The organism is Kitasatospora sp. NPDC127067 (assembly GCF_042724755.1).
Taxonomy (GTDB): Bacteria; Actinomycetota; Actinomycetes; order Streptomycetales; family Streptomycetaceae; genus Kitasatospora; species Kitasatospora lactacystinica.
Genome location: NZ_JBHXEM010000012.1, coordinates 57,672 through 112,836 on the forward strand (window position 1 = coordinate 57,672; position 55,165 = coordinate 112,836).

Sequence of the window (55,165 nt, forward strand, 5' to 3'; positions counted from 1 at the left end):
GCACCTGGTCCGCACCGAGCTGGGCGGCGAACCGCAGGACGCGCCCGCCGGGAGGCTCACCGCCGGGGTGGCGCCGCGGCGGTCCGACGAGGCCGAGATCTGGGCCGCGCTGGTCTCCGGCACCCGGGCGTACGTGACCAAGAACGGCTTCTCGTCCGTGCTGATCGGCCTCTCCGGCGGCATCGACTCGGCGCTGGTGGCCGCGATCGCGGTGGACGCGGTGGGCGCGCGGAACGTGCACGGCGTCTCGATGCCCAGCCGCTACTCCTCCCAGCACTCCCGGGACGACGCGGCCGAGCTGGCCCGCCGCACCGGACTGCCCCTGCGGACCGTCTCCATCGCCCCGATGTTCGACGCCTACCTGGCGGCGACCGAGCTGACCGGCCTCGCCGAGGAGAACCTCCAGTCCCGGCTGCGCGGCACCCTGCTGATGGCGATCTCCAACCAGGAGGGGCACATCGTGCTCGCGCCCGGCAACAAGAGCGAGCTGGCGGTCGGCTACTCGACGCTGTACGGCGACTCGGTGGGCGCCTACGGACCCATCAAGGACGTCTACAAGTCACTGGTGTTCCGGCTGGCCCGCTGGCGCAACGAGGAGGCCGTGCGGCGCGGCGAGGTGCCGCCGATCCCGGAGCACACCATCACCAAGCCGCCGTCCGCCGAGCTGCGGCCGGACCAGGTGGACACCGACTCGCTGCCCGACTACGACCTGCTGGACGGCGTGCTGGCCCGCTACATCGAGGGCGACGAGGGCCGGGACTCGATCGTGGCGGACGGCTTCGACCCGGCCGTGGTGGACCGGGTGGTCCGGCTGGTCGACAGTGCCGAGTACAAGCGGCGCCAGTACCCGCCGGGCCCGAAGGTCTCGGCCAAGAACTTCGGCCGGGACCGCCGCCTGCCGATCACCAACCGCTGGCGGCGCGGCTGACCGCTACGCCGAGTACCGGTAGGTGGCGGCCACCGCGAGGTGGTCGCTGCCGTCCCGGGACAGGGTGCGGGAGTCCACCGGCGTGAGCCCGCCCTTGCTCATGATCTGGTCGATCCGGGCCATCGGGAAGGCCGCCGGCCAGCTGAAGCCGAAGCCGTCGCCGGCGGCGCCCTGGGCCGAGCGCATCTGCGAGGTGACCGGCGCCAGGCTGCGGTCGTTCATGGTGCCGTTGAGGTCGCCGAGCAGCAGGACCTTCTTCAGCGGCTCGGCGTGGATCGCGTTGCCGAGCGCCTGCGCGCTGAGGTCCCGCTGGTTGACGGTGAAGCCGCCCTCGGCCTTCAGCCGCACCGAGGGCAGGTGCGCCACGTACACGGCGACCGGGCCCTGCGGGGTGGTGACCTCGGCCCGGAAGGCCCTGGTCCAGCCCATCTTCAGGTCCACCGGGGAGATGTCCCCGATCGGGTACTTCGACCAGAGCCCGACCGTGCCCTCCACGGTGTGGTACGGGTAGGCGCCGGCGAGCCCGGTCTCGTACGAGCGCAGCTGCCGGCCGGCCAGCTCCTGCAGGGCGACGATCTGGGCGCCGGAGTCCACCAGGGTGCGGACGGTGCCCGGCACGTCGGTGTTGGCGGCGGCGACGTTGTGGCTGACCACCGTCCAGTCGCCCTTGCCGCCGCTCTTGTCGGACAGCAGCCCGCCGAACAGGTTGACCCAGAGCACGACGGGCAGCAGCAGGGCCAGCAGCGCGGTGGCGGAGCGGCGCAGCAGCGCGGGTACCAGCAGCACCGGGACGGCCAGGCCCAGCCAGGGCAGGAAGGTCTCCAGCAGGCTGCCGAGGTTGCCGACGCTGTTGGGCACCTCGGCGTGGAAGGCGAGCAGCGCGGCGGTGAGCACGGCCAGCGCGGCGACCACCAGGCCGCGCCGCCAGGTGCCGCTGCCGCGGGCGTCCCGGCCCCAGTGGCGCAGGCCGAGGAAGCCGCCGCGACGCACCGCGGGGGCCGGGCCGTCGGCGTCGCCCCCGGGGGCCGCGATCCGCTCGGTCCTGTCCGCCTGCGCCATGAAGTGGCTCCCGTCGCTCGTGCCGTCGCCGCTCCGGTGTCTGGCCCGTCGTCGGGCGGGCACTCACCGGACCGGTGCCGGTTTGATCGATTGTCCGGCTCAGCCTATGCCGGGACAGACGTCGGTCCCGCTGAGCGGGTTCCGGCGTGGCCCGGTTTGGTGAGCGAGGCCACGTTCGGGCGGCGCGGGTCGGGCGGGGTCAGCGGGGTGCGAGGCCTTCGAGCACGGAGTCGACCAGCTTGCGGGCCAGGTCCGGGTCCTCCAGGTCGGAGTCGTCCCACAGGATGCTGCGGTAGAGGATCGGCCCCATCAGGAGGTCGTTGAGCAGCTCCAGGTCGAGGTCGTCGCGGATCACGCCCTCGGCGACGGCCTGGCGGATCAGGCGGAGCCCGACCTCCCGGCGCGGCTTGATCACCCGCTCCCGGTACGCGGAGTACAGCTCGGGCAGGGTCTGCATCTGGCCGAGGGCGGCCTTGAGCACCCAGCGGGTGCGCTTGGCCAGGCCGCGCCGGCGGATGTGGTCGACCAGGGCGATCAGGTCGGCCCGGGCGCCGGCGCCGGTGGGCGCCGGCAGCGGCTCCTCCAGCCGGCTGACCACGTCGACCAGCAGAGCCTCCTTGTTGGACCAGCGCCGGTAGATGGTGGCCTTGCCGACGCCGCCGGCGGCGGCGATGCCCTCGATGGTGAGCTCGGACAGCGCGGTACCGCCGGCCATCAGGTCCTCGACGGCCGTGAAGATGGCCTGCTCGGCTGCCTCGCTCCGGGGCCGGCCACGGCGTACCTCCGCGCAGTGCTGCCCGGTGTCGGCGGTCGGCGTGTCCGTCTTCATCCCCGCTGTCTCTCCCTCGCTCTCCCCGGCGGCGCTGGCGCCGTGGGGTGTCCCTCGGTGGGTCCGCGGCGGGGGCCCGCCCCGGACCGAGGCCCTGCCGCCCGGGGCGCACCCGGGCGGCAGGGCCATTGTCGCTCAGTCACGGTGGGCCCGGCCGCTGGTCAGGCCTCCGCGGCCGCGGCCTCGCGCTCCTGGCCGCGCTGTTCGGGGGCCGGGCCGGCCGGGCCGGCGGGGGCGGCCGAGCGGCGCGGCAGCAGGAACCAGGCGACGACGGCGCCGATCACCGAGACGCCCGCCGAGAGCGAGGCCACCACGTGCATGGCGTGGACGAAGGCGTCGTTCGCCGGGGCGATCAGCGCCTGGCCGCCGGGGATGCGGTCGGCGATGGCCAGGGTGGCCTCCAGCGACTCGCCGGCCTTGTCGCGCAGGCCCTCGGGCAGGTGGGTCAGGGTGTCGGCCATCCCGTCGCGGTAGACGGTGGAGAGCACCGCGCCGAGCACGGCGACCCCGAGCGAGCCGCCGACCTGGCGGAAGGTGTTGTTGACGGCCGAGCCGGCGCCGGCCTTCTCCCGGGGCAGCGAGGCCATGATCGCGACGGTGACCGGCGGCATGACGTGTGCCATGCCGGCGCCCATCACCAGGCCGAGCACGACCAGCACCCAGATCGGGGTGGTGGCGGTCAGCACGACGTAGCCGACGAAGCCGACCGCGACCAGCAGCATGCCGCAGGTCGCGGTGGCGGCGACGCCGAAGCGGTCGACCACCAGCCGGGCCCGCGGGGCGAACACCAGCTGGGCGGCGGCCAGCGGCAGCATCAGCACACCGGCCTGGAGCGCGCTGTAGCCGCGCACGCTCTGGATGTAGAAGACGCCGAAGAACGAGACGCCCATCAGCGCGAAGAAGATCACGCCGACGACCACCACGGACGCGCTGAACACCTTGTTGCGGAACCAGGTGACGTCCAGCGCGGGGAACGCGGTGCGGCGCTCGAACCAGACGAAGGCGACCAGCGCGACCACGCCGACCAGGGTCGGCGCCCAGGCCTCGACCGCGGTGAAGTCGGCCAGCTCGCCGCCCTTGATGATGCCGTAGATCAGCGCGACCAGGCCGACGATCGACAGCAGCACGCCGATCGGGTCCATCCGGCCCGGGCTGGGGTCCTTGGACTCGGGGACCAGGATCACCATCGCGATCACCGCGACGACCACGATCGGGACGTTGATCAGGAAGACCGAGCCCCACCAGAAGTGCTCGATCAGCAGGCCGCCGGTGATCGGGCCGATGGCGATGGCCAGGCCGACGGCGCCGGCCCAGATCCCGATCGCCTTGGGCTGCTCGGAGCGCTCGAAGACGTTCATGATGATCGCCAGCGTGGCGGGCATCGCGAGCGCGCCGCCGACGCCCATCAGGGCGCGGTAGCCGATGAGTTCACCGGGCGAGGCGGCAAGCGCGGACAGCAGCGAGGCGATGCCGAAGACCACCATGCCGGCCAGCAGCGCGCGCTTGCGGCCGAACCGGTCGCCGAGCAGGCCGGAGGTGAACAGCAGCCCGGCGAAGACCAGGGTGTAGGAGTTGATCGACCATTCCAGGTCGCTCTGGGTGGCCCCGAGACCGACCGGCGCGGGCGTCGCGATGGTCTTCATCGCGACGTTGAGGATCGAGTTGTCGAGCACGACGACGAGCAGGGCGAGCAGCAGGGTGCCGAGGATCGCCCAGCGCCGACGGTGGATGGCTTCCGGCACGCGGGGTGGCGCGGCTGCGGTGGTCATGGGTGTTTCCCGTCCGTGGTGGTGTGGCACTGGCGGGCATTCCGAGCCGCATACGTCTCGTAACCCCCCGCACCAGAGTAGCGGGCGATACGATACGAGACGAATCCGTTTCGTAAAGAGCAGGCAAATTCGGCGGCCGCCCGCGCACCCCGACGGGGGCGACCCGCGCGCCCGGTGTGTCCTGGATCGCACCGGGACGCCCGCACCCCTCTTTGCGCGGGCGCCGGGGCGTGCAAGCATGGAGGTGATCCGGGGACGCCGTACGGCGCCACGAGACGACAACCCTTCAGGAGTCCGTTCGATGAACGCTTCTACGCCTTCGCCTGCCCAGAACCAGGCGTCGACCGCCACCCTCTACGGCGGGGTCACCAACCGCCGTGTCACCGTCCGCGACCTCGCCGCCGCCAAGCAGCGCGGCGAGAAGTGGTCGATGCTCACCGCCTACGACGCCCTCACCGCGGGCGTGTTCGACGAGGCCGGCATCCCGGTGCTGCTGGTCGGCGACTCGGCGGGCAACTGCCACCTCGGCTACGAGACCACCGTCCCGGTGACCATGGATCAGATGGTGATGCTCTCCGCCGCCGTCGTCCGCGGCACCAAGCGGTCCATGATCGTCGCCGACCTGCCGTTCGGCTCGTACCAGGAGTCCCCCGCGCAGGCCATGCACAACGCGGCCCGGCTGATGAAGGAGGCCGGGGTCGGCGCGGTCAAGCTGGAGGGCGGGGAGCGCAGCGCCCGCTCGATCGAGCTGCTGGTCGAGGCCGGCGTCCCGGTGATGGCCCACATCGGCCTCACCCCGCAGTCCGTGCACGCCCTCGGCGGCTACCCCGTCCAGGGCCGCGGCGACGAGGCGGCGCACCAGCTGCTGCGCGACGCCAAGGCCGTCCAGCAGGCGGGCGCCTTCGCCGTGGTGCTGGAGGCCGTCCCGGCCGAGCTGGCCGCCCAGGCCACCGAGCAGCTGGCGATCCCGACCGTCGGCATCGGCGGCGGACCGGACACCGACGCCCAGGTGCTGGTCTGGACCGACATGGCCGGCATGACGGCCGGCCGGGTGCCCAAGTTCGTCAAGCAGTACGCCGACCTGCGGACCGTCCTCGGCGACGCCGCCCGGGCGTACGCCGAGGACGTGCGCTCCGGCGCCTTCCCGGCGGCGGAGCACAGCTTCCACTGACGCCCGCTCCTCGCGGCCCCGTTCCGGTTCGGAGCGGGGCCGCTGCCGTACCCGGGGGCCGATGTCGTAGCCCCGGCCGCTGCCGTACCCGGGGCGGCGTCCGGCGCCCGGGGAGCGCCTCCGGCGGCCGGTGACAGCGGCCTGACAGCACACGGCGCCGGCCGACAGGGAGCTGACAGCGCGGGCGGACACCCTGGGGGCATGACACGAATCGCGACAGCCCCGAACGACCGGGGAACCACCTCTCGGAACGCCGTGGAGGTGCACGGCATCGTCAAGCACTACGGCGAGACCAAGGCCCTCGACGGGGTCGACCTCACCGTCGAGGAAGGCACCGTCCTCGCCCTGCTCGGCCCCAACGGCGCGGGCAAGACCACCCTGGTGCGCGTCCTCTCCACCCTGATCAAGCCGGACGCCGGCACCGCGTTCGTCGGCGGCTACGACGTGCTGCGCCAGCCCAAGCAGCTGCGCCGCACGATCGGCCTCACCGGCCAGTACGCCTCCGTGGACGAGCTGCTCTCCGGGTACGAGAACCTCTACCTCATCGGCCGGCTGCTCGACCTCCCCCGCAAGGAGGCGAGGGCCCGGGCCGCCGAGCTGCTGGAGCGCTTCTCGCTCACCGAGGCCGCCAAGCGGACCGCCAAGACCTACTCCGGCGGCATGCGCCGCCGCCTCGACCTGGCCGCCAGCATGATGGGCCGCCCCCGGGTGCTCTACCTGGACGAGCCCACCACCGGCCTGGACCCGCGCACCCGCAACGAGGTCTGGGACGAGGTGCAGCGCATGGTCGCCGAGGGCAGCACCGTGCTGCTGACCACCCAGTACATGGAGGAGGCGGAGCAGCTCGCGAACGAGCTGACCGTCATCGACCGCGGCCGGGTGATCGCCAACGGCGCCGTCTCCGAGCTCAAGGCCAAGGTCGGCGGCCAGACCCTCCAGGTCCGCCCGACCGACCCGGCCGAGCTGCCGGAGATGACCCGCTGCCTGCACGAGAGCGGCATCCTCAACGCCACCTTCTCCGCCGACACCGGCCTGCTAGCGGTGCCGATCACCGGCGAGGAGCAGCTGACCGCGGTGATCGGGGTGCTCGGCACCCGCGGCTTCGCCGTCGCCGGCATCGACACCAAGGTGCCCAGCCTGGACGAGGTCTTCCTCGCCATCACCGGCAAGCCCGCCTCCGCCGCGGTGCCCGCCCCCAGCCTCGCCAAGGAGCCCGTCGCATGACCACCGCCACGCTCGCCCCCTCCCGGGCCCGGGACACCCGGCCGCCGGCGGAGGACTCCCGGATCGGCCTGTCCGGCACCCTGCGCCACGTCGGCGCGCTGACCCGGCGCAACCTGATGCGGATCAAGGCCGACCCGGAGTCGATGTTCGACGCCGTGCTGATGCCGATCATCTTCACCGTGCTGTTCGTCTACGTCTTCGGCGGCGCGATGGCCGGCAACCAGGACGACTACAAGCAGTACCTGATCCCCGGCCTGCTCGGACAGACCGGCCTCACCCTCGCGATGGCCGTCGGCACCGGCCTCAACAGCGACTTCCAGACCGGCGTGATGGACCGCTTCCGCACCCTGCCGATCGGCCGGGCCTCGGTCCTGCTGTCCAAGATCGTCGCCGAGACCCTGCGCGGACTGCTCTCCTTCGCGATCCTGATCGGCTTCGCGATGTGCATCGGCTTCGAGGTGCGGACCGGACCGCTGGAGGTGCTGGCCACCATCGGCCTGGCCCTGGTGTTCGGCATGTCGATCGTCTGGATCTCGATGCTGCTGGGCATGGCCCTGCGCAGCGCCCAGGCCGTCCAGGGCGTGGCCATGCTGGTCCTGATGCCGATGCAGTTCGGCAGCTCGATCTTCGCCAGGCCCGACACCATGCCGGGCTGGCTGAAGTCCTTCACCGAGGTCAACCCGCTGTCGGCGCTGGCCGACGCCTCCCGCTCCCTGCTCAACGGCGAGGGCCCGGTGGCCCACCCGGTGATGATCGTGCTGGTCTGGTCGGCCGCCGTCACCGCGATCTTCGCCCCGCTGGCGGTCGCCCGGTTCCGCAAGCGGACCTGACCCCACGACCGCCGTCGGCTCCCCCCTCGACTCCCATCGGGGACGGCCGGCGGACGAGAACGGCCGGCCGCCCGGGACAGGCGCCGGCCGCGGAACGGGCCCGTGCGGCCGGTGACCGGGGGACGGGCGCCGGCCGCACGGGTCCGCGGAGTCCGGGGAGTCCGGGGAGTCCGGGAAGTCCGGGAAGTCCGGGGCTAGCCGATCAGCCCCTCCAGCAGCTCGAAGGCCTGCTCCTGGGACGTCCCGACCCCGCCGTCCCGGGCCTCCTCGTACTCGGCGTCGCCCATCAGCTCCCGCAGGACGGCCTCCGTGCGCGCCCGCTCGGACCGGTCCAGGTAGCCACCCTTGGGGCCGTTCAGCCCGCCGTGCGCGCCGATCAGCACCGCCGCCACCCGGGCCCGCTCCAGGTCCCCGTCACGCCGGGCGAAGCTGCACAGCACCGCCGTCACCGCGGGCACCACCATGACCGTCATGTGCTCGGCGAAGCCGCTCGCCGCCGTCACCGCCCGCAGCTGCCGCCAGCCGTCGCGCAGCAGCTCGAACCCCGCCTCCGGATCGCCGGCCCGGGCCGTGATCCAGCCCCGGGCGCTCAGCAGCATCCCGGTCACCAGGCTCGGCGCGAAGCCGCCGACCCGGACCGTGTCCAGCTCGTCCAGCTCGGCCATCGCCAGCTCGAACTCGCCGCGCTGGGCGTGCAGGCCGCAGAGCGTCAGGTGGCCGAACATCAGGGCCCCGGTGGTGGACTGGTTGAGGCCCGGGGTCCCGATCGAGGCCAGCGCCTCCCGGACGACCCGCTCGCCGCGGTCCATGTCGTGCTCCAGCAGGGCGGTACCCAGGTTCACCCGCAGGATCGGCACCTCCAGCGGCGCCCCCAGCTCCTCGACCAGCCCGATCGCCCGCTCGTACGCCTCCGCGGCGGCCGCGGAATCGCCCCGGTTGGCCAGCGACTCGCCGTGCGCCGCCAGCGCCTGGGAGATCCCCCAGAGGTCGCCCGCCTGCTCGTACAGCTCCAGCGAGCGCTTGCCGTCCACGATGCTCTGCTCCGCGCCGCTCGGCCAGTCGTTCAGCATCCTGGCCCGCACCTGCAGGATGAACGCCAGGTCGCTCGGCCCGCCGTACCGCTCGCAGCCGAGCACGGCATCGTCCAGCAGGTCCTTCATCACCTCCAGGCGGCCGGCCAGGAACGCGCCGAACACCCGCATCAGCGCCGGGAAACGGTAGGACTGCGGCAGGTCCGGGGTGTAGGCGTCCATCAGCCGCTGGGCGACCTCGACCGCCTCCGGGTCGCCGAGGACGTCCAGGTTGCCCTCGAACAGCCCGATCAGCCGGAACATCGCGAGCAGCCGGCGGGCCTCCTCGACCACCGGCGCGGACAGCGGCAGCTCGTACGCGAACACGCTGTGCTCCAGCGGCACCGCCCGCGGGGCGTCCGGGCCGAACGGGTCCGGGCCGAGCGCGCCGACCGCGGTGTACCAGGTGCGCGCCTCCATGCTGTAGCCGCGCAGCGACCAGTACCAGCTCATGCCGAGGGCGAGCAGCAGCGCCTGGTCCTCGTCCCGCAGGTCGATCGCCCGGCGCAGCGCCGCGCGGATGTTGTCCTGCTCGCGCTCCAGCACCGCCAGCCAGTGCAGCTGCCGGGGGCCGTGGATCTGCGCTTCCGCGACCGCGATCATGGTGCGGAAGTGCGCCAGGTGACGGGCCTCGGTGGCGGCGCGCTCGGCGGCGGACGCGGCCAGGCGCTCGGTCGCGTACTCGTGGATGGTCTCCAGCATCCGGTAGCGCGGCAGGCTGGCCCCGTCCAGGTCGGCCACCAGCAGGGACTTGTCGACCAGCGACAGCAGCAGGTCGGCGACCTCGCCGGTGGCCACCTCGACGCCGTCGGCGCAGACCGCCTCGGCGTCCTCCAGCTGCCAGCCGCCCGCGAACACCGCGAGCCGGCGCAGCACCGCCCGCTCCCGCTTGCCCAGCAGGTCCCAGCTCCAGTCGACCACCGCGCGCAGCGTCTGCTGGCGCGGCAGCAGGGTGCGGCTGCCCGCGGTGAGCAGCGCGAACCGGCCGTCCAGCCGGTCGGCTATCTGGCGCGCCGTCATCACCCGCAGCCGGGCGGCGGCCAGTTCGATGGCCAGCGGCAGCCCGTCCAGCCGGCGGCAGATCTCGGCACAGGCCTCCGGGTCGCCCTGCGGGTCGAAACCGGGACGGGCCGCGGCCGCGCGCTCGACGAACAGCCGCAGCGCGACCGGGTCGGGCAGCGGCTCCACCGGCAGCACCGTCTCCCCCGGCACGCCCAGCGGCTCGCGGCTGGTGGCGAGCACCGTCAGCCCGGGGCACTCGGCGAGCAGGACGTCGGCGAGGTCGGCGGCCGCCTGGATCAGGTGCTCGCAGTTGTCCAGGACGAGCAGCATCCGGCGGTGGCCGCAGTGCTCGACCAGCCGGCGCACCGGGTCCTCGGCCCGCTTCTCGATCACCTCGGCGACCATGCTGGTGCTGTGCAGCACGATCTCGCGCAGGCCGAGCGCCGAGACCACGGCGGCGGGCACCGCGTCCGGGCTCTCCAGCGGGGCGAGTTCGGCCACCCACACGCCGTCCGGCCAGCCCCCGGCGGACTGCTCGGCACGGCCGGCCTCGGTCGAGAGGCTGGTCTTGCCGGAGCCGCCGGGGCCGGTCAGGGTCACCAGCCGACGGTCCGTCAGCATCGCGCGCAGCGCGGCGAGATCGTCCTCGCGGCCGACGAAGCTGGTCAGCCGGCCGCGCAGGTTGCCGCCGGGGCGCGGGAGTTGGGGCGCCGCGGGGGCGGGGGCGGGGGCGGGATCCGGGTTCCGCTCCCCCTGGGTCGCCGGGGCCTTCGGGTCCGCCGGGACCACCGGGCCCGTCGGAGCGAGCAACTCGGCGTACAGGGAACGGAGTCCGCGCCCCGGGTCGACGCCGAGCTCGTCGGCCAGGGCGCGCCTGGTCCGCTCGTAGTGGCGCAGCGCCTCGGCCGTCCGCCCGCTCTCGTGCAGCGCCCGGATCATCAGCAGCTGCAACGGCTCGTCCAGCGGCTCCCGTTCGCACAGCTCGGCCAGCTCGGCGATCAGCTCCGCGGCCCGGCCGAGGCCGAGGTCCGCGGTGATCCGGTGGCGCCGGGCCTCCTCGTGCTGGGCCTCCAGCCGGACGGCCGGGCCGGCGCGGTCCGGCAGGTCGGCGAGCGCGGGGCCGCGCCACAGGGCCAGGGCGGCGCGCAGCCGCTCGGCCGCGAGCGCGTGGTCCCCGGCGTCCAGGGCGCGGCGGCCCTCACCGGTCAGCCGCTGGAAGTCGGCGAGGTCGGTGGCCGGGCCGGTCAGCCAGTACCCGGCCGGGCCGGAGCCGACCTCGTCCCGGCCGATGGTGCGGCGCAGCCGGCCGACCAGGGTCTGGAGCGCGGCGGAGGAGTCCTGCGGCGGCTCGGCCTCCCACACCTCGTCCACCAGCAGGTCGGCCGGCACCGGCCGGCCCTGCCGCAGGGCCAGGGCGGTGAGCAGGGCCCGCAGCCGGGCGCCGCCGATCGCTACCGGCGTGCCGTCGTCGTGGTGGGCCGTCGTCGTCCCGAGGATGCCGTAGTGCACCGCACCATTCTGGTCGATGCCCGGGGGAAGGGCCGCACAATTGTGCTGGGCCCCTCCCGGCCCCGGCACGTAGGGTGGAACGCCACCGCGCGCCCGGACGTTCACCCGGGACGGCTTGTCCGGTCACCGGCCCGCCCGGCATGATCGACCCGCCCGCGCCCGCCCGCCTTCCCCTCCCCACGGAGCACCCAGACCATGACCTTCGCCGCCACGCCGCGCTCCCGCAGCGAGGACCGCCGGATCAGCCCGGTGTTCTGGGCGCTCCTCGCCGTCCTCGGCACCTCCGGCTGGGCGGTGTACCAGGGTTACGGCAACGCCTCGTTCGGGGTGTTCCTGTTCGTGGTCGCGGGCTGGATGGTCTCCCTCTGCCTGCACGAGTACGCCCACGCGCGCACCGCGCTGCACGGCGGCGACATCAGCGTCGGGGCCAAGGGCTACCTCACGCTCAACCCGCTGAAGTACGCCAACGTGCTGCTCAGCTTCGTGCTGCCGATCGTCTTCGTGATCCTCGGCGGCATCGGCCTTCCCGGCGGCTCGGTCTGGATCGAGCGGCACCGCGTCCAGGGCCGGCTCAAGCACAGCCTGATCTCGGCGGCCGGCCCGCTGGTCAACCTGCTCATCGCGGCGGCGCTGCTGATCCCGATCGGCGCGGGCTGGCTGGACGACCCGACCGTGCACGCGGTCTGGGAGGGCCACGAGCTGATCATCTCGCCGTTCTCCGGCGCGCTGGGCTTCCTCGGCTTCCTCCAACTGAGCGCGGCGGTGCTGAACCTGCTGCCGGTGCCCGGGCTGGACGGCTACGGGATCGTCGAGCCCTGGCTGTCGTACCAGACCCGGCGGGCCATCGAGCCGTTCGCGCCGTACGGGATGCTCGCGGTGTTCGCGCTGCTGTGGCAGCCCCAGGTGAACCAGTTCTTCTTCGGGATCGTCCACGGCCTGATGAACCTGTTCGGGGTGGACCAGGACTACGCCACGCTCGGCCGGTACCTGTTCAGCTTCTGGAAGAACTAGCTCCTCCGGCGGGCCGCGGGCAGGGCCTCAGCCCTGCTCGGCGGCCGCCGCGGCGATCCTGGCCCGGCGGCGGTCCATCCACAGCACGTTGCTGGCCACGCCGGCCAGCGGCAGCCAGATCAGGCCCAGCCAGAAGCCCTGGACCAGCGAGACCACCAGGGCCGCGAGCGCGAGGACGACGGCGGCCAGGGCGAAGAGGGACGTGCGAGGCATGGCGGGAGGCTCCTAGAACGGGTGCGGGCGGCCGGGTCACGGCCGCCACCCATTGTCGCCGACCTCACCTCCGGAGCCGGTCCAGGGGTGAGGTCGACACGGCCCGTGCCGGTCAGACGTCGGTGATCCGCAGGCCCGCGTGGGCCTTGTAGCGGCGGTTGACCGAGATCAGATTGGCGACCAGCGACTCCACCTGGTGGGCGTTGCGCAGCCGGCCCGCGTAGATGCCGCGCATCCCGGGGATGCGGCCGGCCAGGCCCCGCACGACGTCGGTGGCGTCCCGGTCGTCGCCGAGCACCATGACGTCGGTGTCGATGCTCTCCACCGACTCGTCCTGGAGCAGCACCGCCGAGAGGTGGTGGAACGCGGCGGTGACCCGGGAGTCCGGCAGCAGGGCGGCGGCCTGCTCGGCGGCGCTGCCCTCCTCCGGCTTCAGCGCGTACGCGCCCTGCTTGTCGAAGCCCAGCGGGTTGACGCAGTCGACGACGATCTTGCCCGTGAGCTCCTCGCGCAACGCGGTCAGGGTGGCGGCGTGGCCGTCCCACGGGACCGCGATGATCACCACGTCGCTCTCCCGGGCGACGGTGGCGTTGTCGGCGCCGCGCACGCCGAGGCCCAGCTCGGCCGCCGAGGCCTCGGCACGGGCGGCGTCACGGGAGCCGATGAGCACCTGCTGGCCGGCCTTGGCCAGCCGCAGGGCCAGTCCCCGCCCCTGGTCGCCGGTGCCGCCGAGGACACCGACCACCAGCTGCGAGACGTCCGGCACCTCGTGGGCCGGGTTTGTCGCTGAATCGAGGGAAGTCATGGGCCGATCCTGCCAAATCCCCGGCCCGGCGGGACATCCTGGCCCGCATGGACGCGGTGAGAGTTTCGGCACTCCGGGAACGGCTGACGGGAACGGGCTGGCTGGAGGCGGTCGGCGGCTTCGCCGGGGCGCTGCGCCGCTCGGTGGAACGGCGCGGGGCGAGCGGGCTGCTGCTGGTCGGCACCGAGGCGTACGAGCCCTGGCACCTGGCCGCCCACCTGGACGACGAGGCCGCGTGGTCGGACGTCCCCCGGCTGGCGCCCACCCTGCTGCGGCACAGCCCGCCGGCCGGCGCCCCCGCCCACCTGCTGCACGACCTGCGGCGGCTCACCGGGGCCGGGCGCGGCGACACCGTGCTGGTGGTGGTCCCGGAGACGGCCGGCGCCCCGCTGCTGGAGCGGGTGCAGGACGCCCGGCGGCGCGGCGCGACCGTGCTCGCGCTGGACGGCGGTGCCCCGGCCGGGCCCGGGGCGTCCGGCGGCCCCGGTGGCCTCGGCGAGCTCGCGCACGAGCGGCTGGCCGTCGGCACCGCCGCCGAGGGGCCCTTCGACCTCGCCCAGCACCTGGTCAGCGTCGCCGCCGGGCAGCGGACCCACCGCCGCTCCGTCCGGGACCGGCTCGCCCGACTCGCCGAACGGCTGACCTCGACGCCCGCGATCAGCCGCTGGTGAACCGGGCGCCCGAGCCACCGGTGCGCGCGTCCCGACCGCCGACGGGCCGAAAACCCTTTGCGGAAGCGGTGACCGCCGTCCGAGGATGACGGTTCGTGAACGTCGACGAACCCCCGCATCCCGCCGTGCCCGGGCGCGCCCGGAGACTGCTGCGATCGCTGACACCCGACCTGGCACCCTGGCGCGCCTCCCGCGACTTCCGCTACCTGTGGACCTCCGGCTGCGTCACCAGCTTCGGCGGCTTCCTGACCCTCGTCGCCGTACCGATGCAGATCAAGGAGCTCACCGGCTCCTCCTTCGCGGTCGGCCTGATCGGCGCCGTCGAACTCGTCCCGCTGATCGTCTTCGGTCTCTGGGGCGGCGCCCTCGCCGACGCCCTGGACCGCCGGAAGCTGGTGCTGCGGGCGGAGGTCGCGCTCGGCCTGCTGGCCGGGCTGCTGCTGGTCAACGCCCTGCTGCCGCACCCGCTGCTCTGGCCGATCTACCTGGTCGCCGCACTGGTCGCGGCCGCCGACGGCATCCAGCGCCCGGCGCTGGACTCGCTCCTGCCCCGGCTCGTCCCGCACCAGCACCTGACCGCCGCGTTCGCCCTCAGGTCGCTGTACCACAACGCCGCTTCGGTGGCCGGTCCGGCGCTGGCCGGCGTCGTGGTGGCCTTCGCCGGGGTGCAGACCGCGTACGCGCTGGACGTCCTCACCTTCGCGGTCTCGCTGCTGCTGCTCGTCCGGATCAAGGCGGTGCCGCCGCCCACCGGCGCCGAACGGCCGTCCGTCCGGGCGGTGCTGACCGGCGTCCGCTACGCCTGGAGCCGCAAGGACCTGCTCGGCACCTACGCGATCGACCTCTGCGCCATGCTGTTCGCCTACCCGGTGGCCGTCTTCCCGTTCCTGGCCTCCGAATTGGGGGCGGACTGGGCGCTCGGCCCGATGTACGCCGCCTCCGCCCTCGGCGCCCTGCTGGTCGGCGCCACCAGCGGCTGGACCTCCCGCGTCCACCGGCACGGGCGGCTGCTGGTGGCCGCCGCCGTCGGCTGGGGCGCGGCGATGGCGCTCGCCGGACTGACCGAACACATCGGGCTGGTGCTGCTCGGCCTGGCGCTGGCCGGCGGCGCCGACGAGATCAGCGGGCTCGCCCGCTCGACCATGTGGAACCAGTCCATCCCCGACGAGTTGCGCGGGCGGATGGCCGGCGTCGAACTGCTCAGCTACTCCGTCGGCCCGCAGCTCGGCCAGGTCCGGGCCGGCACCATGGCCGGGCTGGTCGGCGTGCGCGCCGCCGTCTGGGCCGGCGGCGTCGCCTGCGTGGTCGCCGTGCTCGCGGTCGCCGCCGCCCTCCCGAAGCTGCTCGGCTACGACGACCGCACCGACCCCCACGCCGCCGCCGTCCGCGCCGAGCACGAGCGCGCCGAACGGGAGGCCGCCCCGACGGCGTGACGAGCCGCCGGGCGGGCTACTCGGCGTCGTCCTTCGGCTTGTCGCTCCAGCGCGGGTCGTTCTGCCACTCGCGGTTGCGCTCGTCGGCGATGCGCAGTGCCTGGGCGGCCTCCTCGGGGGTGGCGTACGGGCCCAGGCGGTCCTTCGCCGGGCACTCCGGGCCCTCTTCGACCTTGTTGTGCTTGATGCAGTAGAACCACTCGCCGGGTTTGCCGGTCGGCTTGCGGTTGAATCCGAGGGGCATGGCGCTCTCCCGTTCAGAAGGCCAGAAGGATGGGTCGGTACCGATCATTCCCCGCCCCGGCCCGGGCCGCACACCCCCCGGGGGCCCCGGGGACCGGCGACTAGACTCGCGGCATGGCTCTCGTACCCGGCATCCAGTCCCCCACCCGCAAGGTCCCGGCGCACATCGCGCGCCCCGAGTACGTCGGCAAGTCCGCGCCGACGCCGTACACCGGGCCCGAGGTGCAGACCGCCGAGACGATCGAGAAGATGCGGATCGCGAGCGGGATCGCCGCCCGGGCGATGGAGGAGGCGGCCAAGCTGATCGCCCCCGGCGTCACCACCGACGCGCTGGACGCCGTCGCCCACGCCTACATGTGCGACCACGGCGCCTACCCGTCCGACCTCGGTTACCGGGGCTTCCCCAAGTCCGTCTGCACCTCGATCAACGAGGTGATCTGCCACGGCATCCCGGACTCGACGGTGCTCCAGGACGGCGACATCGTCAACATCGACGCCACCGCGTACATCCACGGGGTGCACGGCGACCTCAACGCCACCTACCTGGTCGGTGACGTGGACGAGGAGTCCCGGCTGCTGGTCGAGCGCACCCGGGAATCCCTCGCCCGGGCGATCAAGGCGGTCAAGCCGGGTCGTCAGATCAACGTCATCGGGCGGGTCATCGAGTCCTACGCCAAGCGCTTCGGGTACGGCGTGGTGCGGGACTTCACCGGACACGGCATCAACACGTCGTTCCACTCCGGCCTGATCATCCCGCACTACGACAGCGAGCGGGCCACCGAGGTGATCAAGCCGGGCATGACCTTCACCATCGAGCCGATGCTGACCCTGGGCACCTACGACTACGAGATCTGGGAGGACGGCTGGACGGTCGTCACCAAGGACCGCAAGCGAACCGCCCAGTTCGAGCACACCCTGGTGGTCACGGCGGACGGCGCGGAGATCCTCACCCTGCCGTGACCGGGGCACGGCCGGCGTGACCCGCGCCGCCCGGTGGGCGCCCTAGCCGATCAGCCACTGCTCCTCGGCGACGGCGCCCACCTCGGTGCAGGCGTCGGTGAGCACGTCCAGTACCCGCAGCGGGTCCGGCAGCGGCTGCTCGGGCCCGCGCAGCCACCTCACGTGGGAGCCGTCCGGCAGCGCGGCCGGCGGCAGCAGGGTGTACGAGCCGCGGCAGTGCCAGCGCAGGCCGGGGTGCTCGGACATGGTGTCCGGGGTGGAGTCGAGCGCACTCGGCCACCACTCGTCCTCGTCCTGGGGGGTGCCGCGGGTGGCGGTGAAGAACAGGTAGCGGTCCTCGCCGACGGCGGCGACCGGGCCCTCGACGCCCAGTGCGGTCAGCCGCTCCAGCGCCAGCCGTCCGGCCTCCGCCGGGACGTCCAGCACGTCGTGCACCCGGCCGGTGGCGGTGATGAAGTTGGCCTGCGGGTCGCGGGCGAGCCAGCGGGAGAGCTGCTCGGGGTCGGTGGTGGCCTGGGTCTGCCAGGCGAAGGAGACCGGGTGCTGGGCGGGGGCCGGGCAGGCCACCCGGTCGCAGGAGCACCGGTAGCCGGCCGGGTGGGCGGCGGGCGCGAGCGGGAATCCGGCGCGCGCGGCGCCGAGCAGCTGATCGAGTCCGGCGGCCGGGTCGTCGGCGCCCCCCGCCCGCTGGCGTTCACGCTTCTGCCACCAGGTCGTCCACCTGCTGCCGGCTTCCATCGGGCCCCTTCCGCGCAACTGCCGTGCCTGGTGCGACACAGCGTTCGACGTACCACTCGACGCAACGCACGGCGCCCCCGACTGCTTCCCGGGGTGCTCGGCCCTGACGTCCGCGCCCTGTCGGCCGTGGACCGGGGTCACCGGGCGGCCGACGCCCGGGTCACGGTACGCAGTCGCGGCAGCACGCTGTCCGCGCCAAATCGGCCGGAGGGCGCGCGGATTCGCGCCTCGCCCGGCCCGTACGGGCCCGCTGACCCGGGTGGACCCCGAGGGCGTAACAGGAAGGATAAGGGTGCGGAGGGCCTCCGGATGACCGGGGGCGGTGCCTCTCCGGTCACACTCGCGGTGACGCCCACGGGCGCACCCCGGGCACACTCCCGGCACGCCGCCCGCACGCGACGTCCCGCCCGCCCTCCCGTCCGGGAGCCCCCGGTCGTCCCGGCGCTCCCCCGCAGGCACCCCGTCCGGCGCCCCGGGCACGGCCCCGGCCCTGGTCCCGGTCCCGGTCCGGCGCGGAGGTGAGACCCTGGGGGGATGAAGAGCGCGGACACCGAATTCGTCGGCGGGCCCCTGGACGGGACGATCCTGCCCATCCCCCTGGGGCCGATGCTCGGCGTGCCCAAGAAGTACAAGGTTCCGGTCCCCGCGCACGGCGAGGCCGCCGCGCGCACACTGGTGTACGTCCGGAGCAAGCAGGTTCGGGGCCTGAGCTGGTTCTGGCGCTACGAGTACGACGAGGCGGCCACCGTCCGCGCCTCCGGCTGACGGGCCGCGCGCTTCGCCGTCGCCCTGCGTTGCTCCGTGTTGCCCTGCGTTGCCCTTCGTTCGCCTCCCGGGGAGGTCGGCATGGCGAGGACGGTACGGCACCCGAGGAGCCGCTCCCGGGCGGTGGAGCACCACAACCGGCAGGTCGCGGGCGTCACCGGGGTGCTGCTCCTGGTGGTGTGCCTCTACAGCGTGGCCATCGGGCCGAACGCCTGGCTCTGGTTCGGCTGGGCGGTGCTGCTGCTGGTGTCCGTGGCGCTGTTCACGGTCCGGCTGTGAAGGCCGTGAGCGCCCGAGGCCCATGAACCCCGCGAGGCCCGTACGGCCCTCCCCCGGACCGCCCGGGCAGCGGCACCGCCCGCCCCCTTCTCCCGCGGGTTCTTCCCCCGGCTTCTCCCCCCGGGCCGGTCAGTCGTCCTCGGCGAGGATGAGGTACAGCTTCTTGCGGGCCTCGGTCAGTACGGTCAGGCCCTTGGCGCGCTGCGCCTCGGTGCCGGTGGCCATGACCTGCCGGATCGCCTGGTCGACGGCGGCGAGTGCCTGGCCGACCTCCTGGACGGCCTCCCAGTCGACCTCCCGGCCGGCCTCCGCCCACGGTTCGGCCGGCCCGGCGTCGGCCTCGGCCCGGCCCGCGTCGGTGAGCGAGACCAGCCGCTTGCCGCCGACCTCCTGCGCGGTGATCAGGCCCTCCTCCTCCAGCAGCTGGAGGTTGGGGTAGATCGATCCCGGGCTGGGCCGCCAGGCCCCTCCGGTCCGCTCGGTGATCTCGGCGATCATCTCGTAGCCGTGCATCGGCCGCTCCTTGAGCAGCGCCAGCAGCGAGGCCCGGACGTCACCGCGCCGGGCCCGCCCGCCGCGCCGGCCGTGCGGACCTCCTCGCCGGCCGCCGTGGCCGCCGAAGCCGTGCCCGAACGGGCCGCCCATCGGCCGGCCGGGGCCGCCGCCGCCGAACGGCGGGCCGAACCCGCCGAACGCCTCCCGGCCCTCGACGCCCTCCCCGGGCATCCCCCGGAACTCGGGGCCCGGGCCGCGGCGCCGGCCGCCGCCCGGGCCGCCTCCGCGCGGGCCTTCCCAGCGGAATCGCATTCCTTGACCTTCCGAGCGCATCGCGCCCACCTCCGTCTCCACGGTTCGACGAGGCAGTCGAGTTACTGTCTCGATAGCTCGACGATATATCGGCGACTGTCGCTCGTCAACGGATTCCGACACGCCCACGGAGCACGACGCATCCCCCGTCCAGCCGCTACGGTGGCGGGCATGGCCGCAGAACGAGACCTCGCGACGCTGCTGCGCGCAATGAGCCCGCAGCTCAACCCGGGGCGGTACGTCTACTGCACGCTCCCCGCCCGGGTGCCCGCCGGCATGCGGCCGGTGGTGACCGTCGCCGAACCCGAGGGGGTGACGATGGTGGTCGCCCAGGAGGAGGCGGACGCGCTCGGGCTGCGCTACGAGTACGTGGCGGCCTGGATCACCCTGCGGATCCACTCGGCGCTGGAGGCCGTCGGGCTGACCGCCGCGGTGTCCGGCCGGCTCGCCGAGGAGGGCATCAGCTGCAACGTGGTGGCCGGTTTCCACCACGACCACCTGTTCGTCGCCGCCGACGACGCCGACCGCGCCGTCCGCGCCCTGGAGGATCTCTCCGCCCGCTCCGCCTGAGCCCCCGCCGCTCGCCCCGGGTGGCCGCCGCCGACCGGGCCTTCGACACTGGGAGACGAGCCGCCCCGCCGGGACGGCCCCACCGGAAGGAGACGGCCGCCATGGCCATCTGCGTCACCTGCGGCAACGACTACTGGCTGGCCTTCGAGATCAAGACGGTCACCGGCGACACCTACACCTTCGACAGCTTCGAGTGCGCCATGGAGAAGCTCGCCCCGCGCTGCGAACAGTGCGACGTGCGCATCGTCGGCCACGGCGTCGAAGTCGCCGGCATGTTCTTCTGCTGCGCCAACTGCGCCCGCGTCAACGGCGGCCTCGGCGACCAGATCCGCGACGCCGTCGGCGCCCGCCCCGCCTGACCCGGCGGGGCCCCGCCGGACGGCGGGGAGGGAAAGGGGCGGAAGAGTCGGCCTGTACGCCGGGTTCTGTCTCCCGGGTTGCTTGCGCGGCCCGGGGAGGCGGCCATCCATCTAGGGCTGCCGTTGCCGACAGCCTCGTGCGGTCCACCCGCGGACTCGGGCGAGCAGCCTTCAAACGTCCGCGCACGGTACCCGAGGGCACCGATCTTGACCTTGCTCCAGGTGGGGTTTACCTAGCCGGCCGAGTCACCCCGGTCGCTGGTGGTCTCTTACACCACCGTTTCACCCTTACCCACCACGAAAAGCGGTGGGCGGTCTGTTTTCTGTGGCACTGTCCCGCGGGTCACCCCGGGTGGGCGTTACCCACCACCCTGCTCTGTGGAGCCCGGACGTTCCTCGGCGGGTCTGGGACCCGTCGCGACCGCCCGGCCGGCTCTTCCGCCGTAGTGGTCATGGTAGCCGCTCGGGCGGCGCCTCCCGTACACCGGACCGGACGGCCGGCGGCTCGGCGCCGAGGCGGGCGGCCACCCGGGCGGCCGTCGCGCTCGCCCAGGCCGTGGTGGTGACCAGGCCCAGGACGAGGACGGCGCCGCCGAGGCCGACCAGGATCCACCAGCCGGCGTGGCTGGCCCGGGCGAAGCCGGTCGCGACCGGCCCGACCACGGCCGAGGCGACGACCGTGCCGATCACCGCCACGCCCAGCGACTGGCCGATCTGACGGCTGGTCGAGGCGACCGCGGCCGCCACGCCCGCCTGGGCGCGCGGCATGCCGGACACCGCGGCGTTGGTGATCGGCGCGTTGACCATGCCGAAGCCGAAGCCGAACAGCCCGTACGCGGCCAGCAGCAGGGCGGGCGGGGAGTCGGCGGCGAGCCGGGTCAGCAGCAGCCCGCTCGCGGCGAGGCCGAGCCCGGCCGCGACCAGCGGCAGGCGCGGGCCCCGGCTCGCGACGATCCGCCCGGACAGCGGCGCGCAGACCAGCATCATCCCGGCCATCGGCAGCGTCCACAGGCCGGCCTCGACCGGGCCGTAGTGGCGGACGTCCTGGAGGTAGAGGGTGTTGAGGAAGAGGAAGCCGCCGAGCGCGGCGAAGGCGCAGACCGCGGTGACGGTGGCGCCGGTGAACGGCGCGCTGGCGAAGAACCGCGGGTCCACCAGCGGCTCGGCCACCCGGCGCTCCCAGAGCGGGAAGGCGATCAGCGCGGCCCCGGCGGTGGAGGCCAGCGCGAGGATCAGCGGGGACGTCCAGCCGTTGGCCGGCCCCTCGATGATCGCGGCGGTGCCGCAGCCGAGCAGCACGATCATCAGCAGTTGCCCGACCGGGTCCAGCCGGCGCGGCCGGGGCGCCCGGGACTCGGGCACGAAGCGGGCGGTCAGCGCGATGGCGGCGAGCGCCACCGGAACGTTGATCAGGAAGATCGACGGCCAGCCCGCGCCGTCCACCAGGAAGCCGCCGAGCAGCGGGCCGAGCGCCATCGAGATGCCGACCACGCCGCCCCAGACACCGATCGCCCGGGCCCGCTCCTTCGGGTCGGTGAAGGTGTTGGTGATGATCGACATCGCCACCGGGTTGAGCATCGAGCCGCCCACCGCCTGGAGCGCCCGGAACGCCACCAGCCAGCCCAGGCTCGTCGCCTGGCTGCACAGCAGCGAGCCGAGCGCGAAGCAGACCAGCCCGGTCTGGAACACCCGGCGGCGACCGAAGCGGTCGGCCACCGAGCCGAACAGCATCAGCAGCGAGGCCAGCACCAGGGTGTAGGCGTCGATGATCCACTGCAGCCCGGACGCCGGGGCGCCCAGGTCCCGCTGGATCACCGGCAGGGCGATGTTCACCACGGTGTTGTCGAGGCCGACGATGAACAGGCTCAGGCAGCAGATCGCCAGGACGAGCAGACGGCGGCGGGGGCCGGGCGCGGGCCCGGGGGCAGGCACGGGCGCGGCGGCGGCGCGGGGCTGGGGGGCGGGCACGGACCGATCCTCCCACCGCGGGGCGGCCCGGGGCGGGTTGGCGGCGCGTCCGGGTGGCGCGTCCGGGTGGCGCCTCCCGGGCCGCGACGCCCCCGGCCGGAGGGGGTGGCGCGGCCCGGCGGCCCCGGCGGGGCTCAGCGCCCCAGCAGGGACTTCAGGTCCTTGGCGGCGAGCGCGACCGCGTCGTCGTAGCCCCCGGTGGCGAGCCGGAGCATGAAGGCCACGGCGTCGTCCGGGTGCGGGTCGGTGTACGGCTCGCCGTTGTAGTCCAGGAACAGCAGCATCGCCTCGAAGGCGGTGCGCTTGTTGCGGTCGATCAGGGGGTGGTTGCGGGCCAGGCTCTGGCCGAGGGCCGCCGCCTTGGACCAGAGGTCCGGGTAGGCGTCCTCGCCGAACAGGCTCGCCTGCGGGCGGGCGATCGCCGAGAGCAGGCCGCCGAGGTCGCGGACGGTCTCCGGACCGCCGGCGAGGTAGGTGACGTCGTCGAGGTCCAGGTACTCGGTCACAGGTCCTTGAGCCTCTCCAGCGTCTCCGCGTTGGCGGTGCGGATCCGGGCCACCATGGCCGCCCGGCGCTCGGCCCTGCTCTCCCGACCGGCCTCCGGAGCGGTCGGCCCGGTGAGCGCCCTGGGGACGTCGGACTGGCGGACCTCGAAGGCGAGTTCGGCGGTGTCCGCGCCGTCCGGCGCCCCGGTCACCCGTACCCGCCCGGCCATCACCGCCTGCGCGGCCGCCCGCAGCGCGAACTCCAGTGCCGTCCGGGTCTCGGCCGGCAGGCCGGCGGGCAGGCGCACGGACAGGGACTCCTCCACGGCGTCGTCGTCGCCGGGCACCAGGTCCAGGGGTCGCAGGGTCATCGCACTCACTCTCCTCGCCGCTCACCGTACTGGTGAACGCCCGGGTGCCCCACCGAATTGCCGGCCGCGCCCGCCCGCTGCGGGGCGGGGGCAGGAGCGGGAGCGGCGGGGTCCGTACGGCGGGCGCAGTAGGGTTGCGGGGTTCGTGTGCCACAGATCGTCGAGGAGTCCGCTGTGCTGGTGCTGTTGCCGCCCTCGGAGGGCAAGGCCGGATCCGGGGACGGCGGGCCGGTGGCGCTGGAGCGGCTGTCGCTGCCCGGGCTGACGGCGGCGCGCGGCGCGGTACTGGACGCGCTGGTGCGCCTGTGCCGGGGCGACGAGGACACCGCCGCCGAGGTGCTCGGTCTCTCCCCCGGCCTGCGCGGCGAGATCGCCAAGAACGCCGGACTGCCGACGGCCGGGGCCCGCCCGGCGGGCGAGGTGTACACCGGGGTGCTGTTCGACAACCTCGGCCTGGCCACCCTGGACGCCGCCGCGTACGACCGGGCCGAGCGCTCGCTGCTGGTCTTCTCCGGCCTCTGGGGCGCCGTGCGGATCTCCGACCGGATCCCGTCCTACCGCTGCTCGATGGGCGTGAAGCTCCCGGAGCTGGGGGCGCTCGGCGCGTACTGGCGGAGCGTGACGGCCCCCGTGCTCCCGGAGGTCGCGGACGGGCTGGTGCTGGACCTGCGCAGCTCCGCGTACGCGGCGGCGTGGAAGCCGGCCGGCGAGGTGGCCTCCCGGACCGCGACCGTCCGGGTGCTCCAGGAGCGCGACGGCAAGCGCACCGTGGTCAGCCACTTCAACAAGGCGACCAAGGGCCGGATCGTCCGGGACCTGCTGCTCGCCGGGGCCGAGCCGAAGACCCCCGGCGAGCTGATGGACGCGCTGCTGGAGCTGGGCCACCAGGTCGAGCTCGCGGCGGAGGGCACGGCGCGCAAGCCGTGGCAGCTGGACGTGGTGGTCACGGACGTGCACTGAGCACGTCCGTGACCGGCGGATCAGCGCAGGTGCGAGGTGTCGTTGAGCAGCCGCAGCGAGGCGTTGCCGTCCGCGTAGTACTGGACGGCGCAGATCGAGGCGGCGGACAGCTCCATCCGGTACATGGAGTCCGGCGGGGCGCCGAGCGCCAGCCGGACCAGGGTCTTGATCGGGCTGACGTGCGAGACCACCAGGACCGTCTTCCCCGCGTACCGGGCGAGGATCTTGTCCCGGGCGACGCCGGCCCGGTGGGTGAGCGTGGTGAAGCTCTCGCCGCTGCCGGTCGGCCTGGCCTTGGCGGAGCCGAGCCAGGCGGTCAGGTCGTCCGGGTACCGCTCCCGCACCTCGGCGAAGGTCAGGCCCTCCCAGTCGCCGAAGTCGACCTCGCGCAGCCCGTCCTCGTACCGGACCTCCAGGCCGAGCCGGGCGGCGACGGTCTCGGCGGTCTGCCGGGTGCGGCGCATCGGGGAGGCGACGACCGCCTGGACGCTGCCGCGCGCGGCCAGCGCCTCGGCGGCCCGCTCGGCCTGCCAGCGGCCCTTGTCGGAGAGCTCCGGGTCGCTGCCGCCGCTGCCGGAGAAGCGCTTCTCCGGGGTGAGCGGGGTCTCGCCGTGGCGCAGCAGGACGAAGGTGGTGGGGGTGCCGAGGTCGGCCGGGGCCGCCCAGCCGGCCTTGGGCGCGGCGGTCTCCAGCGGGGGTTCCTCGACGGCGGCCGCCGGCTTGCGGGGCTCCCACTGGCGCCCGGCCTTGCCAGCGTCCATCGCCTCGTTGGCCAGCCGGTCGGCGTCCTTGTTCCGCTCGCGCGGGATCCAGGTGTACGTGACCCGGGCGCGCGGGAAGACGGTGCGCGCCTCGGCGGCGAGCGGCTGCATGTCGGGGTGCTTGATCTTCCAGCGCCCGGACATCTGCTCGACGACCAGCTTGGAGTCCATCCGGACGTCCACCGAGGCGTCCGGGTCCAGCTCGCGGGCCGCCTTGAGCCCGGCGATCAGGCCCTTGTACTCGGCCACGTTGTTGGTGGCGTGGCCGATGAACTCGGCGGCCTCGGCGACGATCTGCCCGGTGTCCCCGTCACGGACCACCGCGCCGTAGCCGGCCGGCCCCGGGTTGCCCCGGGACCCGCCGTCAGCCTCGACGACGAAACGCGCCGCCACCGGCTCAGACGCCCGAGTCGGAGGTGCGGACCAGGATCCGCGAGCAGTTCTCGCAACGGACCACCTTGTCGGCCGGCTCGGCCTTGATGGCGTTCAGTTCGGTGATGGAGAACTCGGTGCGGCAGCCCTCGCAGCGGCGCTGGTAGAGACGGGCCGCGCCGACGCCGCCCTGGGTCTCGCGCAGCTTGGCGTACACCTTCAGCAGGTCGGCGGGGATGACGGTGGCGACGGTCTCGCGGTCGCGCTTGACCTTGTCGGCCTCGCTGTCGATCTCGGCGAAGGAGGCGTCGCGGCGGCCCTCGGCCTCCTTGAGCACGATGGTGGAGTGCTCCAGGCGGGCGGACAGCTCCTCGACCCGGGTGTTGGCGCTCTCCTGGCGCTCCATGATCTCCAGCACGACCTCCTCCAGGTCGCCCTGACGCTTGGCGAGCGAGCCGATCTCGTGCTGGAGGTTCTCCAGGTCCTTCGGCGAGGTGATCGCGCCGGAGTCCAGGCGCTGCTGGTTGCGGGCGGCACGGGAGCGGACCTGCTCGACGTCCTGCTCGGCCTTGGTCAGCTCGCGGGCGGTGTCGCCCTTCTGGGCCTCGGCGGCGACGACGAGGTCCTTGAGCGCGGTGTGGTCGGCGGTGGCCTTGTCGATCTCGGCGTGCTCGGGCAGGCTCCGGCGCCGGTGGGCCAGCTGGTCGAGCTTCGAGTCGATGGCCTGGAGGTCGAGCAGGCGGATCTGGTCGGCGGGCGCGGCGTTCAAGCGGAGAGCTCCTGTGAATCGGGTCAGGCGGTGAAGGACATGGGGGCGTGCGCGGTCCACGGGTCGGTGACCCGGTGGGAGACCTTGGTCTCCACGGCCCAGCCGCGCTTGTCGGCGACGGCCAGCAGGGCCCGCTCGGCCAGGGTGAGCCAGGGCCACTCGGTGGCCCAGTGGGCGGCGTCGAGCAGCGCGACGGGCGCCGCCTCGGCGGCCTCGGAGGCCGGGTGGTGACGCAGGTCGGCGGTCAGGTAGGCGTCCACGCCGGCCGCCCGGACGTCGGCGAAGAGGCTGTCGCCCGAGCCGCCGCACACCGCGACCCGGCTGACCAGCCGGGTCGGGTCGCCGGAGACGCGGACGCCGGCGGCGGTGGCGGGCAGGCCCTTCGCCACCTGCGCGGCGAAGGCGGAGAGGGTCAGCGGGGGCTCCAGCAGGCCGATCCGGCCGGTGCCGCGGCGGCCCAGCGGGTCGGTCGGGTCCGGTACCAGCGGGCCGGTGACCCGCAGGCCCACCGCCTCGGCGAGCGCGTCCGAGACGCCGGGGTCGGCGTGGTCGGCGTTGGTGTGGGCGACGTGCAGGGCGATGCCGTTGGTGATCAGCGTGTGCACCACCCGGCCCTTGAAGGTGGTGGCGGCGACGCTGGTGGTGCCGCGCAGGTAGAGGGGGTGGTGGGTGACCACGAGGTCGGCGCCCCACTCCACGGCCTCGTCGACGACCGCCTGGACGGGGTCGACGGCGAAGAGCACGCGGTTGACCTCGGCCTGAGGGTCCCCGCAGACCAGGCCGACGGCGTCCCAGGACTCCGCCCACTGCGGCGGGTAGACCTCTTCGAGCGCGGTGATGACGTCGGACAGTTTCGGCACCTGTCGAGACTACCGTGCGCGCGGGCGCGGTCGGGCCTCGGCCGTTCGGCGGGCTGCCGGGGGAGTCGCCGCGGCTGTTCGGACGCGGGAGCTGTGGGCGTACGGGTGCGCGTCAATCTGTGACGGGAGGCGCCCGACGGGCCCGCGCGCTCCGTACGCGGTCGCGCGCCGGGCGCCCGTTACTCACAGCAGGGTTCTCGTACGAATTCGAAATCACGCCTTGATCACCCTTACGAGTGAAGTGACCGGCTCTGCATTGAGGCTTCGGTTGGCTCGAAAGTAACTTCACTCCTGCGAACGGGAGTTGCACCGGCGGCAGCCACGACCCGGAGTCGGGCGGATGCCGCGCGGGCCGGACGGGATCCGGGTGGGCACTCCCGTGCCGGGGCGGCACCGCCGCCCCCTCCGGGGAAACCGATCGGGCCGGGCCGCCGCCCCGGGTGCCGCGAGCAGTGGACACCCGGCGCGGCGGCGGAGACGAAGGGATGTGGTGGCGAATGAGGGCGGGCACATCGCTGCGTGCGGCCGGGGGCAGGGGATCGGTGGAGCGCGGACCGGATGCGGCGGGTTCGCGGCCGGAGACGACACGGGCGGCACTGACCGGTGCCGGAGGCCGGGGAGGCGGCGGTGACCGGGACGTCACCGTCGGCGGCTTCCGGCGCACGGCCAGGCCGCCCGTGTCCTCTCCGCGCGTTCCTGCCCCTTCTTCCGGCGCCGCCCCTTCTTCCGGCAAGGCGCTTCCCTCCGCGCCTGCCCCTTCCTCTTCCTCCGCTTCCGCCGCGGCCCCTTCGGTCGGGGCGAAGCGCCGGGGCGGGGTGCTGCTGGCCGGGCGGTACGCGCTGACCGCCGCCGTCCGGCACGGCGCGAAGGGCGGGGTGTTCCTCGGCCGGGAGGTGTCGAGCGGTGCCGAGGTCGTGGTCAAGCAGGCCCGGGCGCACACGGGGGTGGACCGGGCCGGCACCGACGCCCGCGACGCGCTGCGGCACGAGGCCGCGCTGCTCGCCCGGCTGGCGGGGCAGGGCCTGGCGCCGCTCGCCGTCGAACTGATCGAGCAGGAGGACTCCGTCTTCCTGGTGCAGGAACGAATCGCCGGGCAGCCCCTGGACGGCTGGGTGGCCGCGCGGCTGCGGCGCGACGGCCGCCCCGACGTCGACTGGGCCGAGGCCGGGCCGGTGGCGCACGGACTGCTCGACCTCGTCGAACAGGTGCACGCCCAGGGGCTGGTGCTGCGCGACCTCTCCCCCGGCAACGTCATGGTCCGCCCGGACGGCACGCTGCGGCTGGCCCACCTCGAACTCGCCGCCGAAACCGGACGGCCCGCGGGCTCGGCCGGCGCCCCCGGCTACCGCGCCCCCGAGCACGGGCCCGGCCGGCTCGCCGCCGCCGACCGCGGCCGCGTCGCCGATCCGGCCGTCGACCTGTACGCCCTCGGCGGACTGCTCTTCCTGCTGGCCACCGGCCACGACCCGCTGCTGTCCGAGGACCTCCCGCAGGCCCGCCCGGTCGCCGAACGCCTCGGCCGCTGGCTCGCCCTCGCGGCCAGGACCGGCGGGACGGCCCGGCGGCTGGCGCCGGCGATCCTCGGGCTGCGCGCCGAGCATCCGCGGCAGCGGTGGGGAGTGGCCCGGGTGCGGGCGGCGCTGCACGACGACCTCCTGGTGCTCCCGGACGGGACCGGGGCCCGCCGCGCCCCCGGCTACGGCACCGGCGCGGCAGGCCCGCCGGCCTTCCTGCCGCGGCTGCGCCACGGCGGCCCCCGGCTCCGGCCGGACACGACAGCCCCGTCCGGCGCCGCGCGCCCGGCCGGCACCACCGGGGTGAGCGGAGCATGAACGTGGCCACCCGGACCGTGACCCAGGCCCTGCGCCGGCTGAGCTTCGCCTTCGCCGCCGACGGCAGCCACGCCGCCTGCCTCGCCTCCTCCGCCGACAGCGGCTGGTACGTGGAGAGCTGGCGGCTTCCGCAGGACGGCGGGCCGGCCGCGCCGACCGCACTGGCACTGCCCGGCAACCGCTCGGAGAGCCTGCGCTCACAGCTGGTCGCCCTGCCGGACGGCTCGGTGCTGATCTGCCGGCACGACGGCGACCGGCACGATCTGGCCCGCCTGACGCCGGGCGAAAGCCCCGCCGTGGAACAGCCGTTGGGTGCGCTCAGGATGGCCGGACTGCGGGTGCTGCCGCTCCCGGCACCGGCCGGGGCCGGGCCGCGGACGCCGGTGGCGGTCGCCCTCGGCAGCGACACCCGCCCGGCGACCACCGCCTGGCTGGTGCGGACGGACGGCAGCGAGCCCGAACAGGTCGCCGAGATCCCCGGGTTGCACGGCGGCGGCACCTGGCTCGACCGTACGGGCACGCTGCTCGCGCTGGACCGGGTGAACGACGGCCTGGTCCGCAGCGTGGTGCTCGACCTGCGCACCGGCCGCACCACCCCGCTGCTGGAGATCGGCCCGCACAGCAACGACCGCCTCGTCCTGTTCGACCCGGAAAGCCGGTTCGCGATGGTGCGCAGCGACGCGCCCGGCGCCGACCGGCTCGGCTGGGGCCTCCTCGGCACCGGGGAGCCGCTGCGGTTCCCGGAGTGCCTGCACGTCGCGGGCATGCTCCTGCGGCCGGTGGCCCTGCGGGTGGCGGCGGACGGCCCCCGGGTCGCGGTGCAGATCGACCACGGCGCGGGCTCGACACTCGCGCTGTGGCGGCCCGCCGCCGGACGGCTGGACCCGCTGCCGGCGCCGCCCGGGCGGCTCGGCGCGGTCGGCCACTGGGGCGAGGCCGGGCTTCGGCTGCCGTACTCCTCGCCCGACCGTCCGACGGCGCTGGCCACCCTGGACGTCGACGCGCTGCTGGCGCACGGCCCGCTCCCGGCCGCCTCCGCCCCGGTACCGCTGCCGCTTCAACTCGCGCCGCTGGCCTCGGGGTTGCCCGGCCCGTGGCGGGACACCGTCCTGCCCTGGCAGCCCGGCGGGATGCGCCCGGTACGGACCACACCGCCCGGCTGGCGGCTGGACGGCAGCACCCCGCCCGGCGACGGCGGCCGCTGGCAGCCCGCACAGAGCCTCGAACTTGCGGGCCCGGCAGGCCCGTTGGAGGCCGTGGTGTACGGCGGGGACACCTGGCTGAGCAGCCCGCACCTGGTGCTGGCGCTGCACGGCGGCCCGGCGGACGCCTGGCGGCTGGAGTTCGACCCGGCGCTGCAGCGGATGGCCGCCGAGGGCCTGGCGGTGGTCGCGCCCAACCAGCGCGGCTCCACCGGCTACGGCGTGGCGCACGCGCTGGCCATCCGGGGCGCCTGGGGCGGCCCCGACCTGGACGACGTCCTGTACCTGCTGGACGGCATCGCGGGCCAGCGCGCCGCTCTTGGCCTGGAGCCGCCCGCCCTCTTCGGGGTCAGCTACGGCGCCTTCCTGGCGCTGCTGGCGGCCGCGCACGCGCCGGCCGGGCAGGTCGCCCGCTGCGCGGTGGTCGCACCGTTCCTGTCCGGCGCCCGGCTGCTGGCCGAAGCAGCGCCCCCCGTAGGGGCGTTGGCCACCCGCCTGGGCGGTGGCGAGCCGATCGCCGACGCCCGCGGACCGCGCGACGTCCTGCAACTCGCACACCGGCTGAGCGCGCCGCTGCTGATGGTGCACGGCAACCGGGACGAGGTGGTACCGGTGAGCCAGTCCCGGTCGCTGCGGCACGAACTGCTGCGGATCGGCCGGGTCGAGGGCGAGGACTTCCGGTACGTCGAGGCGGCGGGCTCCGGGCACGAGGTGCTCGCCGACGAGGGCGCCGCCGTCCTGCACGAGCTGCTGGCCACGTTCCTGCGGACCGGCCGTCCGGGCTGATCCGCCGCCCGCCCGCCGAAGATCACGGACTCCCGGACCCTCCCGCGCGGCCGGGCGGCCCCGACGCCGCGCTGGGCGATCCGAGTGAACTCTCCGCAGGTGAGCGCGGGCTGTCGGCCCGGTCCGGCGACCCTCGGGCACCGCCCCGGTCCACCGCGAGCCGGTGCGCCGCCGGCCCGGCTCCGGGCCCCGGACCAGCACGGGACTCGCGTCAGGATCTCGATAGGATCTCGCCCGTCCCGGCCGTTATGGTGGCCGGGGCACGGGCCGTGATCACCGGCTACGGGCGCGTACCGAGCACCCGATCGGGGACCCGACCGTGCGCCACCGGCGCCGGCCGGGCGCCGATGACCCGCACCCTCCGCACGGAAAAGACGAATCTCATGTCCGACACCCTCACCGACACCACCGGACCCGCGGTCACCGGGACCGACGCCGACGAGAAGACGGCCAAGGACACCGGGTCGCACGGCCGCCACCGCGGTGGCTCCGCCGACGACGACAGCCCGGAGACCGACCCGCACGGCCGCCACCGCGCGGCCGGCGCGCGAGGCTGACCGCACCACCACCAGGGCGTCGGCACCAAGGGCACCGCGCAGCAGCACCGCACGGCGGTGCCGCGCCCGAGGGCCCGCCGGGAGAGCACGGACTCCCCCGGCGGGCCCTCGCTCTTCCCCGGGCCCCGCCCGGCCGTCCCCGGAGCCGCCCCCGGCCCGGCCCTCAGTCCATCGTGACGACCGTCCGCAGCGCCTCGCCGCTGCGCATCTGCGCGATCGCCTCGTTGACGTCCGCGAGCCCCACCCGGTGGGTGACCATCCCGTCGAGGTCGATCCGCCCGGCCCGCCAGAGGTCGACCACCAGCCCGATGGTGCGCGTCACCGTCGCCCCGCCGTACAGCGAGGGCAGCAGGCGCTTCTCGTTGAAGAACAGCTCGCCCATGGTGAACTGCGCGAGGTCGTCCTGCGCGCCCGCGCCGATGACCACCACCGCGCCGCCGCGCCGGGCGGCCTCGTAGCCGGCCCGGACGGTGGCCGCGCGGCCGACCGCCTCGAAGACGTAGTCGAAGCCGCCGCCGGGCAGCTTCTTGGCCGCCGCCTTCAGTTCCTCGGGCGCGATCGCCTCGGTGGCGCCGAAGGCCAGGGCGCGCTCGCGGCGCGAGGCCACCGGGTCGACGACGGTGATCCGGCCGGCGCCGCAGACCCGGGCGCCCTGCACGGTGGCCACGCCGACCCCGCCCGCCCCGATCACCGCGACGGAGGCGCCGGGCTCGACCCGGGCGGTGTTCACGGCGGCGCCGATGCCCGTGGTCACGCCGCAGCCGATCAGCGCGGCGGCCTCGTAGGGGAGGTCGGCGGGCACCTTGATGACGGCGTTCGCCGCGACCACGACCTCGTCGGCGAAGGCCCCGGTGCCGTAGAAGCCGGAGGCGTTCAGCTCGCCCTCGGCGATCCGGAAGCCCGGGGCGCCGAGGCCGCGCAGGCTGGCGATGCACAGGTGGCCGCGGTCCCGGCGGCAGTGGTCGCAGCGGCCGCACGGGGCCATCCAGCAGAGCACCACCCGGTCACCGGCGGCGAGGTCGGTGACGCCCTCGCCCACCTCCAGCACGTCCCCGGCGCCCTCGTGCCCGGGGACGAACGGCGCGGGCTGCGGCAGCACGCCGCTCATCGCGGAGAGGTCCGAGTGGCAGAGGCTGGCGGCGCGCATCCGGACCCGTACGGTGCCCGGCCCGAAGCCCACGGCGGTCACGTCCTCGCGGACGTCGAGGGTCTCCTGGCCGGTCTTGTGCAGGACGGCTGCGCGCATGGTGCTGCTCCCGGGGTGCCTGGTGTTCCTCGGATCGGCGGTCGCGCCGATTCTGGCACGGGCGGCGCGGCGCGACGAGAACGCGTTCCACAACAAGCGGCCGGCGGAACTGTGCGGATCCACTGTCCTTCCACCACCGGAACACGCCATGATCACCACCGTGTCGATACCCCCGCAGACGTCCCCACCGACGTCGCCGCCGAGGCCGGGGCGATCGCCGCCGAGCTGGCCCCGCACCGCGCCCGGATCGCCGCCGAGCTGCTCGCCGGCTGACCGGCGGACGGGCGCCGACCGGGCGCCGTGAGCCCGCGCTGCACCGGCCGCCCCGCCGCCGCCATCACCGCTACCGTCGAGTAGGGTCCGTGCACGTCCGCCCGCGTCCCGACCCCCGAGGAGCACCGCATGTCCGACCTGCTGCTGAGCGCCGAGCCGGCGCCCGAGGTGCTGGCGGCGTTCGAGGAGGCCACCGGGTTCATGCCGGTGGACGAGGGGCTCGCGCTGTACGCGGCGGCGGTGGCGGTGGCGCGCGGCACCGGGCTGCCGGTGCTGGAGATCGGCACCTACTGCGGCCGCTCGGCGATCCTGCTCGCGGCGGCGGCGCGGGAGGCCGGGACGGTCGCGCTGACCGTCGACCACCACCGCGGTTCGGAGGAGCAGCAGCCCGGCTGGGAGTACCACGACTCGACGCTGGTCGACCCCGAGGTCGGGCTGATGGACACCCTGCCGAGGTTCCGCCGCACCCTGCACGCCGCCGGGCTGGAGGAGCACGTGGTGGCGCTGGTCGGCCGTTCGCCGCGGATCGCCGCACTGTGGGGGCGCCCGCTGGGTCTGGTGTTCATCGACGGCGGGCACACCGACGAGCACGCGACCGGCGACTACGAGGGCTGGGTGCCGCACCTGGCGCCGGAGGGCCTGCTGGTGGTGCACGACGTCTTCCCGGATCCGGCGGACGGCGGCCAGGCCCCGTACCGGGTGTACCTGCGGGCGCTGGCCGAGGGCTTCGAGGAGGTCTCGGTGACGGGCTCCCTGCGGGTCCTGCGCCGAGCCGCCCGGTAGCGCGTTCGTTCCCGCGTCCCCGCACCGATGCTCTAACGTCGTGCCGGGGCTGTCGGGCGGGGGTTCGAACGGTACGGTGGCCGCGCAGCACCAGGCAGAGCGCAGAGCATCGGCGGACGGTGGGGGCCAGCAGCGACATGACGGACCAGCAGAACAGCGCTCCGGCGGTCTGGGACCCCACCGCGCGCGGCGGTGCCGGCGGCTGGGTGCGCGGCCCGCAGCGCCCGGCCGAAGCGCAGTCCGCCCCCGGGGCTCCCGCCGCCCCCCAGCCTCCCGCCGCCCCGCAGTCCGCGGCTCCGCAGGCCGCCGCCCACCCCGGCCCGATGGCCCCGCCGTCCGTGCCCGGCGCCGTCGGCGACCAGGGCCCGCCGCTGGGCGCCCGCCCGTACCTGGCCGCCTCGCCCGGCTACGATCCGCCGACCGCCCGGCTGTTCCCCGCCGCCCCGCCGCCCCCGGCCGCCCCGCCCCCGGCCTCGCCGTTCCCCTCCCATGCGGGTCCGCAGTCCCACGCCCCGCAGCAGGCGCCGCAGCAGGCCGCCGGCTACGACTACCTCCTGCAGCCGCCCGCCGCCCCGCCGCAGTCCCCGTACGGCGCCCAGCCCCCCTACGGCGCCCAGCCCGACTATCCGACCGGCCACGGGGACGACGAGGACCGGCCCACCAACCGCAGGACCCCGCTGCTGATCGGCTCGGCCCTGCTGCTGGTGCTGGCGATCGGCGGCGGCCTGCTGTTCGCCCTCCAGGACGGCGACAAGGACGACCGGGCCGCGCCCGCCCCGGCCTCCGCCCCGGCGACCGGCCCGGACAACCTGCCGCCCGCCCCCGCACCCACGGGCACGGACGGCGCGCCGAGCGCCGCCGCGAGCGCCTCCGGCTCGCCCGCAGGCACGCCGTCCCCGACCGCGACCGGCCCCGGTCCGGCCGCCGGCACGCAGGCCCAGGCGCTGGACAGTCTGCTCAGCGAGGGCGAGAACGCCAAGGCCCCGATCGGCAGCGCCGTCGCCAAGGTGACCAGCTGCCCGCCGAAGGCCGACATCGAGAGCGCCGCGCAGGACTTCGACAACGGCGCGAGCCAGCGGGCCGCCCTGCTGGCCAAGCTCTCCCAACTGACCGTCACGGACGTGCCGGGCGGCGCGGACGCGGTGAACTCGCTGAAGTCCGCCTGGCAGCTGTCGGCCGACATCGACAAGGCGTACGCGAGCTGGGCGCGCGCCGTCGCCGCCCAGGGCTGCACCGGCAGGGCCCCGGCCACCCCTGACAAGAAGCGCGCGGACGAGCTCAACCCGAAGGCCACCCAGGCGAAGACGGACTTCATGACCAAGTGGAACGTGATCGCGAAGAACTACGGTCTGACTCCGCGCACCCAGGACAGGATCTGACCGACCAGTGACCGGTTCCGCCGCCCGACCGCCCCGCCGCTCCGCCCTGCTGCGCGCCACCACGGCCGCGGCCGTGGCCGTTCCGCTCTGCACGGCGGGCTGGTTCGGCTGGCGGGCCCTCGACCACTCCGGCCCGGCGGGCGCCGCGGCGGCCCCGGCCACGTCGTCCCCGGGCTCGGCCCCGGCCGCCGAGCCCCCGGCTCCGACCACGGCTGCGACGACCACGGACCAGCCGGCCACGGACCAGCCGACCGCCACCGGCACGCCCCTCACCCCTCCGGTCGCGCCGGCGCCCACCGACAGCGGCCCCACCGGCGGCGCCCCCTCGGCCGGGACCCCGGCCCCGCCCGCCGACACCGCCACCGGCCTGGCCGGCCGCACCGTCCTGCTCGACCCCGGCCACAACCCCGGCAACTCCGCCCACACCGCCGAGATCAACCGTCAGGTGGACATCGGCAACACCCGCAAGGAGTGCGACACCACCGGCACCGAGACCAACGCGGGCTACTCCGAGGCCGAGTACACCCTGGACGTCTCCCGCCGGGCCCGCGCCATCCTGACCGCCCGGGGCGCCAAGGTGGTGCTGGCGCAGGACGGCGACCGCCCCTGGGGCCCGTGCATCGACGAACGCGCCCGCGCGGGCGCCGACGCGCACGCCGACGTCGCGCTCTCGGTGCACGGGGACGGCGGCCCGGCGAGCGGCAGCGGATTCCACGTGATCATGCCCGCCAGGGTGGTGGCCGGAAAGGCGGACAACGCGGCCATCGTCGATCCCTCGCACCGGCTCGGCCTCCTGCTGCGCGAGCGGTTCCACGCCGCGACCGGCGAACCGTACGCGGACTACATCGCCAAGGACGGCCTGGACACCCGCTCCGACCTGGGCGGCCTCAACCTCTCCACCGTCCCCAAGGTGTTCATCGAGTGCGGTAACATGCGCAACTCGACGGACGCGAAGCGGATGACGGACCCTCAGTGGCGCCAACAGGCGGCCCAGGGGATCGCCGACGCGCTGACCGCGTTCCTGACGACCCAAGAGAAGACCGAAGAGCGACACGGGAGTTGAACCGCACACCCCCGGAGGACGACGCTCCGCCCGGACCGCACGGTTTGCAACGACTTCGCCCCATTCCCGGTCCCGCCGTGCACCGGCAGGACGGATGGGCCTAGGCTTCTGGTCCGTTCGGGAGTTTCGGCCGGTCGGCCCGACCGCACGAACCACCGTCCACGACACGTCAACGAGGGGAACGTTAGTGAATCTGCGCGCTCTCACCAGGGGAGACGCCGCCGTCGCAGGCGCGGCCGTCCTGCTCTTCATCGCCTCCTTCCTGCCCTATCTGGCCGCGGACTGCAGCGGTCGGCTCTGTGCGGACGCCTCAAAGAACGCGTGGAGCACCGATCTGTTCCCCGTCCTGCCCTCGATCTACCTGCTCGGCATCGTCGCCGCCGCGCTGATCCTGGTGCAGCGCTTCCAGGGCCAGGCCGCGGCCAACCGACAGGTCCTCGGCCTGCGACTGGACCAGTGGGGCATCGCCTTCGCGGTCGCCGCGCTGTGGACCTCGGTCTGGTCCCTGGGCGCCAGCCCGTACGGCCCGAACGTCAGCCACGGCTTCGGCGCCTGGCTCGGCTTCATCGCGCTGATCGTGCTCGCCGGCGCGGCCGCCGCGAGCCCCCTGGTGCCCGCGCTGAAGGCCCCGCTGGTCTCCGACCGCCCGGCGGCCGTCCCCGGCCAGTACGGCTACCCGGGCCAGCCCGGTCACCCGGGTGCGCCCGGCCAGCCCGGCCAGCCCGGTCAGTACGGCTACCCGGCCCAGGGCCACGACCCGGCGTTCGGCGGCCAGGGCGGCTACGGCTACCCGGGCGCCGGCCAGCCGCAGCCCGGCCAGCCGGTCCAGCCGCACGACGCCGGCACCCCGGTGCCGCAGCCGGCCCCGGCCGCGCAGCAGCAGGCGGCCGCCCCGGCGGCGGACTTCCAGCCGTTCTGGTTCGCCGTCCCGGCCCCGCGCCAGCTGGCCCCGAAGGACAACCCGGCCGGCGCCCCGGTCGGCGAGGTCGTGCCGGGCACCTGGTACCTGGCCGTCGAGCAGCGCGGCGCCGCGCTGGTCGCGCAGCTGCCGGACGGCAGCCAGGGCGTGCTGGCCGACACCACGGGCATCCAGCGCGGCTGACGCCCGCGGGCACGTACCGCGAAGGGGCGGGACCGGTTCTCCGGTCCCGCCCCTTCCGCATGAGCGCTCGCCTTCCGTACGCGCGACCGACCGTCGCACGGGTCCCGCACGCTCGACCGCCGTACGCGTCCGTACGCTCGACCGCCGTACGCGTCCGACTGCGCGCCCGCCTGCCCGTACGCGCGTCCGGCTACCGCACGCGCGTCCGGCTCAGCAGCAGTCCTCGACCACCAGCCCGGCCGGCAGCTGCTCCCCGCCGAAGACCGAGACCGTCGCCGGGTCCCCGCCGAGCGCGGCCACCGCGAGCAGCAGCGCCCCGGCCGTCCAGGTGGTGCGCTCCTCCGGCCAGATCGCGTCGTCCTCGAAGACGTACCCGGTCCAGTACGAGCCGTCCTCGTGCCGCAGGTGCTTCTGGATCCAGCGCAGGATGTCCACCGCACGGTCGGACTGGCCGATCGCCCAGAGCGCGAGCGCCAGCTCGGCGCTCTCCCCGCCGGTCACCCACGGGCGGTCGCTGACGCAGCGCACGCCGAGGCCGGGGACGACGAAGCGCTCCCAGTCCCGCTCGATCCGGGCCACCGCCGCGTCGCCGCGCAGGCCGGTGCCGAGCACCGGGTAGTACCAGTCCATCGAGTAGCGGTCCTTGTCCAGGAACCGCTCGGGGTGGTGGGAGACGGCGTGCCCCAGCCGCCCGGCCGCGAGCTCCCAGTCGGGCTGCGGCTCCTCCAGGTACTCGGCGACGGCCAGGCCGCAGCGCAGCGCGTGGAGGATGCTGGACGAGCCGGTGAGCAGCGCCTCGTCGGTGGCGGTGCCGTCCTCGGAGACCCGCCAGGCGATCGGGCCGCCGGGCAGCCGCAGTCCGACGATGAAGTCCAGGGCGCGCCGGACGACCGGCCAGATCCACTCCAGGAAGGCGTCGTCGCCGGTGCTGAGGTGGTGGTGCCAGACCCCGACCGCGACGTACGCGCAGAAGTTGCTCTCCTTGGCCCGGTCGGTGACCACGCCGTCGGTGTAGGCGGCGTACCAGGAACCGTCCGGGTTCTGGGCGGCGGCGAGCCAGCGGTAGGCGGCCTCGGCGGCGGCGTGCTCGCCGGCCGTGTCGAGGGCCATCGCGGCCTCGGTGTGGTCCCAGGGGTCGAGGTGGTGGCCGGCGAACCACGGTATGGCGCCGTCGGGGCGCTGCTCGGCCAGGATGCTGCGGACGGTGTCGGCGGCCTGCTCGGCGTCGAGCACCCCGTCGAGCAGCAGCACCTCGGGGACGGCGGCGGTCATGCCGTCCTGCCCGGCGCGCGGTTGGGCTTGGAGGCGTACGCGACGAAGCTCTTGCCGATCACCGGGTTGAGCGCCCGCTCGGCGGCCTTGGTGAGGCTGCTGATCACCGGGGTGCCGACGATGTCCCAGACCAGCAGCTGGTGGTACGCCTTCACCGGCAGCGCCTTGTCGTTGTCGACGCCGACCGCGCACTTGATCCACCAGTACGGCGAGTGCAGCGCGTGCGCGTGGTGGGTGCCGTACGGCTCCAGGCCGGCGTCCTTGAGCTTGCCGAGCAGCTCGTCGCCCCGGTAGATCCGGATGTGGCCGCCCTCGTTCGCGTGGTACTCGTCGGACAGGGCCCAGCAGATCTTCTCGGGCAGCCAGCGCGGCACGGTGACGGCGAGCAGGCCGCCCGGCTTGAGGACCCGGAACATCTCGTTGAGCACGCCCTTGTCGTCCGGGATGTGCTCCATCACCTCGGAGATGATGATCTTGTCGAAGGACTCGTCCTCGAACGGCAGCGCCAGCGCGTTGCCCTCCATCGCGACCGCCGACGCCCCCTCGGGGGCCTCACCGGCCTGCTCCATCGCCGCGAACCACTTCCTGACCTCGGCGATCTCCCCGGCGTTCTGGTCGAGGGCGATCACGTTGGCGCCGCGGCGGTAGCACTCGAACGCGTGCCGGCCCCCGCCGCAGCCCAGGTCGAGCACCCGGTCGCCAGGGGCGAGCGGGAAGCGCGAGAAATCGACGGTCAGCACTGCTGGACTCCCATTCCTATTGCTGCCAAGCGTTCTTGACGCCTCGTCAGGCCTTCGTTCAGCACGTCGCACTGCGCCGGGCGGGCCCCGACCCGCCGTCACCGGCCGGGCGGCCGACCGGGACGGCACCATCCGCCCGTGCGCGTCGACAGGGCCCTAGGCCACGTACCGCCAGCCCGGCCCCGAGCGGGCCCGGGCGCCGGCGCCGGTGGCGATCGCCGCGCGGTAGGCCTCGGCGGTCAGCTCGGCGGCCCGCTCCCAGGTGAACCGGGCCAGCACCCGCTGCCGTCCGGCCGCGCCGAGTCCGGCCCGCAGCTCGGGGTCGTCCAGCAGCCGGCCGAGCGCGGCGGCCAGCGCGTCCGCCTCCCCCGGCGGCACCGCCAGGCAGGTCTCCCCGTCCGGCCCGGCCACCTCGGGGATCGCCCCGCCGGTGGTGGCGACCAGCGGGGTGCCGGTGGCCATCGCCTCGGCGGCGGGCAGCGAGAAGCCCTCGTACAGCGAGGGGACGCAGGCCACCTCGGCCGAGCGGTAGAGGTCGACCAGCTCGCGGTCGGTCAGTCCGCTGCGGAACTCGATGTGCCCGGCCAGCCCGAAGCGGCGCACCGCCTCGGCCACCGGCCCGTCCTCCTTCTGCGGCTTGCCGACCACCACCAGGTGGGCGTCCCGCTCGGTGCGCACCTTGGCGAGCGCCTCGACGAGGAAGACCAGGCCCTTCAGCGGGACGTCCGCGCTGGAGGTGGTGACGATCCGGCCGGGGACGCGCCCGATCTCCGCCGAGGGCGACCAGAGCCGGGTGTCGGCACCGATCGGCACCACCGAGATCGCGTCCGGCGCGGCGCCCAGGTGCTCGGCGATCTCGCGCTGCGAGGTCCCGGAGACGGTGATCACGTGGTCCAGCCGGGCGGCGACCCGGCGCTGCATCCGGGTGAAGGCGTACCAGCGGCGCAGCGAGAGCCGCTTGCCCCGGGTGGCGGCGGCGTCCAGCTCCAGCTGCCGGTCCACGGTGATCGGGTGGTGGATCGTCGTGACCAGCGGGAAGCCGTGCCGGGCCAGGCCGAGCAGGCCGTAGCCGAGGGTCTGGTTGTCGTGGACCACGTCGTAGCGGCCCTTGTGGGCGGCCAGGTACCGGCGGGCGCGCAGCGAGAAGGTGAGCGGCTCGGGGAAGCCGCCGGTGCGCATGGTGGCGAACTCCAGCACGTCCACCGGGCCGCGGAACTCGCCCCGGGCCGGGGTGCGGAAGGGGTCGTCGGCGCGGTAGAGGTCCAGGCTGGGCAGCTCCACCAGGCGCACCGAGCCGGGGCCGTCGACCTCGTCGAGCACCGGGTAGGGCTGGGCGCCGATCACGTCCACGTGGTGGCCGAGCCGCGCCAGCTCGCGGGAGAGGTGTCGTACGTACACGCCCTGACCCCCGCAGAAGGGGTCACCGCGGTACGACAGCAGGGCAATCCGCAGCGGCTGCGCGGTCATCCTGGGCCCTCTTCTCTAGCTGCTATCGGTGCTGCCGGTCGTGCTTCCGGTCGCTAAAGTAGATCAGGTTTCAGTGGCTGGGGAACTCGTCGTCGACCACGTGAACAATGAGAGACCTCGAAGATACCGGCCCGTAGCTTTTCCCCAGGAGCCAGGGCTGGTGATTCCCGCCACGCCGAATCCTGCCGACCATGTGGAGCACGCCGCCACTCTCGCCCGCCCGGGAGCACCCTTGCCGCCACCCCCTCCTTCGACGTTGCCGCCGGTCTCCCCTCCGGGCGAGCCGCCGCTGACCGCGCGCCAGGCCGAACGGCGCCGGCGCATCCTGCGGGCCGCCACCGCACTGGCGGTGCGCGGCGGGTACGAGGCGGTGCAGATGCGGGAGGTCGCGGAGAGCGCGCAGGTCGCCCTCGGCACGCTCTACCGGTACTTCCCGTCCAAGGTGCACCTGCTGGTGGCGGTGATGCTGGAGCAGCTGCAGGGCCTCCACGAGCACATCCGGCGCCACCCGCCGACCGACCTCGAACCGGCGCTGCGGGTCGCCGACACCCTCACCCGGGCCTTCCACGCGCTGCAGCGCGAGCCGCTGCTGGCCGAGGCCATGGTCCGGGCACTGTCCTTCGCGGACCGCTCGGTCGGGGCCGAGGTGGACCAGGTCAGCGTGGCCACCGGACAGCTCATCCTGGACGCGATCGGCCAGTCCGGACCGCCCACCGGGAGCCAGCGCGCGGCGGTGCGGGTGATCGAGCACACCTGGCACTCGGCGCTGGTCGCCTGGCTCTCCGGCCGCGCCTCGATCGCCGAGGTACGGGCCGACCTGCACACCGCGGCCCGGCTGCTCACCCTGCCGTGAACCGTCCTCCTCCCGCCGCCGACTGGAACCTGTTCCTGCCCGCCCCGGGCCGCTCGTCGTGCTCCGGCGGCTAGAGTCGACAGTCGGCACAACTCGATCCCGCTCCTCCCCCGGGGAAAGCCGGTGCGAATCCGGCGCTGACCCCGCAGCCGTGAGACCGGCGCCGCCCTCGGCCGCCCGGACGAGTCGGAGCACCCGGGGAGGGGCGAGCGGCCGGTCCGGACGCACGCGCCCGGCACCGTCGAGGACCACGGAACGGCCCCGACCGGGCCACCACCGCTCACCGAAAGGCACACCCGCACCATGCTGACCGCCGCCCGCCTGGGCGCCGCCGCCCTGTCCGCCGCGCTGCTCACCGGCATCGCCGCCGGCCCGGCCCTCGCCGACGTCTCCCCGCCCACGGTCCCGGACGGCCTGTACGGCAAGAGCGACCCGACGTACGACGGCGTCTGGCGGCAGTCCCTCGCGCTCACCGCGCTGGCGGCGGCCAAGGTCACCCCGGCCGACTCCGCGGTCGGCTGGCTCACCGGCCAGCAGTGCGAGGACGGCGGCTGGCCCTCCTACCGGAACGCCGGCACCGCCTGCGACCCCAAGTTCGAGGACAGCAACGCCACCGCCGTCGCCGTCCAGGCCCTGGTCGCCCTCGGCGGGCACCAGGAGGCCGTCGACAAGGGCGTCGCCTGGCTCAGGACCAACCAGAACGCCGACGGCAGCTGGGCCTACAACCCGGGCAACCCCGGCGACGCCGACTCCACCGGGCTCGCCGTCAACGCGCTGTTCGCCGCCAAGACCGACCCGGCGGGCGTCGCCAAGGCCGGCAGGTCCGCCTTCGACGGGCTCGCCCTGTTCCAGCTCGGCTGCGCCGCCCCCGCCGACCAGCGCGGCGCCTTCGCCTACCAGCCCGACCCGGCCGGCGGTGCCCTCACTCCGAACGCCCTGGCCAGCGGCCAGGCCGCGCTCGCCGCCGGCGGCGGCCACCTGCCGGTCGCCGGCTCGGTGCACGCCGACGCCGCGCCCAAGGCCCTCGCCTGCGCCTCCGACGCCGCAGCCGCGGCCGCCCCGGTCACGCACGCGGACTCCGGCGAGGCCGTCGGCGCCTACCTCACCGCCCAGCTCGCGGCCGGCGGCGACCACCTCACCCTCACCACCCCGGGCGCCGCCCCCACTCCGGACTACACCGCCACCGCCTGGGCCGCCCTCGCCCTCACCCAGAGCGGCCACCCCCGGCAGGCCGCCGGCGCCGTCGACTGGCTCACCAAGGAGGGCGCCACCTGGACCAAGGGCGGCACCGACGCCGGCGCCACCGCCACCCTCCTGCTGGTCGCCCAGGCCGCCCACCGCGACACCGCCGCCCTGACCGGCCAACTCACCGCCCTCGGCCCGACGCCCAAGGCCGCCGAAGCCGCCGCCTCGGCGACGGAGGCCCCGAAGGAGAAGAAGGACGGCGGCATCGGCCAGTACTGGCTCATCGGCGTCGGCCTCCTCGTCGGCATCGGCGGCGGCCTCGTGCTCAGCCTCCAGCGCAAGCGCAACCCCCACCTCTGATGCGCCCCGCACCCAGCCCCGCCCCGGCGGGCGCCGACGTCCGCACCCGCCGGGCCGTCGCCGCGCTGCTGCTGCCCCTCCTCGGGGCGGTGCTGGTGCTCGCCTCCGCCGCCCCCGCGCAGGCCGCCGGCTACCGCTACTGGTCGTTCTGGCGCGGCGCCGAGGGCGGAGCCTGGACGTACCAGCAGCAGGGGCCCGCCGTCGCGGTACCGCCGGACGGCTCGGTGGACGGGTGGCGGTACGCGCTGAGCCCGGACGGCGGGCAGGACGCCGCGAAGCCCCGGACCGCCGGGAGCTTCACGGAGATCTGCGCGGACACGCCCGCCCAGGAGGGCCGCAAGCGGGTGGCCGTCGTGCTGGACTTCGGGACCGCCGAGGACGCCGGTTCGTCCGCCGCCCCGGTGCCCGGGCAGCGGACCGCCTGCGCCGCCGTCGCGCCCCGCGCCACCTCGGCCGAGGTGCTGGCCGCCGTCGCCCCGCCGCTGCGCTACGACACCAACGGGCTGCTGTGCGCCATCGCCGGTTACCCGCAAGCGGGTTGCGGCGACCGGATCGGCGCGGCGGGCGCGGCCCGGACCGCCGACCAGGGCGGCGGCAGCAGCGGCAGCGGCCCCGACATCGGCCTGATCGCCGGTGGCGCGCTGCTCGCCGTCCTCGCCGGCGGTGCCGTCCGGCAGGCACGCCGCCGCCGTCACTCCTAGCCCCCCACCCAGGAAACACCGTGAGCAGCACCGCCCGTAGCACCCGGCCGCCCACCGGCCCCCGTCAACTGCACCCCGGGGCCTGGTGGTTGTGGGCGCTCGGGCTGGGCGCGGCGGCCACCCGCACCACCAACCCGGCGATCCTGCTGCTGCTCGCCGCCGTCGCCGGGTACGTGGTCGCGGCCCGGCGCGGCGATGCGCCCTGGTCGCGCTCGTACGGGGCGTTCCTGCGGCTGGGCCTGCTGGTGCTCGGCATCCGGCTGGTGTTCGCCGTGTTCCTCGGCTCGCCGGTCGCCGGCACCCACGTGCTGTTCACCCTGCCCGAACTCCCGCTGCCCGTCTGGGCGCAGGGCGTGCGGATCGGCGGCCGGGTCACCGCCGAGGGGCTGCTCGCCGCACTGTACGACGGGCTGCGGCTGGCCACCCTGCTGGTCTGCGTCGGCGCCGCCAACTCCCTGGCCAGCCCGGCCCGCCTGCTGCGCACCCTGCCCGGCGCGCTCTACGAGGCGGGCGTCGCCGTCGTCGTGGCGATGACCTTCGCGCCCAACCTGGTCGCGGACGTCCGCCGGCTGCGTGCCGCACGGCGCCTGCGCGGCCGCACCGACAAGGGCGTCGCCGCCGTGCTGAGCGTCGGAATCCCGGTGCTGGAGGGGGCGTTGGAGCGGTCCATCGCGCTGGCCGCCGCGATGGACACCCGGGGCTTCGGCCGCACCGCCGACGTCCCGCGCCGGCTCGCCCGGGCGACGGCGGCGCTCACCCTGGCCGGGCTGCTCGGGGTCTGCCTGGCCGCGTACGGGCTGCTGACGGCCGGCGGCGCGGGCTGGGCGCTGCCCGTCCTGCTGCTCGGCCTGGCCGCCGCCTTCGCCGGACTGCTGCTCGGCGGCCGACGCTCCGTCAGAAGCCGCTACCGGCCGGACCCGTGGGCCCTTCCGGAATGGCTGACCGCCGGTTCAGGCGCGGCCGTGGCAGCCCTCACCGTCTACCTGGCCGCGCGGGACCCCGCCGCCTTCGCCCCCACCGTCGTCCCGCCGACCGTCCCCGCGCTGCCCCTGACCGCCGTGCTGACCGTCCTGCTCGGCCTGGTGCCGGCGTTCGCCGCCCCGACCCCGCCCCGGAGGGCATCGTGATCACCTTCGAGCAGGTCTCCGTCCGGTACGCGGACTCCGCCGCGCCCGCGCTCAGCGGCGTCGACCTCACCGTCCCCGAGGGCGAACTCTGCCTGCTGGTGGGCCCGTCCGGCTCCGGCAAGTCCACCCTGCTGGGGACGGTCAGCGGCCTGGTGCCGCACTTCACCGGCGGGGTGCTGCACGGCCGGGTCACCGTCGGCGGCCGGGATACCCGCGAGCACCGGCCGCGCGAACTCGCCGACCTGGTCGGCACCGTGGGGCAGGACCCACTGGCACACTTCGTCACCGACACGGTGGAGGACGAACTCGCCTACGGCATGGAGTCCCTGGGCCTGCCGGGCGACGTGATGCGCCGCCGGGTCGAGGAGACCCTCGACCTGCTCGGCCTCGCCGACCTGCGCGACCGCTCGCTGACCACCCTCTCCGGCGGCCAGCAGCAGCGCGTCGCGATCGGCTCGGTGCTCACCGTGCACCCCCGCGTACTGATCCTGGACGAACCCACCTCGGCACTCGACCCGGGCGCGGCCGAGGAGGTGCTGTCCGTCCTCCAGCGGCTGGTGCACGACCTCGGCACCACCGTGCTGATGGCCGAGCACCGGCTGGAACGCGTCGTCCAGTACGCCGACCAGGTGCTGCTGCTCACCCCCGGCGCCCCACCCGTCCTCGGCCAGCCCGCCGAGGTGATGGCGCACTCCCCGGTGCACCCGCCGGTGGTCGGCCTCGGCCGGCTCGCGGGCTGGCGGCCGCTGCCGCTCTCGGTCCGCGACGCGCGCCGCAAGGCCGCCCCGCTGCGCGCCGAACTGGACGGCCGGACACCCGCCGCCGTTGGTTCTTCGTCCGGCACCCCCATCGCCGTTGCCGACCGCCTCGCCGTCCGGCGCGGGCCGGTCCCCGCCCTGCGCGGCGTGGACCTCGCGCTCCGCCCCGGCGAGATCACCGCCCTGATGGGCCGCAACGGCGCCGGCAAGTCCACCCTGCTCGGCAGCCTGGTCGGCCTGCACACCCCGGCCTCCGGCAGCGTCAGGGTCGGCGGCCGCACCCCGCACCGCACCCGCCCCGCCGAACTGATCCGCGAGGTCGGCCTCGTCCCGCAGGAACCGCGCGACCTGCTGTACGGCGAGTCGGTCGCCGCCGAGTGCGCCGCGGCCGACACCGACGCGGGCGCCGCCGCCGGCACCTGCCGCGCCCTGGTGGAACGCCTGCTGCCCGGCATCGCCGACGACGCTCACCCGCGCGATCTCTCCGAGGGCCAGCGGCTCACCCTCGCCCTCGCCGTCGTGCTCACCGCCCGGCCCCCGCTGCTGCTCCTGGACGAGCCGACCCGCGGCCTCGACTACGCCGCCAAGGCCCGGCTGGTGGAGATCCTGCGCGCCCTCGCCGCCGAGGACCACGCCGTACTCCTCGCCACCCACGACGTGGAACTGGCCGCCGAACTCGCCCACCGCACGGTGATCCTGGCCGAGGGAGAGATCGTCGCGGACGGGCCGACCGCTGAGGTGGTGGTCTCCTCACCGGCCTTCGCCCCGCAGGTCGCCAAGGTGCTGGCGCCCGGGCCGTGGCTCACCGTCGGGCAGGTCGCGGAGGCGCTGGGCGCATGAGCACTCGTCCCGTCCCCCTGGGGCGCCGGTCCGTCACGGCGCTGCTCCTCGTCACGGCCGTCGGCGTGACGGCCTTCGGCTGGCCGCTGCTCGCCTCCACCAAGTCGGCGCTGGTCGGCCACTCCGCGGACGCGCCGTGGCTGTTCGCCCTGCTGCTGCCGCTGCTGCTCGCCGTCGTCATCGCCCAGATCTCCGAAGGCCGCTCGGCGGGCGGCGGGGCGCCCGGGCTGGACGCCAAGTCCGTCGCCCTGCTGGGCGTCCTGGCCGCGGCGGGCGCGGCGCTGCGGCCGCTCGGCGCGGGCACGGCGGGGCTGGAGCCGATGTTCTTCCTGATGGTGCTCTCCGGGCGGGTGCTCGGACCGGGCTTCGGGTTCGTGCTCGGCTCGCTGTCGATGTTCGCCTCCGCGCTGCTGACGGGCGGGGTGGGGCCGTGGCTGCCGTTCCAGATGCTGGCGATGGGGTGGGTGTGCCTGGGCGCGGGGCTGCTGCCGGGCCCCGCTTCCTTGCGCGGCCGCCGCGAGCTCGTGCTGCTGGCGGGGTACGGCGCCGCCGCGTCCCTGCTGTACGGCACGATCATGAACCTCCAGGGCTGGCCGTACATCGGCGGCCTGGCCGGCTCCATCTCCTTCCACCCCGGCGACCCACTGCCCGCCAACCTGGTCCGCTTCGCCGCCTACTGCCTGACCACGTCCCTGGGTTGGGACCTCCCCCGGGCCGCCCTGACCGTCGTTCTCTGCCTCACCCTCGGCACCCCCGTCCTGCGCGCCCTGCGCCGGACGACCCGCCGCGCCGCCTTCGACGCCCCGGTCACCTTCCGGCCGCCGGAGAGCTAACGGCACACCCCGCACACCTGCCCGGCCCCTGCCACGGGCCGCCCGCACATCCCGCCCCGCCCGGGGCACTCGTGCCGGCGCGGCCCGTCTGTCGTACCTCGTGCCGCCGGAACGGCCGGCAGCTTGGTGATCCGCCCCGCCAGGACCGCCCCCACGCTGTGCGTGACCGTCTCCGGCAGCGGCGCCGACAGAATCCCGGTCAACGCCTCCCGCGTCCACCCGCCCGCCAGCAACCCCTCCACCCGGGCGGCCTGGTCGCACAACGGCTTCCCCGCCAGGGCCATCCGGGGCTCCCTGCGCCCGAGTTCGAGCAGCAGCGCCATCCCGGCCGTCAACTTCTCGGAGGGACGGACGGAAGGCTCTTCCACGTCCTTTGATTTCAGTTCCTTGGAAGGGCTTCCCGCCTTCCCGGCGACTGGATCGCCTGGGCCTGGAACACCGGCGGCCGGGGGCACGGGAAGCGGCGGCACCGTGTGCACCGCCTTGCCCGTCACCGGCACCTCGTGCACCGAGACGACCGTCCGCACCTGCCCGGTCAGCGGGTCCCGCTGCGTCCGCCGGACGTAGTGCCCGGCCGCCTCCAGCTCCCTGAGCGCCCGCGCGACGGTCGTCCGCCCCTCCACGCTCTTGGCGGCGAGCGTGCGCACGTCCTCGCGCGCCCCGTCCGGCAGGCTGAGCAGGTAGCTCAGCAGCCCGCGCGCGGCCCAACTCAGCGAGTGCTTCCGGACGACGTGGCCGTTGTCGAGGATCGTGTACCCGGGGGCATGCCGAGGGATACGATGGATCTGCATCTGGAGCTCTCTTCTCCTGGTGTCGGACCCCGGGGTGTTGGCGCACCGCCGGGGTAACTCTTTTGCTCACGCACCGAGTGCCCCTCCGAGCACCCGGCACTGCAATCTTCACCGCAATGCCGTAACGTCCCGTCAAACTCCTTTCCTCATCACCCGTTCGGGCGGCGCGAGCGCGCACAACCCAGCGCTTCCCGAGCTCGCGAGCCCGGGACGCGCTCCTCACTGCCTCGCATCAACCGACCACGTGGCCCGGATCGTCCAGCCACACCCGGTGCTCGCCCTCGACGGTGACGGTCAGACCGAACCGGTCGAGGCCCGGCTCGCCCTGGTCCTGCCACCGGGCGTGGGCGGCGGTCACCTCGTCCCACAGGTTGCGGGGGCCGGACTGCGCGACGGCGTGCCTGCCGTCCCAGTCAGCCAGGCGGCAGTGGGCGTACGAGACCCCGTCCCACACCTCCAACCGGCCGGTCCCGAAGCGGTCGTAGCCCGCCCAAACCTCCTGCCGGAACAGACCCGGCAACCACAGCCCGATCGCGAAGGCGGCGTCGGTCCGCTCGGCCACGGCGGCGGGGTCGAGCGCGGACGGACCGTGCCGGACGTCCTCGATCTCGAACTCGCCGCACCCGGGGCGTTGGTCCCGCGCCCACATGAAGGCGACGTCCTCGACGAACGGCCCGCTCGCCGTGCGCCCGTCGGCGGCGACGGCGAGCTCCAGCAGCCCGCCGTTGCAGAACGCCGTGCCGTACGGGACGACGATCACGCCCCCGGGCGCCGTCTGCTCGATCAACGCACCGGGGACACGCTGCACGGCGGCGGTGACGTGAACCCGGTCGTACGGCGCGGCCGCCGGATGGCCGAGCATGCCATCGCCGACCACGGCCTTGACCGGCAGGCGGTTCGCCGCCAGACGGCGCCGTGCGGCACCGGACAGTTCAGGGTCCAGCTCCACGGTGGTGACGTTCCCCGCCCCGAGCCGGCGGGCCAGCAACGCGGCCGTCCAGCCCGTGCCGGTGCCGACGTCCAGCACCCGGATGCCGTCGGCGACCCGGAGGTGCCGGAGCATCCGGGCCACGACGGTGGGCATCGAACTGGACGAGGACGGCGTGCTGCCGTCCTCGTCCAGTCGGGTCACCAGCGGGATGTCGGAGCCGACCAACTCGCGCCACTCGACCGGGCGTTCCGCCCGGTCGACCCACTCACCCCCGTGGTGGATCCGGTCCGGGACGAACAGCCCGCGAGGCACGGCCCGGAACGCCGGCTCCCAGTCGACCGACAGCGCCCCGGATTTCCGGAGCGCGTCGGTGAGCGCGTTCCACTGCACGCGACCGTCCCCGCTCAAGGCTTCGACGGCTTGGGCAGGTTGGCGGGCGGCGCATCCCGCTTGCCGTCCTGCGCCGCCGTGTCCGGCTTCCCGGAGTGACTGCCGCCCTTGCCTCCACCCGCCGTACCGGGCCCGTCGCCGCCGGGCCCTCCGCCGTGCTTGCCCATGTGCTGCTCCTCTCGAAGTGCTGGAGATCGTGCTCGAAGTGCTGGAGATCGCTGTCGTCGGTCTACCGGTCCGGCGGGCGGGGCGTGCGCGGGCCCACCGGCCTCGGCGGGGGCGGTTTCGGCTCGGTCCAGGACATGGCATTGCTCCTTTCGAGGCGGAAGCGGAGGAAGAGGCGATCCCGGCCGCCCCGCCGGGCAGGCGGCCGGAAGGAGCTGGTGGCCGAAGCCCGATGACCGCAGCGCGACGTTTCACGGACAGACGCTTCCGCTTGTGCCAGAACTCTGTCGGCGTGAGTCGAGTACAGCCCAAGTCGCGGTCGCCGACCAGGCATTGTCCGTAGTCCCGGGGTTGTCCCACCCTCGCCGACAGTAAGATCCCGGTCACTGTCGATGATGGGATTGGCCCCGTGGACGACCCGATCCGGCACCCCCTCGCCTACGCACGTGAGCTGCGCGGCTGGTCGCAGAGCGACCTCGTCGCGGAGCTGAACAAGGCCGCCCGCCGGAACGGACTCCTCTCCGGTGCCGACAAGACGGCCATCAGCCGGTGGGAGCACTGGCGCAAGACGCCGAACGTCGACTCCCAACTCCTCATCGCCGAAGCCTTCGACGTCCCGCTCTCGGACCTGGAGGCGTACGGCTGGCCCTACTGGCTGCCCGGACGCGACGAACCGCTGCCGCTGGGAGCCGCCCACACCGTTCACGCACTCCACGACGCACAGAGGGCCGCCATGGACCGCCGCACCTTCATGACCTTCAGCGCGATCTCGTTGGGCGGCCTGGCCGCCCAGTGGGCCGCCGCCGAGCCCGCCGAGCCCGAACGCCTCGCCTCGGCCCTGAGCGGCAAGCGAGTGGACGGCGCACTCGTGGACTGGCTGGAGGGCACCGGCAGGACGCTGACGGCCATGCCCACCGAACAGCGTCAGCACACCGCCCGGCTGGTGGACGCCCACCTGGCCACCGTCACGGACCTGATCAGCGAAGGCCGCTACGACGAGGGGACCGGTCGCCGCCTCCACCGGCTGGCCGCCTCGCTCGCCACCACCAGCGGCTGGCACCGCTTCGACCAGGGCCGGCACTGGGCGGCCGGAAAGTTCTGGGAGGCCGCTCTGCAGTCCGCCAACGCCGCGGGTGACCGTGACCACGGCGCCGGAGTGCTGTCCGACTTCGCCTACCAGGCCAACTGGCTCGGCGAGGCGAAGGTCTCCGTCGACCAGCTCGGACACGCCCTGTCCGGCGTCTCGCACCCCACCGCCCGGTCCCTGCTCCTCCTCCGCCGCGCCAGGGCCCACGCGGCGATCGGCGACCGTTCCGCCTGCTATCGGGACCTGTCCGACGCCGGATCCGCCCTCGCGGTCGAAGCCGCCGACCCCGCTCCCGGGTGGTGCGCCTGGATGAGCCCCGCCGACCTGGCCGTGGACTCCGGCCGGTGCCTCCTCGACCTCGGCCGGACGGACGAGGCCCATGCCCTGATCGCGGAGGGGACGGCGCTTCTGCCCCGCGCCAGGGACAAGACGCGCGGCATCTTCCTGACCTATCAGGCCCGGGGCCACCTGAAGGCCAAGGAGATCGAGCAGGCGCTGTCCGTCACCGGCGAGTCGCTCGACCTGGCCACCCGCATCGGCTCATCCCGCTGCGTCACCCTGGTCCGCGAACTCGCGCCGGCCTTCAAGCCCTACCGCCGGGTCGACGGCGTCCCGGAATTCCTGGAGCGCCTGCGGGCCACATGAACCGATCCGGCGGCGCGTGCCCGGGATGCCAGACTGGCGGGGCTTGATCGTCCTGATCGGCTGCACAGCCCTGACTTCCGTCGCCAGGAGGCGTGTTGAACGAGATCATCCTCATGTCCGACCCGAAGGTCGCCGCGATACCCGTCGCGCCCCGCGACGAGCAGCTGCTGGACGTACGGAGCGGCGGCGGGCTCATGGTCGACGAGCGCCAGCAGGACGGCACCGGCGCCTTCGCGCACCTGCGGGCCGGGGTGCTCGACCGGCTGCTCGACGCGCAGGCCGCGCTGCCGGACGGCCTGCGGCTGCTGTTCGTCGAGGGCTTCCGGCCGCCGGCTCTCCAGAGCCACTACTTCGACGAGTACGCCGCCGAGTTGCGGGCCGCGAACCCCGACTGGCCGGACGACCGGATCAGGTCGGCGACGAGCCGCTACGTCTCGCCGCCGGAGATCGCGCCGCACAGTGCCGGGGCCGCCGTCGACCTCACCCTCGTCGACGCCGACGGCCGTGAGCTCGACCTCGGCACCAGGGTCAACGCCAGTCCGGAGGAGAGCGCCGGGGCCTGCTACACCCACGCCGACGGCATCGGCGCCGAGGCCCGCGCCAACCGGCGGCTGCTCAGCAACGTCCTGACCGGCGCCGGGCTCGTCAACTACCCTACCGAGTGGTGGCATTGGTCGTACGGGGACCGCTACTGGGCGCTGGCCACCGGCGCACCGGCCGCGCTCTACGGGCCGGCGCACCGGTAGCCGACACGACATGCGGCCCATGAAGCCTGCCGAGCGGACCTGCGGCCCCGGGCCAGGATGGCGTCGACACCGACGCCGTCCCGGCCCGAGGAGCAGAGCGATGACCGAGCAGAACCCCGAGCAGCAACTCCCCGCTGTCGCCGTCGCGATCGTCGTCAAGGACAGCCGGGTGCTGATGGTGCGGCGGCGGGTCGCCGAGGGCGAGCTGTCCTGGCAGTTCCCGGCCGGGGAGGTGGAGCCGAACGAGTCCCCGGAGGAGGCCGCCGTCCGCGAGACCGCCGAGGAGACCGGCCTCCACGTCGCCGCCGCCCGGCTGCTCGGCGAGCGGGAGCATCCGCAGAGCGGGCGCCGGATGGCGTACACGGCCTGCGAGGTGGTCGGCGGCACCGCCGCCGTCGCGGACTCCGACGAGCTGGACCGGGTGGTGTGGGCGTCGCGCGCCGAACTGGCCGAGTACGTGCCGTTCCCGCTGTTCCCGCCGGTGCGGGAGTACCTGGACGGCATGCTCGCCGGGTAGGGCGCGGAACGGCGGACGAACCCGCGCGAGAAGTCGGCCCGTCCGACTTCCCACTCGCGCACCACCACCGGCGCCCGGAACTCCTCCCCGGCGCAAGGCCGTTCGGACGGGAGACCGCTCGTCCCCGCCCCGGAAGGAAACGCGTGACAACCGCGCACGGAGCCCCGTCCGACCACGACCACGCCGCACCGCGAGCCCGCCGCCTGGGGCGGGACCCCGTCACCGACGAGACGGTCGCCCGGCTCCGGGTCCAGGCCCGCACCGACCCCGCCTCGGGCCTGCCCGCGCTGGCCGAGGCGCTGCGGGGCCGGGCCTACGGCCGGCCCAGGCCCCGGCCCGAGGACGCCGTCCCGTTCCTGGAGGAGTCCGCCGGCATCTACCGCGCCCTGGTCGCCGACGGCGGCACCGAACACCTGGCCGCTGCCGCCCGCGCGCTGTCCTCCCTCGCCCTGCACCACTCCCTGGCGCACGCCGACGGCCCCGCCCTCGCCGCCCGGCAGGAGGCGGCCGACCTGGCCTCGCGCGCCGAAGCGGACCAGCCGGTGGAGGGCCTCGGCCGGGCCGCCGTCCTGCACGCCGACCTCGCCCACGGCCTCGCCGAGGCGGGACGGTTCGACGAGGCCGTGGACGCCGCCCGCGCGGTGGCCGACCGCTCCCGGGCGGTGACCGAGGCCGGCGGGAGCGACCTGACGTGGCGACTGCTCGACCTCACCGTGCTGCTCCGCCTCGCGGACCGCACCGAGGAGGCCGTGGCCACCGAACACGAGGCCCTCGCCTGGCTGCGCGAGGGCCGCACGGAACCGGCCCGCAGTCCCGTCCCGGCCCTACGGGCTGCCGGCGCCGCCCTGTGGTTCGCCGATCTGGGCCGCACCGCACAGTCGCACCGGCTGCTCGCGGACGCCGCCCGTTCCTGCGAGCGCCTGCCCGCCCGCGGCGACGCCGGCGACTTCGGCTTCAACGAGGGCCTGCGGAGCGCCTTGTTCGCCCGCTCCGGCGTACGGGACGAACAGGCCGCGGCCGACGCCCCGGACCCGCTCGCGCTCGGCGTCGACCCGGGACGGCGCCTCCAACCGGTGCTGGGCCTGGACCTCCACCACTGGTCCTTCAGCCTGCGCGCGTCCTTCGAGGACGGACTGGTCACCCTCGCGCGGGCCGTCGAGGCCATCACGGGCAAGCCCGAGCCCACCGACCGCCTGCCCGACGAGGAGGGCCCGTCCGAGCACGCCGACGACCCACTGCCCCTACCGGAGGACCGCGACCTGCTCGCCACCCTCGGCACCCTCACCCGGCGGCTCGACCTGCGCCGCTCGGTCCGTGGAGACCATCCCAGCTACTACGCCCACCTCACGCTCCCCCGGCTGCGGCGGAGCGTCCGGATCGAACGCCGCCTCCACGCGACCGGCCCCGCCCACGACACCCGGCGTCTGGTCAGGGCGCTCACCGACCTGGCCATGGCCCAACTCGTCCACGGCGACCACGCCGGGGCGACCGGCACCCTGCACGAGGCCCACGCCCTCGCCGTACGGACGGAGAAGCCGGCCGGGCGCTGACCTCCGGTGGCGGCAGGCGTGTTGCCCACCCGGAGCAGGTGGGCGTACCGGCCGTCCGGGGCCGGCAGTTCGGTGCGGGCCCCGTGTTCGTGGTTCGCCCGGGCAGGACGGGCCTCCGAAACCGGCCGGAATCCCCATCCGCCCCGTACACCCCCTACCCTGTCCCGCAGCACGGGCACGGGTACGGACCTTCGGGGGAACCGGGGAAACCAGTGGAACTACGTCAGTTGCGCGTCTTCGAAGCCGTCGTCACCCACCGCACCGTCACCGGCGCGGCCGTGGCGCTCGGACTCGCCCCGGCCTCCGTCTCCGAACAGGTCCGCACCCTCGAACACAGCCTCGGCACCGACCTGTTCGACCGGGCCAGGCACGACCTGACCCTCACCTCGGCCGGGGAACGACTACTGCCCTGGTCCCGACGGCTCCTCGACCAGGCCGAACAGGCCCGCCGCGAGGTCGTCGTGACCCGGACCCGCCTGCGCCTCGGCGTCCTGGCGGCCGTCGCCGCCACCCACCTCCCGACCGTCCTGACCCGCCTCACCGACCGCCGCCCCGACCTGGACCTATCCCTCCACACCGACGCCACCCGGGACGTCCTGCTCGACGGCGTCGCCGCCGGAGCCCTGGAGGCGGCGCTCATCCTCGACGCCCCGGGCCCGCTCGGCGCCCTCGGCTTCCCCCTGCCGCCCGCCCCGCTCGACCACCTCGACCTCCAGGCCGTCCCCCTCGCCCTGGTCGCCGCCCCCACCCACCCGCTCGCCCGCGCCACCACCCTCACCCCCGAGAACCTCCGCGGCCACCGCCTCCTCGTCGACACCCCCGCCTGCTCCTACCACCTCGCCGGCGAACGCCTCCTCGGCCACCACGTCCAACGCCTCCGCACCGGCGCCGTCCCCACCGCCCGCGCCTGTGCCGAACAGGGCCTCGGCATCGCCCTCCTCCCCACCCACGCCGTCCACGACCACCTCACCGCCGGCACCCTCACCCGCCTCCCCCTCGACCCCCCGCCCCTCCACCTCCGCCTCCTCTGGCGCGCCGGCCACGCCCCCCTCCCCGCCCTGCGCCCCCTCCTCCGCACCACCCCGGCCTGAACTCCCCGGGCCCCTCGAACAGCAGCGCGGCCCCCGGGGGGGCGGGGCCCCCCGGGGGGGCCCAGGCCGGCGCACCCCAGGCCCGGGGGGGCCCCGGCGGGA

The 55,165-nt window shown here is 74.9% G+C and carries 54 protein-coding genes, 1 other RNA gene and 1 riboswitch (1 of these 56 running past the window's edge); of the genes, 33 read left to right on the top strand and 22 right to left on the bottom strand.

The window, feature by feature from the left end:
- Positions 1-928: the 3' portion of an NAD+ synthase gene (locus ACFWJ4_RS07575; RefSeq protein WP_359896942.1), read on the top strand. It extends 827 nt beyond the left edge of the window; only the last 928 of its 1,755 coding nucleotides appear in the window; the start codon falls outside the window, past its left edge; it ends in the stop codon at positions 926-928.
- A 3-nt stretch (positions 929-931) separates the two neighbouring features.
- Here the strand turns inward: ACFWJ4_RS07575 and ACFWJ4_RS07580 are convergent, their stop codons facing one another.
- From ACFWJ4_RS07580 to ACFWJ4_RS07590, 3 genes are all read right to left on the bottom strand, one after another.
- Positions 932-1,987, bottom strand: coding sequence for an endonuclease/exonuclease/phosphatase family protein (locus ACFWJ4_RS07580; protein WP_380540349.1), 1,056 nt, complete (start codon positions 1,985-1,987; stop codon positions 932-934).
- Positions 1,988-2,186: 199 nt separating this feature from the next.
- Entirely contained in the window at positions 2,187-2,816 is a 630-nt protein-coding gene (locus ACFWJ4_RS07585) for a TetR/AcrR family transcriptional regulator (protein ID WP_380540352.1), read from the bottom strand.
- Positions 2,817-2,977: 161 nt separating this feature from the next.
- Entirely contained in the window at positions 2,978-4,585 is a 1,608-nt protein-coding gene (locus ACFWJ4_RS07590; protein ID WP_380540355.1) for an MFS transporter, read from the bottom strand.
- Positions 4,586-4,886: 301 nt separating this feature from the next.
- On the opposite strand from ACFWJ4_RS07590, the gene panB reads away from it, so the two are divergent.
- The 3 genes from panB (at position 4,887) to ACFWJ4_RS07605 (ending at position 7,810) form a co-directional block, all read left to right on the top strand.
- Positions 4,887-5,756, top strand: coding sequence for a 3-methyl-2-oxobutanoate hydroxymethyltransferase (gene panB, locus ACFWJ4_RS07595; RefSeq protein ID WP_380540358.1), 870 nt, complete (start codon positions 4,887-4,889; stop codon positions 5,754-5,756).
- A 201-nt stretch (positions 5,757-5,957) separates the two neighbouring features.
- Entirely contained in the window at positions 5,958-6,980 is a 1,023-nt protein-coding gene (locus tag ACFWJ4_RS07600) for an ATP-binding cassette domain-containing protein (RefSeq protein ID WP_380540361.1), read from the top strand.
- Entirely contained in the window at positions 6,977-7,810 is an 834-nt protein-coding gene (locus ACFWJ4_RS07605) for an ABC transporter permease (protein WP_380540364.1), read from the top strand. Before ACFWJ4_RS07600 ends, ACFWJ4_RS07605 begins: the two co-directional genes overlap by 4 nt.
- Before the next feature lie 194 nt (positions 7,811-8,004).
- Here the strand turns inward: ACFWJ4_RS07605 and ACFWJ4_RS07610 are convergent, their stop codons facing one another.
- Positions 8,005-11,391: a BTAD domain-containing putative transcriptional regulator gene (locus ACFWJ4_RS07610; RefSeq protein WP_380540367.1), complete on the bottom strand. Its 3,387-nt coding sequence runs from the start codon at positions 11,389-11,391 to the stop codon at positions 8,005-8,007.
- 195 nt (positions 11,392-11,586) lie between these two features.
- Here ACFWJ4_RS07610 and ACFWJ4_RS07615 point away from each other — a divergent pair, with 195 nt between their 5' ends.
- Complete coding sequence (locus tag ACFWJ4_RS07615; protein ID WP_380540370.1) at positions 11,587-12,402, top strand: site-2 protease family protein; 816 nt, start codon at positions 11,587-11,589, stop codon at positions 12,400-12,402.
- A gap of 27 nt (positions 12,403-12,429) precedes the next feature.
- Here ACFWJ4_RS07615 and ACFWJ4_RS07620 read toward each other — a convergent pair whose 3' ends face one another.
- Complete coding sequence (locus ACFWJ4_RS07620) at positions 12,430-12,615, bottom strand: hypothetical protein (RefSeq protein WP_380540373.1); 186 nt, start codon at positions 12,613-12,615, stop codon at positions 12,430-12,432.
- Between the two features lie 112 nt (positions 12,616-12,727).
- The gene (gene npdG / locus ACFWJ4_RS07625; protein ID WP_380540376.1) at positions 12,728-13,420 is read right to left on the bottom strand and encodes an NADPH-dependent F420 reductase; all 693 of its coding nucleotides are present in this window, start codon (positions 13,418-13,420) and stop codon (positions 12,728-12,730) included.
- A gap of 47 nt (positions 13,421-13,467) precedes the next feature.
- Between npdG and ACFWJ4_RS07630 the strand changes: the two genes are divergently transcribed.
- Positions 13,468-14,091, top strand: a complete 624-nt coding sequence (locus ACFWJ4_RS07630; protein ID WP_380540379.1) for a hypothetical protein — start codon at positions 13,468-13,470, stop codon at positions 14,089-14,091.
- Between the two features lie 95 nt (positions 14,092-14,186).
- Positions 14,187-15,524 carry an MFS transporter gene (locus ACFWJ4_RS07635; RefSeq protein WP_380540382.1) on the top strand — a complete coding sequence of 446 codons (1,338 nt, stop codon included), beginning with the start codon at positions 14,187-14,189 and terminating at the stop codon, positions 15,522-15,524.
- 16 nt (positions 15,525-15,540) lie between these two features.
- Here ACFWJ4_RS07635 and ACFWJ4_RS07640 read toward each other — a convergent pair whose 3' ends face one another.
- Positions 15,541-15,768 (bottom strand): hypothetical protein, encoded by a 228-nt coding sequence (locus tag ACFWJ4_RS07640; protein WP_359896920.1) that lies wholly within the window; start codon positions 15,766-15,768, stop codon positions 15,541-15,543.
- A 113-nt stretch (positions 15,769-15,881) separates the two neighbouring features.
- Between ACFWJ4_RS07640 and map the strand changes: the two genes are divergently transcribed.
- A complete protein-coding gene (map, locus tag ACFWJ4_RS07645; RefSeq protein WP_359896918.1) occupies positions 15,882-16,727 on the top strand; it encodes a type I methionyl aminopeptidase in 846 nt (281 codons plus the stop codon).
- Between the two features lie 42 nt (positions 16,728-16,769).
- On the opposite strand, the gene ACFWJ4_RS07650 is transcribed toward map, so the two are convergent.
- Positions 16,770-17,465, bottom strand: coding sequence for a bifunctional DNA primase/polymerase (locus ACFWJ4_RS07650; RefSeq protein ID WP_359896917.1), 696 nt, complete (start codon positions 17,463-17,465; stop codon positions 16,770-16,772).
- Positions 17,466-17,999: 534 nt separating this feature from the next.
- On the opposite strand from ACFWJ4_RS07650, the gene ACFWJ4_RS07655 reads away from it, so the two are divergent.
- Both ACFWJ4_RS07655 and ACFWJ4_RS07660 read left to right on the top strand, forming a co-directional pair.
- The gene (locus ACFWJ4_RS07655) at positions 18,000-18,230 is read left to right on the top strand and encodes a hypothetical protein (protein ID WP_359896915.1); all 231 of its coding nucleotides are present in this window, start codon (positions 18,000-18,002) and stop codon (positions 18,228-18,230) included.
- A gap of 81 nt (positions 18,231-18,311) precedes the next feature.
- Positions 18,312-18,509 (top strand): hypothetical protein, encoded by a 198-nt coding sequence (locus tag ACFWJ4_RS07660; protein ID WP_380540385.1) that lies wholly within the window; start codon positions 18,312-18,314, stop codon positions 18,507-18,509.
- A gap of 129 nt (positions 18,510-18,638) precedes the next feature.
- Here ACFWJ4_RS07660 and ACFWJ4_RS07665 read toward each other — a convergent pair whose 3' ends face one another.
- A complete protein-coding gene (locus ACFWJ4_RS07665) occupies positions 18,639-19,316 on the bottom strand; it encodes a PadR family transcriptional regulator (protein ID WP_359896911.1) in 678 nt (225 codons plus the stop codon).
- Positions 19,317-19,487: 171 nt separating this feature from the next.
- On the opposite strand from ACFWJ4_RS07665, the gene ACFWJ4_RS07670 reads away from it, so the two are divergent.
- Both ACFWJ4_RS07670 and ACFWJ4_RS07675 read left to right on the top strand, forming a co-directional pair.
- The gene (locus ACFWJ4_RS07670; RefSeq protein ID WP_359896909.1) at positions 19,488-19,886 is read left to right on the top strand and encodes an ACT domain-containing protein; all 399 of its coding nucleotides are present in this window, start codon (positions 19,488-19,490) and stop codon (positions 19,884-19,886) included.
- A 101-nt stretch (positions 19,887-19,987) separates the two neighbouring features.
- The gene (locus ACFWJ4_RS07675) at positions 19,988-20,245 is read left to right on the top strand and encodes a Prokaryotic metallothionein (RefSeq protein WP_359896907.1); all 258 of its coding nucleotides are present in this window, start codon (positions 19,988-19,990) and stop codon (positions 20,243-20,245) included.
- 39 nt (positions 20,246-20,284) lie between these two features.
- Here the strand turns inward: ACFWJ4_RS07675 and rnpB are convergent.
- The 4 genes from rnpB to ACFWJ4_RS07695 all read right to left on the bottom strand — a co-directional run bounded on the left by rnpB (position 20,285) and on the right by ACFWJ4_RS07695 (position 23,069).
- Positions 20,285-20,682: RNase P RNA component class A (gene rnpB / locus ACFWJ4_RS07680), an RNA gene on the bottom strand.
- A 13-nt stretch (positions 20,683-20,695) separates the two neighbouring features.
- A complete protein-coding gene (locus ACFWJ4_RS07685) occupies positions 20,696-22,177 on the bottom strand; it encodes a DHA2 family efflux MFS transporter permease subunit (protein ID WP_359897128.1) in 1,482 nt (493 codons plus the stop codon).
- 170 nt (positions 22,178-22,347) lie between these two features.
- A complete protein-coding gene (locus tag ACFWJ4_RS07690) occupies positions 22,348-22,719 on the bottom strand; it encodes a type II toxin-antitoxin system death-on-curing family toxin (RefSeq protein ID WP_359896904.1) in 372 nt (123 codons plus the stop codon).
- Positions 22,716-23,069, bottom strand: a complete 354-nt coding sequence (locus ACFWJ4_RS07695) for a hypothetical protein (protein ID WP_380540388.1) — start codon at positions 23,067-23,069, stop codon at positions 22,716-22,718. The genes ACFWJ4_RS07690 and ACFWJ4_RS07695 overlap by 4 nt, the downstream gene beginning before the upstream one ends.
- Before the next feature lie 174 nt (positions 23,070-23,243).
- Here ACFWJ4_RS07695 and yaaA point away from each other — a divergent pair, with 174 nt between their 5' ends.
- On the top strand, positions 23,244-24,029 hold the full coding sequence (gene yaaA / locus ACFWJ4_RS07700) for a peroxide stress protein YaaA (protein ID WP_380540391.1): 786 nt from the start codon (positions 23,244-23,246) through the stop codon (positions 24,027-24,029).
- Positions 24,030-24,049: 20 nt separating this feature from the next.
- Here the strand turns inward: yaaA and ACFWJ4_RS07705 are convergent, their stop codons facing one another.
- From ACFWJ4_RS07705 to ACFWJ4_RS07715, 3 genes are read right to left on the bottom strand one after another with little or no spacing between them, the layout of a single operon-like run.
- A complete protein-coding gene (locus ACFWJ4_RS07705; protein WP_359896901.1) occupies positions 24,050-25,183 on the bottom strand; it encodes a bifunctional RNase H/acid phosphatase in 1,134 nt (377 codons plus the stop codon).
- Between the two features lie 4 nt (positions 25,184-25,187).
- The gene (locus ACFWJ4_RS07710; protein WP_380540394.1) at positions 25,188-25,931 is read right to left on the bottom strand and encodes a zinc ribbon domain-containing protein; all 744 of its coding nucleotides are present in this window, start codon (positions 25,929-25,931) and stop codon (positions 25,188-25,190) included.
- Positions 25,932-25,954: 23 nt separating this feature from the next.
- Positions 25,955-26,791, bottom strand: coding sequence for a Nif3-like dinuclear metal center hexameric protein (locus ACFWJ4_RS07715; protein WP_380540397.1), 837 nt, complete (start codon positions 26,789-26,791; stop codon positions 25,955-25,957).
- Positions 26,792-27,418: 627 nt separating this feature from the next.
- On the opposite strand from ACFWJ4_RS07715, the gene ACFWJ4_RS07720 reads away from it, so the two are divergent.
- The 4 genes from ACFWJ4_RS07720 (at position 27,419) to ACFWJ4_RS07735 (ending at position 31,168) form a co-directional block, all read left to right on the top strand.
- Positions 27,419-27,634, top strand: coding sequence for a phage DNA packaging protein J (locus tag ACFWJ4_RS07720; protein ID WP_380540400.1), 216 nt, complete (start codon positions 27,419-27,421; stop codon positions 27,632-27,634).
- The gene (locus ACFWJ4_RS07725) at positions 27,607-28,623 is read left to right on the top strand and encodes a hypothetical protein (protein ID WP_380540403.1); all 1,017 of its coding nucleotides are present in this window, start codon (positions 27,607-27,609) and stop codon (positions 28,621-28,623) included. The genes ACFWJ4_RS07720 and ACFWJ4_RS07725 overlap by 28 nt, the downstream gene beginning before the upstream one ends.
- Positions 28,620-30,611, top strand: coding sequence for an alpha/beta hydrolase family protein (locus ACFWJ4_RS07730; RefSeq protein ID WP_380540406.1), 1,992 nt, complete (start codon positions 28,620-28,622; stop codon positions 30,609-30,611). The genes ACFWJ4_RS07725 and ACFWJ4_RS07730 overlap by 4 nt, the downstream gene beginning before the upstream one ends.
- A 383-nt stretch (positions 30,612-30,994) precedes the next feature.
- Positions 30,995-31,168, top strand: a complete 174-nt coding sequence (locus tag ACFWJ4_RS07735; RefSeq protein ID WP_380352529.1) for a hypothetical protein — start codon at positions 30,995-30,997, stop codon at positions 31,166-31,168.
- 163 nt (positions 31,169-31,331) lie between these two features.
- Here the strand turns inward: ACFWJ4_RS07735 and ACFWJ4_RS07740 are convergent, their stop codons facing one another.
- Positions 31,332-32,414 (bottom strand): alcohol dehydrogenase catalytic domain-containing protein, encoded by a 1,083-nt coding sequence (locus ACFWJ4_RS07740; RefSeq protein WP_380540409.1) that lies wholly within the window; start codon positions 32,412-32,414, stop codon positions 31,332-31,334.
- 111 nt (positions 32,415-32,525) lie between these two features.
- Here ACFWJ4_RS07740 and ACFWJ4_RS07745 point away from each other — a divergent pair, with 111 nt between their 5' ends.
- The 5 genes from ACFWJ4_RS07745 (at position 32,526) to ACFWJ4_RS07765 (ending at position 37,014) form a co-directional block, all read left to right on the top strand.
- Positions 32,526-32,687 (top strand): hypothetical protein, encoded by a 162-nt coding sequence (locus ACFWJ4_RS07745; RefSeq protein ID WP_380540412.1) that lies wholly within the window; start codon positions 32,526-32,528, stop codon positions 32,685-32,687.
- A 129-nt stretch (positions 32,688-32,816) separates the two neighbouring features.
- Positions 32,817-33,470 (top strand): class I SAM-dependent methyltransferase, encoded by a 654-nt coding sequence (locus ACFWJ4_RS07750; protein WP_359896888.1) that lies wholly within the window; start codon positions 32,817-32,819, stop codon positions 33,468-33,470.
- 137 nt (positions 33,471-33,607) lie between these two features.
- Positions 33,608-34,849, top strand: a complete 1,242-nt coding sequence (locus ACFWJ4_RS07755; RefSeq protein ID WP_380540415.1) for a hypothetical protein — start codon at positions 33,608-33,610, stop codon at positions 34,847-34,849.
- 7 nt (positions 34,850-34,856) lie between these two features.
- Entirely contained in the window at positions 34,857-35,912 is a 1,056-nt protein-coding gene (locus ACFWJ4_RS07760; protein WP_380540418.1) for an N-acetylmuramoyl-L-alanine amidase, read from the top strand.
- Positions 35,913-36,099: 187 nt separating this feature from the next.
- On the top strand, positions 36,100-37,014 hold the full coding sequence (locus tag ACFWJ4_RS07765) for a collagen-like protein (protein WP_380540421.1): 915 nt from the start codon (positions 36,100-36,102) through the stop codon (positions 37,012-37,014).
- Between the two features lie 210 nt (positions 37,015-37,224).
- Here the strand turns inward: ACFWJ4_RS07765 and ACFWJ4_RS07770 are convergent, their stop codons facing one another.
- The 3 genes from ACFWJ4_RS07770 to ACFWJ4_RS07780 form a co-directional block, all read right to left on the bottom strand.
- Entirely contained in the window at positions 37,225-38,286 is a 1,062-nt protein-coding gene (locus ACFWJ4_RS07770; protein ID WP_380352536.1) for a prenyltransferase, read from the bottom strand.
- Positions 38,283-39,026, bottom strand: coding sequence for a methyltransferase domain-containing protein (locus ACFWJ4_RS07775; RefSeq protein WP_359896878.1), 744 nt, complete (start codon positions 39,024-39,026; stop codon positions 38,283-38,285). The genes ACFWJ4_RS07770 and ACFWJ4_RS07775 overlap by 4 nt, the downstream gene beginning before the upstream one ends.
- Before the next feature lie 156 nt (positions 39,027-39,182).
- Positions 39,183-40,493, bottom strand: coding sequence for a glycosyltransferase family 4 protein (locus ACFWJ4_RS07780; protein WP_380540423.1), 1,311 nt, complete (start codon positions 40,491-40,493; stop codon positions 39,183-39,185).
- Between the two features lie 256 nt (positions 40,494-40,749).
- Between ACFWJ4_RS07780 and ACFWJ4_RS07785 the strand changes: the two genes are divergently transcribed.
- From ACFWJ4_RS07785 to ACFWJ4_RS07810, 6 genes are all read left to right on the top strand, one after another.
- Positions 40,750-41,346 carry a TetR family transcriptional regulator gene (locus ACFWJ4_RS07785; RefSeq protein ID WP_359896874.1) on the top strand — a complete coding sequence of 199 codons (597 nt, stop codon included), beginning with the start codon at positions 40,750-40,752 and terminating at the stop codon, positions 41,344-41,346.
- 113 nt (positions 41,347-41,459) lie between these two features.
- Positions 41,460-41,543: riboswitch (cobalamin riboswitch) on the top strand.
- Between the two features lie 106 nt (positions 41,544-41,649).
- Positions 41,650-42,891, top strand: coding sequence for a prenyltransferase/squalene oxidase repeat-containing protein (locus ACFWJ4_RS07790; protein ID WP_380540426.1), 1,242 nt, complete (start codon positions 41,650-41,652; stop codon positions 42,889-42,891).
- Positions 42,891-43,592 carry an SCO2322 family protein gene (locus tag ACFWJ4_RS07795; protein WP_380540429.1) on the top strand — a complete coding sequence of 234 codons (702 nt, stop codon included), beginning with the start codon at positions 42,891-42,893 and terminating at the stop codon, positions 43,590-43,592. The genes ACFWJ4_RS07790 and ACFWJ4_RS07795 overlap by 1 nt, the downstream gene beginning before the upstream one ends.
- 20 nt (positions 43,593-43,612) lie before the next feature.
- Entirely contained in the window at positions 43,613-44,719 is a 1,107-nt protein-coding gene (locus ACFWJ4_RS07800) for a CbiQ family ECF transporter T component (RefSeq protein WP_380540432.1), read from the top strand.
- Complete coding sequence (locus ACFWJ4_RS07805; protein WP_380540435.1) at positions 44,716-46,317, top strand: ABC transporter ATP-binding protein; 1,602 nt, start codon at positions 44,716-44,718, stop codon at positions 46,315-46,317. Before ACFWJ4_RS07800 ends, ACFWJ4_RS07805 begins: the two co-directional genes overlap by 4 nt.
- Complete coding sequence (locus tag ACFWJ4_RS07810; protein WP_380540438.1) at positions 46,314-47,150, top strand: ECF transporter S component; 837 nt, start codon at positions 46,314-46,316, stop codon at positions 47,148-47,150. Before ACFWJ4_RS07805 ends, ACFWJ4_RS07810 begins: the two co-directional genes overlap by 4 nt.
- Here the strand turns inward: ACFWJ4_RS07810 and ACFWJ4_RS07815 are convergent.
- Positions 47,147-47,941, bottom strand: coding sequence for a helix-turn-helix domain-containing protein (locus tag ACFWJ4_RS07815; protein WP_380540441.1), 795 nt, complete (start codon positions 47,939-47,941; stop codon positions 47,147-47,149). The genes ACFWJ4_RS07810 and ACFWJ4_RS07815 overlap by 4 nt on opposite strands.
- Positions 47,942-48,173: 232 nt before the next feature.
- Positions 48,174-49,262 (bottom strand): methyltransferase domain-containing protein, encoded by a 1,089-nt coding sequence (locus ACFWJ4_RS07820; protein ID WP_380540444.1) that lies wholly within the window; start codon positions 49,260-49,262, stop codon positions 48,174-48,176.
- A 574-nt stretch (positions 49,263-49,836) separates the two neighbouring features.
- On the opposite strand from ACFWJ4_RS07820, the gene ACFWJ4_RS07825 reads away from it, so the two are divergent.
- The 5 genes from ACFWJ4_RS07825 (at position 49,837) to ACFWJ4_RS07845 (ending at position 55,063) form a co-directional block, all read left to right on the top strand.
- The gene (locus ACFWJ4_RS07825; protein WP_380540447.1) at positions 49,837-51,159 is read left to right on the top strand and encodes an XRE family transcriptional regulator; all 1,323 of its coding nucleotides are present in this window, start codon (positions 49,837-49,839) and stop codon (positions 51,157-51,159) included.
- Between the two features lie 95 nt (positions 51,160-51,254).
- On the top strand, positions 51,255-51,905 hold the full coding sequence (locus ACFWJ4_RS07830) for a M15 family metallopeptidase (RefSeq protein ID WP_380540450.1): 651 nt from the start codon (positions 51,255-51,257) through the stop codon (positions 51,903-51,905).
- 100 nt (positions 51,906-52,005) lie between these two features.
- Positions 52,006-52,422 carry an NUDIX hydrolase gene (locus ACFWJ4_RS07835; protein WP_380540453.1) on the top strand — a complete coding sequence of 139 codons (417 nt, stop codon included), beginning with the start codon at positions 52,006-52,008 and terminating at the stop codon, positions 52,420-52,422.
- Positions 52,423-52,565: 143 nt separating this feature from the next.
- Positions 52,566-53,972 carry a hypothetical protein gene (locus ACFWJ4_RS07840; RefSeq protein ID WP_380540456.1) on the top strand — a complete coding sequence of 469 codons (1,407 nt, stop codon included), beginning with the start codon at positions 52,566-52,568 and terminating at the stop codon, positions 53,970-53,972.
- A gap of 227 nt (positions 53,973-54,199) precedes the next feature.
- Positions 54,200-55,063, top strand: coding sequence for a LysR family transcriptional regulator (locus tag ACFWJ4_RS07845; protein WP_380540459.1), 864 nt, complete (start codon positions 54,200-54,202; stop codon positions 55,061-55,063).
- Positions 55,064-55,165: the final 102 nt, after the last annotated feature.

Excerpts from the sequence above, each read along its gene's own strand:
- ACFWJ4_RS07695 (WP_380540388.1), bottom strand. The coding sequence starts at position 23,069 with ATGACCCTGCGACCCCTGGACCTGGTGCCCGGCGACGACGACGCCGTG.
- ACFWJ4_RS07670 (WP_359896909.1), top strand. The coding sequence starts at position 19,488 with ATGGCCGCAGAACGAGACCTCGCGACGCTGCTGCGCGCAATGAGCCCG.
- map (WP_359896918.1), top strand. The coding sequence starts at position 15,882 with ATGGCTCTCGTACCCGGCATCCAGTCCCCCACCCGCAAGGTCCCGGCG.
- ACFWJ4_RS07640 (WP_359896920.1), bottom strand. The coding sequence starts at position 15,768 with ATGCCCCTCGGATTCAACCGCAAGCCGACCGGCAAACCCGGCGAGTGG.
- ACFWJ4_RS07585 (WP_380540352.1), bottom strand. The coding sequence starts at position 2,816 with ATGAAGACGGACACGCCGACCGCCGACACCGGGCAGCACTGCGCGGAG.
- ACFWJ4_RS07770 (WP_380352536.1), bottom strand. The coding sequence starts at position 38,286 with ATGACCGCCGCCGTCCCCGAGGTGCTGCTGCTCGACGGGGTGCTCGAC.
- ACFWJ4_RS07665 (WP_359896911.1), bottom strand. The coding sequence starts at position 19,316 with ATGCGATTCCGCTGGGAAGGCCCGCGCGGAGGCGGCCCGGGCGGCGGC.
- ACFWJ4_RS07675 (WP_359896907.1), top strand. The coding sequence starts at position 19,988 with ATGGCCATCTGCGTCACCTGCGGCAACGACTACTGGCTGGCCTTCGAG.
- ACFWJ4_RS07790 (WP_380540426.1), top strand. The coding sequence starts at position 41,650 with ATGCTGACCGCCGCCCGCCTGGGCGCCGCCGCCCTGTCCGCCGCGCTG.
- npdG (WP_380540376.1), bottom strand. The coding sequence starts at position 13,420 with ATGACTTCCCTCGATTCAGCGACAAACCCGGCCCACGAGGTGCCGGAC.
- ACFWJ4_RS07755 (WP_380540415.1), top strand. The coding sequence starts at position 33,608 with ATGACGGACCAGCAGAACAGCGCTCCGGCGGTCTGGGACCCCACCGCG.
- ACFWJ4_RS07605 (WP_380540364.1), top strand. The coding sequence starts at position 6,977 with ATGACCACCGCCACGCTCGCCCCCTCCCGGGCCCGGGACACCCGGCCG.
- ACFWJ4_RS07580 (WP_380540349.1), bottom strand. The coding sequence starts at position 1,987 with ATGGCGCAGGCGGACAGGACCGAGCGGATCGCGGCCCCCGGGGGCGAC.
- ACFWJ4_RS07600 (WP_380540361.1), top strand. The coding sequence starts at position 5,958 with ATGACACGAATCGCGACAGCCCCGAACGACCGGGGAACCACCTCTCGG.
- ACFWJ4_RS07660 (WP_380540385.1), top strand. The coding sequence starts at position 18,312 with ATGGCGAGGACGGTACGGCACCCGAGGAGCCGCTCCCGGGCGGTGGAG.
- ACFWJ4_RS07795 (WP_380540429.1), top strand. The coding sequence starts at position 42,891 with ATGCGCCCCGCACCCAGCCCCGCCCCGGCGGGCGCCGACGTCCGCACC.
- ACFWJ4_RS07655 (WP_359896915.1), top strand. The coding sequence starts at position 18,000 with ATGAAGAGCGCGGACACCGAATTCGTCGGCGGGCCCCTGGACGGGACG.
- panB (WP_380540358.1), top strand. The coding sequence starts at position 4,887 with ATGAACGCTTCTACGCCTTCGCCTGCCCAGAACCAGGCGTCGACCGCC.
- ACFWJ4_RS07835 (WP_380540453.1), top strand. The coding sequence starts at position 52,006 with ATGACCGAGCAGAACCCCGAGCAGCAACTCCCCGCTGTCGCCGTCGCG.
- ACFWJ4_RS07810 (WP_380540438.1), top strand. The coding sequence starts at position 46,314 with ATGAGCACTCGTCCCGTCCCCCTGGGGCGCCGGTCCGTCACGGCGCTG.
- ACFWJ4_RS07590 (WP_380540355.1), bottom strand. The coding sequence starts at position 4,585 with ATGACCACCGCAGCCGCGCCACCCCGCGTGCCGGAAGCCATCCACCGT.
- ACFWJ4_RS07615 (WP_380540370.1), top strand. The coding sequence starts at position 11,587 with ATGACCTTCGCCGCCACGCCGCGCTCCCGCAGCGAGGACCGCCGGATC.
- ACFWJ4_RS07650 (WP_359896917.1), bottom strand. The coding sequence starts at position 17,465 with ATGGAAGCCGGCAGCAGGTGGACGACCTGGTGGCAGAAGCGTGAACGC.
- ACFWJ4_RS07735 (WP_380352529.1), top strand. The coding sequence starts at position 30,995 with ATGTCCGACACCCTCACCGACACCACCGGACCCGCGGTCACCGGGACC.
- ACFWJ4_RS07740 (WP_380540409.1), bottom strand. The coding sequence starts at position 32,414 with ATGCGCGCAGCCGTCCTGCACAAGACCGGCCAGGAGACCCTCGACGTC.
- ACFWJ4_RS07630 (WP_380540379.1), top strand. The coding sequence starts at position 13,468 with ATGGACGCGGTGAGAGTTTCGGCACTCCGGGAACGGCTGACGGGAACG.
- ACFWJ4_RS07730 (WP_380540406.1), top strand. The coding sequence starts at position 28,620 with ATGAACGTGGCCACCCGGACCGTGACCCAGGCCCTGCGCCGGCTGAGC.
- ACFWJ4_RS07780 (WP_380540423.1), bottom strand. The coding sequence starts at position 40,493 with ATGACCGCGCAGCCGCTGCGGATTGCCCTGCTGTCGTACCGCGGTGAC.
- ACFWJ4_RS07815 (WP_380540441.1), bottom strand. The coding sequence starts at position 47,941 with ATGCAGATCCATCGTATCCCTCGGCATGCCCCCGGGTACACGATCCTC.
- ACFWJ4_RS07750 (WP_359896888.1), top strand. The coding sequence starts at position 32,817 with ATGTCCGACCTGCTGCTGAGCGCCGAGCCGGCGCCCGAGGTGCTGGCG.
- ACFWJ4_RS07620 (WP_380540373.1), bottom strand. The coding sequence starts at position 12,615 with ATGCCTCGCACGTCCCTCTTCGCCCTGGCCGCCGTCGTCCTCGCGCTC.